Below are 41,002 nucleotides of genomic sequence, written 5' to 3' on the forward strand. Positions count from 1 at the left end.
CCTTCTTCGTTGGCTTGCTTGAAAACCGACGAGTAGCCGAACCCGTCAACCGACCCGATGGTACGCCCGATCAGACCGTTCAGGTGCGGGCCGGTCTTGTTCTTGGCACCGTCCCCTACCTGGTGGCAGGCCGAGCACTTCTTGAACACCTTCTTGCCGGCGGCGATCAGTTCGGCATCACCGGCGTCGGCCGCATCCGCGGAAGCGACTTCTTCCGCCGTCGCGTTGGCCGCCGTGAATGTGGGCGTTTCAGAGGTGTCGGCGGAGTTCATGACCGAGTCGCCGCCATGGTCCGGCGTCACATCCAGGAAAGTCGCGCGCTTGGTAATCTCGACACTGTCCTTGCAGTTTTCCATGCAGGGTTCGGTACGCCATTCCGCATATTCCCGCTGCGGCCGGTCGTCGATCACGAACCCGTCCCGGTTGGGCATCTCGAACGTCGCCAGATTGTCCTGGTTCAGCTCGAACTCGTCATCGACCAGATCGTTGGAATACAGAATGTAGGCCACGATCGCATAGGTCTCGTCTGCGCTGAGCGTTCCGGCCTCGCCAAAGGGCATCGACCGATGCACATAGTCCCAGACCGTGGTCAGGTAGGGCCAGTATGACCCGACCGTCTTGACCGGGTCTTCGTCGGCCAGCGTGCCGAACCCGCCGGCCAGAACCGGCCAGTTGTCCACGCCTTCGGCAAAGTCGCCATGGCAGGCCGCGCATTTTTCGGCGAAAACTTCCTCGCCGGTGGACACATCGCCCGACCCCTCGGGCAGGCCGCGCCCGTCGGGCAACACGTCCACGTCCCAGGCCGCGATCTCTTCGGGCAGGGCCGGACGGCCCAGGCCGAAGGCGCCCTCATGCGCCGCGACGGGCTCGCCCCCGGCAACCGTGTTGCCGGCCTTGCTTTCCAACTCGGCCAGACGGGTCTCGAGCTCGGCCAGCCGGGCCGCGCTGGCTTCGGCCTCGGTCAGCGCCGCGGCCTTTTGCGCCTCGACCTGTGCGAGACGCGTCTGCAGCGTCTCGATCTGGCTGTCGCCGTATCCGCGGTTCGCGACTGCAACCGCGACACTGCACACCAGGGCGATCCCGCCGAAAACGGGAAGATAGATGCCACTAAGAGACTTCGACATTTTCGGCGATCCCTTCTGCGTTGACGTACCAGGTCTGGATACAGTTGTTGTGATAAACCGAGTTTTCGCCGCGCTTCTCGCGCAGTTGGTCCTTGGTCGGCTGGACATAGCCGGTTTCGTCCATCGCGCGGCTCTGCAGCAGCATCGGAGAACCGTCCCACTCGGTATCCAGATAGAAACGGGTCAGCGCCTTGGTATCCAGCTGCTTGCCCAGGCGCGCGGTCTCCCAGGTGATGCCACCATCCTTCGAGACATCGACCCGCGTGATGCGTCCGTGACCGGACCACGCCAGGCCGGAAATCACCAGCGGCCCCTTGCCGTGCCTGATCGGCATCTGCGGGCTGGGCGAGGTGATGACCGATTTCGCATCCATCACCCAGGTCCATTTCCGGGCGGTGCCATCGGCGTAGACATCCGTGTATTTCGACGTCTCCTCGCGGCTTTCCACGGCGGCATCCGTCACTTCGATCCGGCGCAGCCACTTGACCCACATGTTGCCCTCCCAGCCCGGAACCACCAGCCGGACCGGATAGCCATGCTCCATCCGCAGCGCCTCGCCATTGGCCTTGAAGGCGACGAGGACGTCGTCCAGCGCCTTCTCCATCGGGATCGAACGGCCATTCGACGAGGCGTCGGCGCCCTCGACATAGACCCATTTGTCCGACAGGTCTCCGGCGGCGTCCAAGCCGGCCTCTTGCAGCAGGACGCGCAGCGGGACACCGGCATATTCCATGTTGTGGATCATGCCATGGGTGAACTGGACGCCGTTCAGCTGCGCCCCGGCCCATTCCATGCCCGTATTGGCCGCGCATTCGCAGAAATAGACGTGGTTTTCCCGCGGGAACCGCTCGAGGTCGTCATAGGTGAAGACCAGCGGCCGATCGACCAAGCCGTTGATCATCAGGCGGTAATCCTGCTTGCTCAACTCGATCGCGCCGGAATGGTGCCGCTCGAAGGCGCAGCCCTGAGGCGTAATGGTGCCGTCCAGCGCATGGATCGGCGTGAAGTTGATCGACGAGATCGGCGAGGCGGTCAGCCATTCAACGTTGCGCCGCACGACGTCGCTTTCAAAGCGGATCGGCAGACCATAAGGCGTTTCATCGACACCGGCGCCGGTGTACGAAGCCCAATCCTGCAATTCGGTGATCAGCGGGTCCGCCTCCTGCGCCGCGACCGACCCCGCGACCGATCCTGCGGCGATCGCGGCGCCGCCTCGCAGAAAGGCGCGGCGGGAAGGCTTGAACATATCATCCATGTCTCAAGTTCTCCAGGTAGTGTCAGACGCCCACGACGTCGACGTTGGTATTTTCCTGAACCGTGACGGTTCCAAGCTTGCGGATATGGCTTTCGACCACGTCCCAGATCTGCGGCCCCTCGGTGCCTTCATTGACCGAGGCCCAGCCCGCCACGACATAATTTCTGGATGCGTCGATCGGCTCGCCGGTCTTCAGCAGGGTCATGTTCGAGATCCGCTCGCCCTGCGGCTTGGACACGTCGATCCGGTACCCAAGCCCACCGGTGCGCACCATGTCGCCGCCCTGCTGATAATAGGGGTCGGGGTTGAAGATGTTGTCGGCCACGTCTTCCAGAACCACCTTCAGGAATTCGCCGGTCATCTCGGTCCGGTAGGCCTGGCCGTAGGTCATCGAAGTCACGCCGAAGATGTCCTCGCGGGTGATGTCCTGCCCCGGTATCAGCGACGGCCCCCAGCGTACGCCGGGGCTGAGCGCGATTTCCGCTTCGCGCTCGCTCAGCAGCGCGTCGCAGATCAGGTCATCCCAGGTGCCGTTGAAATTGCCCCGGCGGTACAAAAGGCTGTCGGTCTGGCCGATCACCTCGGACATCTCGTCCAGATAGGGCGCGCGCTGTTCGTCGATCAGGGCTGCAACCTCGGGGTCGGGCGCGATCACGTCCGAGAAGATCGGGATCAGCTTGGTGCGATAGCCCATCATCCGGCCATCGCGGATGTCCAGATCCACCCGGCTGACGAATTTGCCGTTCGACCCCGACGCCACGATGATCGTTTCCCCCACCAGCACCGGCTCGGGCAGGGCGTCATGGGTATGGCCCGACAGGATCACATCGATCCCCGGCACCACGCTGGCCATCTTCTTGTCGACGTCAAAGCCGTTGTGGCTGAGAACCACGACGCATTCCGCACCGGCGGCGCGCACCTCTTCGACCATCTGCGCCATGTGTTCGTCGCGGATGCCGAACGCGTATTCGGGGAACATCCAGCCGGGATTGGCGATCGGCATGTACGGGAAGGCCTGGCCGATCACGGCGATCTTGGTGCCGCCCCGCTCGAACATCTGATAGGGCGGGAACAGCTCGGCCGGTTCGTCCCATTCCGCATCGAAGATGTTCTGGCCAAGGGCGGCAAAAGGCAGCTGTTCGACCAGTTCGGCCACGCGGTCGCTGCCCAGGGTGAATTCCCAGTGGAAGGTCATCGCATCCGGCCGCAAGGCGTTCATGACGTTGACCATGTCCTGGCCTTGGGTCTTCAGGCAGGTGTAGGACCCGTGCCAGGTGTCGCCCCCGTCCAGCAGGATCGCATCGGGACGGTCGGCGCGAATGGCGTTGATCACGGTCGCCACGCGGTCCAGCCCGCCAACCCGGCCATAGGCCTTGGCCAGCGCGGCAAAATCGTCGGACGTCAGGGCATAGTGACTGGGGCTGCCATCCGCGATCCCGTAGAGCCTGCGGAAATCGGCCCCCGTGACATGCGGCACGACGCCTTTGTTGGCCCCTACCCCGATATTGACCGACGGCTCGCGGAAATAGATCGGCTTGAGCTGTGCGTGAATGTCGGTGATATGGATCAGCGACACATTGCCGAAGGTTTCGAACTCCAGCAATTGGCCCTGGGTCAAGGACTGCTGCGCGGCCAGCCGGGCCCAGTTGCCGAAGCCGGATGCGCCCACCAGCGCCGAGGCTGCCATGGAAACCTGCAGAAAGTCACGTCTTGAGATCATCTGTTGCGCCCTTGATTCACATTTAAATTAGTGAATATTTCAGGAAAGAAATACCCGCACCAGACGATCCGGTGCGGGTGTTCGGTTACTGGCGGACCGCCGGGGTTTCGACCGACAGACCATTTCCGCGCGAAGCCACGTACAGTTCGAGGGCTCGGAATTCGTCCGACCCTTCGGCAAAGGTTTCGGCCCGCGTATCGCGGATGCAGCCGCGGAACCGGTTGTGGCGCGAGATCAGCTTGGCCTGTTTCAGACGATAGGTCGGAAAGCCATTGATCATGCCCTGGCTCAGGTGGTCGGCCCGGATCATGTTGCCGTAATTCTCTTCGTGGCAATTGGCGCAGCTCAGTTCCAACTGGCCATACCGGGTATAATACATCTCCTTGCCCTGCTCCCAGTAGGGCGCAGCGGGTCCGTCAATGGCCACGTTCATCGGCATGCCGCGCGACTGCAGGCCGATCAGCGCCACCATGCCCTGCATGTCGGCACCCGACCATTTCCAGGCGTCGGCCTCCATGCGCTCGGTCCGGCATTCGTTGATCAGGTCTTCCATCACCACCAGCTTGCCGGTTTCGGGGTCAACCTTGGGCATCTGCGCGGTCAGCCCGGCAAAGCTTTCGACCCCGTCATGGCATGAGGCACAGCTTTTTCCGGCGGCTCCGTCCACGGTTTCATAAACATCGGCAGCCTGATCCACGAAAATCATGGCCGGATTGTCGAAATCGTCGATCTGCAGCGCCTGCGTCTCGTCGGTGCGGAAATGCCAGCCGGAATAGATCGTGTCCAGGTTTTCCAGATGCTCGGGCGCCTTGGCGACCGAGATCATCTCGATCTCGCCGTTGATGATCAGCTTGTCGTCATCCGGGTCCGCCATGACCGCAGCCGGCATGGCCATCATCGCAATGGCAGCCGTCAAAGCCTTGAAATTCATTCGGTTTCCTCCCTTGGTCGATCGGCGCCCTGAACCGCCTGGGCGCCGGTCTGCCGAATTGCCGAGCCGTCAGGCGACCTCGATCTTTTTCTTGGTGTCGTAGACCGACCCGTCATCGTCATACCATGTGAAGACGAACTCTCCCGCCTCGGGCACGGTGGCCTCGAACTGGAAATACGGGTTGGTCGAAATCGCGGGTTCAAGAGTCACATCGATGACCATCTGGCCGTTGAATTCGCAGGTAAAGCGGTTGATGATCGAACGCGGAATGACATTGCCTTCCTTGTCCTTGCGCTGACCGCTTTCCATCTTGTGACTGATCAGGCTCTTGATCGTCACCGCCTCGCCGGCCGTTGCCGTTTTGGGGACCTTGACGCGGGGTTTCACTCCGGATGCCATGGGGTTTCTCCTGTTGTTCCAAGGGGCGCGCGGGCGATCAGCCGCCGCAGCCACCGATTGTGACTTTGACCGTTGCCGATGCCTTGGCAAAGCTGCCATCGGCCATCTTGGCCACGGCGATGACATCCTGCGTTCCGGCCAGTCGAATCCGGGTCGATGCCGACTGCGAGGCAGCCAGTGGCCCGAAGTTGAACGTGACAACACCCGGCGTCGGGTTGCCTGCGGCAAAAACCGCGATGGCCACGGCGCCCGGGGCGCTGACTTCGATCGGAACCGTGTTGCCGTTTTCGGCGATTTCCGGTGCGGTCAGGGTGACGCCACCGTCGGCGATGTCAGCGCCACCGGTGAAGGCCGAGATCGAATCCTCGACCGCCGCGTTCACCCGGAACGGCAGCATCGTCAGAACCGCGGCTCCCAGACCCAAGGCCAGGGTTTCGCGTCGCGAAATTTCCATTTTAGATCTCCTTTGAGTGTGCGCTCCTCGGACAGGCGAAGGCGATTATTGTTCTTTGAGGGTCATCAGGAACGCCACCACGTCCTCGACGTCCTGTGCGCTCAGGATCGGCTCAAGCGGCCCGCTGGGCGCCTTGCCGGTATAGGCATCGCCAGGCCGGATAAAGCCATCGTCCTTGTAGAAGGCCGGCATCACCGTGCCCTCGAAGGTCATTTTGGCGTTGGCCACCAGACCGCGCAGCTCGGCCTCGGTCCAGCGGTCCCCCGCCCCGTCCAGCGGCGGGCCGACCTCGCCCTGAAACGGCACGTCCGCCAGCGCCGAAACCTGATGGCAGGCCACGCAATTGCCCATGGACTTCTCACCCACGATCGTCGCGCCCTTTTCAGGGTCGCCCGGAGTACCGGTCAGTGACTGTTCGATGGCGCCGTCGGCAAACGACACATCTTTCGGCTTGATCTCACCCGCCATGGCCGTCGATGCACACAGCATTCCGGCCAGGCCAAGTTTCAACGCTTTTGTCATGCCTCCTCCCAAAGACGATTCCCCGCTGTATCTCTGCACACTAGTGCACACAATCCGCGCAACGCAACAATAAATTCATCTACGTGAATTTTTACATCTCTTAACCTGCGGAAGTGCGGACGCAATCCGGTTGCGCGATCCTGTGCGACTAGTTTCGTTGCGCCTCGAACTTGCGGGCATGGTACTTTTGGAACGGCTCGTCTCCGTCATAGCCCTTTTCCAATACCCAGTTCAGCAGGTTGAACGTCGTCCAGCGTCCGAAGGCGCCCGGCATCGTTGCCACGGCCGCCTGCGCGGCCGTCACGCCTTCGGGCACGTCCTGAGGGAAAAAGTAGATCGTCGGCGTGAACAAGGCGCCCCACCGTTTCACCATGTCCTTTTCGGGCAGGACCGTTCCGTCGAAATCGGTCACTTCGACATCGCCGAACATGTTGATCTGGACGACGAAAAAGCGTTCAGCCAGCAGCTGTTCGATCTCGGGGATGACAAAGACCTCTTCGTACATCTTCCTGCAGTAGATGCAGCCCCGTTGCTCCACGATGACCATCAGCCGTCGTCCCTCGGCGTTGGCTTCCTCGAGGTCCTCGCGCAGATCCTTGAACGTGTCACGCATCCATGGAGCCTTGTGAAGACCGTCGTCACCCAGCTCGGCCGCCAGGGGCAGCGGGGCCATCAGAAGTGACGCAATCAGCAGAAATTTTTTGAGCATGACGAATATCCTTTCCAAATTCACCCGATCGCGCCGAACCACGGAATCGTCTCGAGCATCCATTGCGCGATGTAGTTGACCGAATTTGTGCCGATCAGAATGCCGAACAGGATCAGCATCAGCCCCATCAGTTTTTCGATCATTCCCAGATGTTTGCGGAACCGGGACACCCAGGCCATGAACGGCCCGATGAACATCGCGGCCGCGACGAAGGGCAAGGTCATCCCAAGGCCATAGGCCAACAACAGCGCGGCGCCTTCGTTGGCTGTTTCCTGCCCCGCAGCGGTAAACAGGATCGCGGCCAGGACCGGGCCGACGCAGGGTGTCCATCCAAAGGCGAAGGCAAGCCCGATCACATAGGCCCCGATCAGACCCACACTCGACGTATCGCCGGCGTCGGCCCGAAACTGCCGGTACAGGAAGCCGATTCTGACGACTCCCATGAAGTGCAGGCCCATCGCAATGATGATCGCCGCCGCGACCCAGCGCAGCACGTCGAAATGGTCGCGCAGCAAGCTGCCGAAGGCTGTCGCAGTTGCCCCCAGCCCGACGAAAACGGTCAGCACCCCCAATGCAAAACAGCACGCCGCCAGCACTGCCTTGCCCCGGACCGCCGGCGAGATCTGGGCGCCAGACGATATCTGGTTCATGCCGGCCCCGGCCAGATAGCTCAGATAGAACGGCACGATCGGAAGGATGCAGGGCGACAGGAATGACAGCAGCCCGGCGACGATTGCGCCCATGAATGTGACGTCGAACACCTGATGCTGCTCCACCGCTTGTGATATTCAAAAATATAATTATGATTAAAACACGGGCCGCGTCAAATTGGGCGACAGGAAAATGATCAAAGCGCTGACCATCATGCTGGGCATGGCGACGCCGGTTTCGGCGGTTGCGGAGGCCTATCTGCTGATGGCCGAAGAGCCCGGCTGCCATTGGTGCGCCAAGTGGAATGACGAAATCGCGCCGATCTATCCCAAATCCGCCGAGGGGCAAGCGGTTCCGTTGCGCCGTTATGACCTTCGCGCCGACGCGCCGGACGTCGTGTTTGCGCGCAGGGTCCATTTCACCCCGACCTTCATCCTTGTCGAAGATGGGCGCGAGGTCGGGCGGATCGAGGGGTATCCCGGTCAGGACTTTTTTTGGGGTTTGCTGGGCATGATGCTCGACGACGCCGGAGTTGTGTGGCGGCGCGCTGGGTCGGGGCCCGAGGGTTCGTGACTTCCAACGCCGACCACCCCTGCGACGCGGCATCGCGCCTGCCCGTGTTCGACGGCAACACCTGCCCCGAGGACATGAAGAGGATGGAAGAGAACGCCCACCGCGCGTCCAACTTTATGAAGGCCATCAGCCATGAAGGGCGGTTGATGATCCTGTGCCACCTTGCATCGGGCGAAAAATCGGTCACCGAGTTGGAAGACCTGCTGTCGGCCCGTCAAGCCGCCGTTTCACAGCAGCTTGCCCGCCTGCGCTTCGAGGGGCTGGTGACCCCGCGCCGGGACGGCAAGACCATCTACTACAGCTTGACAGACGATCGACCCAGACAAATCATGGAAGTCGTGTACGACCTGTTCTGCCGCGCGGACTGATCCGCGCCACCACGGGCGTCGGGTCGAGGGAGGACACAGGTGCTTGAACTCATCGGAGAAGCGAATACCGCGGCCCTGGTCGGGCTGGCGGGAGGTGTGGCCCTGGGCCTGGCGGCCCGGATCGGCCGGTTCTGCACGCTGGGCGCAATCGAGGACCTGCTGTATGGCGCCGACAGCCGCCGATTGAAGATGTGGGCCATCGCCATCGGCGTGGCTGTGATCGGAGTGCATCTTGCCATTGCCACCGGCCGCTTCGACAGCGGCGCAACCGCCTATCTGGACCGTGTCTGGAACCCGGTCGGCACGATCCTGGGCGGCCTGATGTTCGGCTACGGAATGGCGCTGAGCGGCAATTGCGGTTACGGCGCGCTGGCCCGGCTGGGCGGAGGCGATCTGCGGTCCTTCGTCATCGTCGTCGTGATGGGGCTGTCGGCCTATTTCGTGATGTCGGGCCCTTTGGCCCGGGCGCGCGTCTGGTTGTTTTCCGAAGAAACCGGGGCCACAACGCAACAGGGTTTCGCGCAGTTGCTCGAGGGTTTTGGAATTTCGCCGCTGCTGACGGGACTGACCGTGGGGGCGATGCTGATCCTGACGGCCACCGTCCGGGCCCGAATGCGACCCTCAGGCAAACAGTGCCTGTGGGCCGTGGTTGTCGGCCTTGCCATCGTTTCGGGTTGGGTCGGCACCTTCTGGATCGCCACCACGGGTTTTGACGCGGAACCAATCGAAACACACACTTTCGCGGCCCCCATCGGAGATACGATCATCTATGCCATGACCGCCTCGGGCAACGCGCTGTCCTTCAGCGTCGGCTCCGTGATGGGCGTGGTGATCGGGGCTGCGCTCGGATCGTATTCCAAGGGCCATTTCCGCTGGGAAGCCTGCGAAGATCCGCGCGAATTGCGGCGCCAGATCCTGGGCGCGGCGATCATGGGGCCGGGGGCGATACTTGCGGTTGGCTGCAGTATCGGCCAAGGAATTTCAGCCTTTTCGGTTCTGGCCTTCAGCGCTCCTGTCGCGTTCGTGTCGATCTTTGTTGGCGCGGCTGTCGGGCTACGCCAGATGATCGTGGGGTTCGCACCAGCGGAATGACCGGCGAAGGCCCGAGAGCTGCCGTCGCAAGTGTTCCCGCCCCCATGCGGAAGGCACGCGAAATTTGTCTTGCAGGTGACGGTGCGGCCATGGGAAACGCCATTGCGAAAGACCACGTTCCTCAGTGCAAGCCCCATTCAGTCATTCAGATGTAGTGTGCATAATTCAGCAACAATGCACACCACCTTGTTTTCACCCGATCCCTTCAGGCACCCATATACGGGACACATATGGAGGCCTTGTTTCGACCTCCAATCCTGCGTTTCGTCGCGAAACTAGCTGAAATGACGGACAATCTCATCCACAAGCGCTTGTGCGTCTTCAACCGAAAGATCTTGCCGACGCAGGCGGATTCGCAATTCGCCGGCGGCCACCTCGGCGCGGATGTCACCGCCGCCGGGCAACGGCTGCAGAGGAATACGTTGCACCTGCTGTGGGCGCCCGCCCCGTGCCTTGTCACGCGACGGCTCGGGCGCGTCCTTCAGCGCAGCCTCGATCAGTGCCCATTCAGCCTTGGCATCGGAAACCTCTGCCCCGGCCAATGCGGCACGCAGCTTGGCCTGAGCGCCATCCCGCAAGGCTGCAGCCAGTCGCAGACCCGCCTTCTCCGACAGGGATACCGGATATCGCAACAGGTCACCCAAAGCCTCGTGCACCATCGCAAAGCTGCGCACCTTTGACCGTTTCGCCTTGGACGCCGCCGCAAACAAGGCGTCCACCGCGGCTTCGGTCGAGGGGAACACCCCCTGCCCTGCTGCCAGAACCGCAATGCGTCCCCGTTCGTAGGGGCTGAGATTGGCGCGCAGCTCGTTTTCCTCGACCATCGAGACATACGCCCCCTGCCCTGCCCCGGCTTGGCGGACAAAGGCAGGAATCTGTGCGAATGCCGGATCCGTTCTGGCGAGCCGGCGAAACGCATCCAGACGCCGATAGCCCGAGATCAGCCCGTACCCGTCGGCCGTTGGCGTCACCTCGATCGGCGTGCGCAAACCGTTGACCCGCAGCGACTCCAGCAGCTCGGCCATGGCTTCTTCGTCTTCGACCATCCGGTCGCGACGAATATAGTCCGCATCGATCTCGTCAACGGGCAGCTTCTGGGCCACCAACCCCGCATCCTGCGCATCGCGCCAACGGGCCGCATCACCCTGGTCGCGGGCCAATGCTTCGCGATCGGTGACCGCGGCCATTCCGTTCAATGTGGCGGCTTCGGCCGCGACTTGCGCAATCGGCGGCACGACAGACTTGGATTCAAACGGGCTGATCGAGGGTTTCGTGGCGAAACCCGCCTCGAGCTGTTCCAACTCGGCCGCGTCCGGTGCGGTCAGTCTTCTGCGTTTAGCCATCTGCCTCTCCTCCCATCTGTGCGTCGCGCCACCAGCAGCCGATCAAGACTTCCTTGAACTCGGCATAGGTCCGGTCGAAAGTTTCTCGGCCGCGCACGTATGTGTCACGGTTGAAATCCCGGTAGTCCGCCTCATAAATCCCGTTCACCTGCTCACCGGCCTGCCCGACCAGAGCCGTGTAGTCCTGCCGATAGGCATTCATGAAATCACCGAAATAGGCCTGGATCACGTTCGCCATGTCTGTCTGCTGGCTGGCGTCGAACCGCGTGATGATGGCGCGTACGACATCCCATTCGAATTTGAGCTCGGGCAAGCCCGCCGCCCGTTGAGCCGCGTTTTCGCCGTCCTCGATGCTGGCGAAGGTCGTATACAGCATGTCAAAAAACCGGCCTGTGGAATCAAATTCCAGAAACGAAGCCCCCAACGGCACCAGCAAAATATCCGCCGCAGCCAGCGCGTTGATCGTAAGGTACCCAAGTGCAGGAGGCGTATCGAGGAAAACGATGTCGTAATCGTTCAACACGCCTTCATCCTCGAGGAAGTTCGTCAGACCGTCCCAAAGCGGCCAACTGCGCAACCCCATGCGCCAGACCGGGATCTGGAATTCCGCCCAATACAGATTCAACTGAGCGCCGATCAGGTCGATATTGGGCCAATGCGTTTGCTGGATCACGTCTCGGGGCAGGGTCGTCAAAGCTTCCTGAAGCGTTTCGTCCAACGGAATTTCAGGTTGACCGGCGGCCGCGCGCACACGGTTCTCTGCCTGAACTGCCCGAGCATAGTCCTTGGCGATCAGCGGAAACACCGTTTGCCACTCATCGGCGACGCGACCGCCGAGAATCGATGTCATCGACCCTTGGCTGTCCAGGTCGATCACGAGCACTTTGTACCCGTCCAACGCGGCCGACATTGCCAGATGTGCCGCCGTCGATGTTTTCCCAACACCGCCCTTGAAGTTCGCCACCGCCACGACCTTGGCGGGCAGGCCCTTGGGTCTGTACGGCAGATACTCCTTGGTGCTGACTCCCTCGGCGGCGAAATAGTGGCGCAATGCCAGAACTTCTTCGAGCGTAAACCATTTTGACCCTGCCTCTCCTTCGCCCTGAGGGAGATCAGGATTTGCCTTGAGCACACGGCGCAGATGGGCGGGTGCAACTGGAATCAGATACTTCGTGATTTCCCAGATCGAGAACCGGCGCAAACGTTTCTCGCCATCAGGCGCATAGCCACGTCTTGCCAGGTCTTCACGCCCCTTCGCGCAGAACGCCGCTGCTTTCGCGAATCGTGACGTCCCGATAGGGTCAGGCAACTTCGACGCTGCCTTGGCTGGGTCCAGATTGAAGTAAGGTGGTAGAGAAGGTTGGTTGCTTTTGCTCACTGTCGGTGCCTCGGAAAATGTTCGCCTTGTCGGCGTATATCCTGAAATCTACCGAACATTGCTGTCTTGCGCTATCCAAAAAAGCGGGATTTCCCACAAGGCAAGATCCAATTTGGCCGTTTCGCCGCGAAACCAACAGAAAATATCATAAAATCGGCAACAAAAGTTTGATTCCTTTAATATGTTTAGATTCTTTCGCTTAGAAATATGTATTAGAAGACAAAAGGTTATTGCGAATAGGGTCCCCATTTCCGGGACGATATGGACCAGTATGCGGGATCAAAGGTGCCCAGATACAGGACGTAAGGTTCCGGAATCCGGTCGGAATGGTACCGATTCCCGGTAAGACACTAAATTTGGAAAATCAGCCTCCTGGGCGTGAAGGGAATCCACTCGAAAGTGTTTTCGGGACGCCGGATGCTGCGTGTCTTGGCGTGTTTGCTGTGGATAACTCATGCATTGATTCGGAAAGGTACCTGTCTGCGGGATGGGCGTCATCCCGTATATGGGAACCCGAAATGGGTTGATTGCCGGGTACCTTTCGTGCAACAGATTCGGTAAACGAGCAGCCAGGCAGAATCATGCCGGATACAGAATTGGACATGGATCACCTCTCGGGCGCTCTGCGTCGGGAAACCGTGAAAAAAAATGTTGCCGCAATCCACATCAGCGGCAAGCTCACCTTGTTGCAGCGAAAGTTGTCCAATGTTCTTCTGCTCAATGCTTATGATGCGCTGACCACCGCACAGACCCACACGATCGATGCCCGAACCTTGGCGATGATGGTCGGATACAATTCCAACGACTTTGACACGTTGCGTGCCAGCCTTCGCGCATTGGCCGAAACTGTGGCTGAGTGGGACATGCTGGATGAGCAGGGGCGCCAGGAATGGGGCGTGTCGTCGTTGCTGAGCTTTGCCAAGCTCAAAAACGGGGTGTGCGAATATGCGTATTCCCCGGCATTGGCGCAAAAGCTTTATGATCCCAAGATCTATGCGCTGATCAACGTGCACATCCAACGCAATTTCAGTTCGGGCCACGGGTTGGCCTTGTATGAAAACTGCTATCGCTTCGTGCGGACCGGCTCGACCGGTTGGTGGACACTCGAGGTATTCCGTAAGCTGATGGGGGTGGACGGCAGCGACTATTACACCAGTTTCAAGCATCTGAACGCCAAGATCATCAAGCCTGCCGTATCCGAAGTGAACAAAAGTTCGGATATCCTGATCGAACCCGAGTTCCGCAAGAAGGGCCGCAGCGTTACCGACATACGGTTCCTGATCCAGCGCAACCCTCAGAAAGCAATGTTCGAGATCGACGACAGCGATGGTGTGCGCAATCTTCCTGTTTACAAGACCCTGCGCAAACAGGGGGTCTCGGACCGGCTGGCGCGGCAGTGGATCTCCGAGCACGGCGAGGAATACGTTCAGCAGAAACTGGACTATGTCAAAGGGCAGGGGGACGTGAAATCCACCGTGGGATATCTTTCGGCCGCACTCAAGGAAGATTACAAGGCCCCTGCGAAAGAAGCTCCTGCGCCACCCAGTCCCGAGGCGCTGGCCGCGGCCAAGCAACGAGAAGAAGAGAAAGCACGCGAGGATCAGGCCTATGCCGCGCGGGCGGCGGAACGTGCCGAACGCGCCCGCAAACTGGCCATCGTCGAAGAACTGGTTTCGCGGCGAAACCCAACCCAGCGGGATGCGGACAAGCGCTTGTTCATGTCAACCCTGTCAGATGAATTGGACCGCGAGCACTTCCGGCAGCACGGGTGGCGGTCAGGCCTGAATGCCAACGCGATCTTTGCCTTCTGGGAGGAGTTGGAGCCCGACGCATTCCAAGCCGACGCCCCCGCCTGAGGCGCAGGCGGGGTAGGGGCTATCGGTTTTTCAGTGCATTTCGCAGCGCATCGCCAAATGCGCTGTCATGCGCATTTTTGCTATATTTTGCGCGTTGTGATTTCTGAGCGCCTGAATTCTTTCCCCGTGCGTTAGGTCCCTTTGAGGTGCGATCTTGCCGGGCAGAAGCTCCGCCATCCTTGCGCATGCTCAGCCCGATCCGCTTGCGCGGCACGTCAACTTCGACCACACGGACGCGCACGACCTGCCCGGCCTTGACCACCTCGTGCGGGTCCTTGACGAAGCGATCGGCCAGCTGGCTGACATGCACCAGCCCGTCCTGATGCACGCCGATATCGACGAAGGCGCCAAAGGCAGCGACGTTGGTGACAGTGCCTTCCAGCACCATGCCGGGTTTGAGGTCGGTGATCTCCTCGACACCTTCCTTGAAGCTTGCGGTCACGAAGCTGGGGCGCGGGTCGCGGCCGGGCTTTTCCAGCTCCGCGAAAATGTCGCGCACCGTGGGCAGGCCGAAGCGGTCATCCACGAACTGTTCGGCGCGCAGGCCGCGCAGTGCGCCGTCATGGCCCATGATCTGACGGATGTCTCGGCTGCAGGCCTGCACGATGCGGCGGGCCACGTCATAGGCCTCGGGGTGGACGGCCGAGGCGTCCAGCGGCTCATCCCCGTCGCGGATGCGCAGAAAGCCCGCGCATTGTTCAAAGGCGCGGGGACCGAGGCGGGCGACCTTCAGAAGATCCTGCCGCGACCGGAATGCGCCATTGAGGTCGCGATGCGCCACGATGGCTTCGGCCAGACCGGGGCCCAGGCCCGAGACATGGGCCAGCAGCGGCGCCGAAGCGGTGTTCAGATCGACGCCCACGGCGTTCACCACATCCTCGATCACCGCTTCCAGCGACTGGCTCAGCCGGTGTTGGTCAACGTCGTGCTGATACTGGCCGACGCCGATGCTCTTTGGTTCGATCTTGACCAGTTCGGCCAGCGGGTCCTGCAGACGGCGGGCGATCGACACCGCGCCACGCAGCGAGACATCGAGATCGGGAAACTCGCGCGCGGCCAGTTCCGAGGCCGAATAGACCGAGGCCCCGGCCTCGGAGACCACGACCTTGGTGGGAGGCTGCACTCCTTTGGGCAGCAGTTTCAGCGTGTCGGCCACCAGTCGTTCGGTCTCGCGGCTGGCGGTGCCGTTGCCGATGGCGATCAGTTCGACCTTGTGGGTGGCGATCAAGTTCAGGATAGTGGCCTGTGCACGGCGCAGATCGTTCTTGGGTTGGAACGGATACAGCGTGTCGGTCGCCACCAGCTTGCCCGTCGCGTCCACCACCGCGGCCTTGACGCCGGTGCGGATTCCCGGGTCCAGCCCCAGAGTGGGGCGGGGGCCGGCCGGGGCGGCAAACAGCAAGTCCTTGAGATTGCGCGCAAAAACCTGAATTGCCTCCTCCTGCGCGCGGCTGCGCAGATCGGCCATCAGTTCGACCATCATCGACAGCGACAGCTTCACCCGCCAGGTCCAGCCCGCGACCTTGCGCAGCCAGGCATCGCCCGGCCCGTCGCCGCGCGTATGCAGATGGGCGGCCACGATCGCCTCGGCCCGGGCGGCGCCGGTTTCGGGGTCGGGGGCGATGTCCAGCGTCACGATCCCCTCTTTCGAGGCGCGCAGCATCGCCAGCGCCCGGTGCGAGGGCACCTTGGCCCAGGGCTCGGCATGGTCGAAATAGTCGCTGAACTTGGCGCCTTCCTGTTCCTTGCCCTCGATCACCTTCGAGGTCAGCAGCGCCTCGGCCTGCATGAAGCTGCGCAACTCGCCCAGAAGGGCGGCGTTTTCGGTCAGACGCTCGGTGATGATGTCGCGCGCGCCGTTCAGCGCGTCCTTGGTGGTGGGCACGGCCTCGGTCACATAGGCCTGGGCCAGTGCCTCGGGCTCGGCGCTGCGGTCGGCCAGGATCGCGTCGGCCAGCGGCTCCAGCCCGTTTTCCCGTGCGATCATCGCCTTGGTCCGGCGCTTGGGTTTGTAGGGCAGATAGATGTCTTCGAGCTGCGCCTTGGTTTCGGCCTGCGCGATGGACTTGGCCAGATCGTCGGTCAGCTTGCCCTGATCCTTGATCGAGTTCAGGATCGTCTCGCGCCGCGCCTCGAGCTCGCGCAAGTACGCCAGCCGGTCGGACAGGGTGCGCAGCTGGCTGTCGTCCAGCCCGCCCGTCACCTCTTTGCGGTAACGCGCCACGAAGGGCACGGTGGCACCTTCGTCCAGCAGCTTGACCGCCGCGTCGACCTGCTGCGGCCGGGCATTGATTTCGGTGGCGATGGTCTGGGCGATGCGGTCCAACGGGGCCTCCTTGATCTTGGGTTGGAGAACCGTCTTAGCCAGCACCCGTGCCAAGGGAAAGGCTTGAGCGGGCGCAAAATCCGGGCAATTGCGCGGTTTTGCGCAAACTGGGTCAAAATGCGCGTTCGGATGTGATTGATCCCGGGCCCCGGGTGATTTAAGGGAAGCCCTGTCAAATCAGAGTCACCCCGGAGCGGAACAGCATTCACGCTCCTCGCACGCCGCGCCGCACGCGGCACAACTCTCGGATCGCACGCCCCTGAAAGGCTTAAAAAAGGTAAGGGAACATGGCAGAAAAATCGAACTTCGACATATTGTATACCATCGTAGACGAAGCGCCGGAGCTGGCCAGTGCCTCGTTCCTGCCCATCATCCGCAAATTCGCCTCGGCCGCGGGCGTCAGCGTCGGCACCAAGGACATTTCGCTGGCCGGGCGCATCATCGCGGCTTTCCCCGAAAACCTGACCGAAGAGCAGCGTCAGCCCGACGATCTGGCCGCCCTGGGCGAGCTGGTGAAAACCCCCGAGGCCAACGTGATCAAGCTGCCCAACATCTCGGCCTCGGTGCCGCAGCTGGTCGCTGCCATCAAGGAACTGCAGGGGCAGGGCTATGACATCCCGAACTATCCCGAGGACCCGAAGACCGACACTGAGAAAGAGATCCGCGCCCGCTATGACGCGATCAAGGGCTCGGCCGTGAACCCGGTTCTGCGCGAGGGCAACAGCGACCGCCGCGCCGCCAAGGCGGTCAAGCGCTATGCCCAGCAGCACCCGCATTCGATGGGCGAATGGACGGCCGACAGCAAGACCAAGGTGTCGTCCATGCCGGGCAATGATTTCTACGGCAACGAGAAATCGGCCACCATCACCGCCGATCAGGCCGGTGACGCGCGGATCGAATTCGTGGGCCAGGATGGTGGCGTGACCGTTCTGAAAGACGGCTGGACGCTGGAGGAAGGCACCGTTGCCGATGCCACCTTCATGTCGGTCAAGGCGCTGTCGGAGTTCCTGGATGCCGCGATCGAGGACACCAAGAAAGACGGCACCATGTTCTCGCTGCACCTGAAGGCGACGATGATGAAGGTCTCTGACCCGATCATTTTCGGCTATGCGGTCAAGGCGTGGCTGGCGCCGGTGTTCGAGAAATACGGCGACCGCATGGCGCAGCTGGGCGTCAACCCGAACTCGGGGCTGGGCGATCTGCTGGATCGCGTCAAGGACGACGCCGAGATCATGGCCGCGATCGAAGCGGTCAAGGCCGAGCGTCCCTCGATGTACATGGTCGACAGCGACAAGGGCATCACCAACCTGCACGTGCCGTCGGACGTGATCATCGACGCTTCGATGCCCGCCGTGATCCGCGCGGGCGGCAAGGGCTGGGATGAAAGCGGCAAGAAGGGCGACACCAACTGCGTGATCCCCGACCGCTGCTATGCGCCGGTCTATGACGAGACCATCAATTTCTTCAAAGCCAACGGCGCGCTGAACCCGGCCACCGCCGGTTCGGTCGCCAATGTGGGCCTGATGGCGCAGAAGGCCGAAGAATACGGCAGCCACCCGACCACCTTCGAAGCGCCCGCCGATGGCACGATCCGCATTGTCCTGGCCAATGGCGAGGTCCTGCATTCGCATGAGGTCGAAAAGGGCGACATCTGGCGCGCCTGCACCGCCAAGAAGGCCCCGATCGAGAACTGGATCCAGCTGGCGATGGATCGTCAGCGCCTGACCGGGTCCGAGGCGATTTTCTGGCTGGACGCGAACCGCGCCCATGACGCCGAGCTGATCAAATACGTCAAACCGGCCCTCGAGGCCGCTGGCGTGGCCGACAAGTTCCTGATCATGGCCCCGCGTGAGGCGACCCGCAAGACGCTGGAAACCATCACCGCCGGCAAGGACAGCATCGCCATCACCGGCAACGTGCTGCGCGATTATCTGACCGATCTGTTCCCGATCCTCGAACTGGGGACCTCGGCCAAGATGCTGTCGATCGTCAAGCTGATGAACGGCGGCGGTCTGTTCGAAACCGGCGCGGGTGGCTCGGCGCCCAAGCACGTGCAGCAGCTGGTCGAGGAAAACCACCTGCGTTGGGACTCGATGGGCGAATTCTGCGCGCTGGGGGAATCGCTGAACTTCCTGGCCGACAGCCGCGGCAACGCCAAGGCGGCCGTTCTGGGCGCCGCGGCCGAGGCCGCGACGCAGGGCGTGCTGGACAACGAGCGCTCGCCCAGCCGCAAGGTCGGCGAGCCGGACAACCGTGACAGCCACTACTGGTTTGCCCGCTATTGGGCCGAGGCGCTGGCCGCGCAGTCCGACGATGCCGACCTGGCCGCGACGTTCGGGCCGATCGCCAAGGAACTGGCCGAGAAAGAGCCGCAGATCCTGGCCGAACTGGCTGCCGTGCAGGGCAAGCCGGTGGATCTTGGCGGGTATTACCACCCCGACCGGGCCAAGGTTGCGGCGGTGATGCGCCCCAGCGCCACGCTGAACGCCATCATCGGCTGAGAAACGGACAGGCCCGCGCCGTCGCGCGGGCCTGCGACCCGGATGCCTGACCGACGGCGTCGTGGGCAAACGCCACCAATTGCGCGGACAAATTCTTCGGGGGAAACGCGCCGTCCGGCAACCCGGCAGAGTATTCCAACCAAATTTCGTTGAATTGACCGAGATTCTACGGGATTCCCCCAATATCCAGCCGCACTGTGCGGGGCTATCCTCCAATTAACCTCGGACAAATACCGGTGAGGCCCTTTCGGGGCTGCACCACTCACTCAGAAAACGGCCAGCATTTGGGGTGCTGGCCGTTTTCCTTGTGGATGTGGCCTGTTACGGGCGCCGACAAAAAAAGGGCCGGTCGCAAAACCGGCCCCAGGACTTTCGCGCAACCGAGGGATCAGTTCGACGCGGCGTTCATCTTTTCGTTGTGCTCGCGCAGGGTGTCCGAAACGATGTCGTACCATTCGCCCGACTCGCGCATTTCATTCAGGCCCTTGTTCAGCATCGCGATGTACTGCTTGCCGAACGGATTGCTGCGATGCGCGATGATGCGCTGGCTGGCAATGGTGTTCACGAAGGGGTTTTCCACGATGTCCTTCGGTGTCAGGCCCATTTCGCTCATGGCATCCGCTGCCAGCTGCACCTCGAAGGATGCAACGTCGGCGGTACCGGTCAGAACGGCGTCGAGGCACTCAGCGGCGCTGATCGGGCGGACCATTGTGATGTTCGGCTCGAAAACACCCTGTTCTTCGAGGTCATGGGTGAACCAGGCATCCATCCGGCACAGACGCGCGCCTTTGAAGTCTTCGAACGAACGGGCCTCGGCGTATTTGCTGTCGGGCAGGGTGTAGAACCCGATAACCACGTCATATACGCTGACGGTCGAGTCAAAATCGTTGCAGCGGCGGGTTGTTTCCGCCGACCATTCGTAGCTGCGGTTCGAGCAATCCGGGATGTACCAGCCAAGACCTACGTCGAACGCGCCCAGCGGCAGCAGCGTGTCCAAGTGCGAACCCCAGTCGTTCACGAAGCTCACCGAATGCTCGCGGTTGTTGCCGCCACGGCTGAGCGCGGTCGAGGCAAGACGCACCAGAAGGCCACCGCCCGACAGGCCCTCGTCGGAGAAGGGTGCATAGTTGCCGCCGGCAAGAATCTTGACGGGCGGTTCATAGACGTTCGACGCCTTGTTGTTCGCGTTGCGGGCTTCTGCGGCGGCGATCAGGTCCTGTGCGCTTAGGCCGTTGGGCAGGCTGCCGTCCTCACAGGGCAGGGCCAGCACCAGGCCCGGCTCGAGGTTCGAGGGGTTCGAGATGATGTTGCGGTTTGCGTTGAAGATCGGCTGGTAGTTCGACGTGCCGTAAGCCGCGATCGAGATGGTTGCCAGCGTGTCGCCATCCTGAACCGTATAGTTCGAGCAGGCCTCTTGCGCGGCGGCGGCGCCGGCGCTCAGGGCGGTAATTGCGGTGGCCGCAACCACCAGTTTCTTCAGATTGATTTCAAACATGTCCACTTCCTCCAGACTTTTGTTTTGCCGGGCCTTTTCGGCGCCTTATCCGTTTTCCATTTGGTACCGCAGGGCTTCGGACACGATGTCGCGCCATTCGCCCGATTGCTGCATGATCGCCAGACCCTGATTTAGCGTCTCGAGGATCGCTTCCCCATCCGGGTTGTCCTTGTGGGTCATGACATTGAGCGGCTTGATCGCCGCAAGGTTGGGGTTCTCGATGAGCTGATGCTCGTAGCCCAGCCGCTTGATCGCTTCGACGGCCAGGTGCGCCTCGATGGCCACGATGTCGGCGCGGCCGTCCATGGCGGCGTGGAAACAGTCGTCCGGGTCGACCGGGCGCATCAGGGTGATCGCGGGCTCATACAGGCCCACCGCATCCATGTGCGAGGTCGACCAGCCTTCGGGCCGGCAGATCGTTGCACCCGCGAAATCGGCATAGCTGAGCGTGGTCTCGTAGCCCGAGCCATCCTTGGCAAAGAACGTATCGACCACCTCGTAGAACGGGTTCGAGAAGTTGTAGGTTTCGCACCGGTTCCGGTCGCTTTCCGACAGGGCTTCGGCCTCTTCGCAGTTGGGGCGCGACCAGGGGAAGGTGGCGTCGAAGGCCAGGGTCGGCATCAGCAGGTCCAGATGCGAAGACCAGTCGTTGACGAACTGGATCTTGTAGGCCTGTTCGGGCGCGGCCCGCAGAAACGCGGTTTCGACCAGATGCGTGTACAGCCCGCGATGGGGCAGCGATTCGTCGGTGAAGGGCGCATAGTTGCCGCCGGTGATCAGCAGCAGCTGACGGTCACGGATGGCCGGGCGCTCGGCCGTGCCGGCGTCGCGGATCAGTGCGGCGGCCTCGGCGCGGGCGGCTTCGATCTCTTGTTTCGCGGCCGCTTTGGCGGCAATCACCGCCTCTTCGCTGGCCTTTTTGGCTTCGGCCTCGGCGGCGGCGACGCGGGCCTCGGCCTCGGCGATGGCCTTGGCGGCGCGCTCTTCGGCGGCCTTGACCAGTTCGGCGGCCATCTCGGCGGCCATGCGCTCGGCCTCGGTCTCGGGCTGGGGTGCGGCCCGGCCGACATCTTCGAGACAGGGCATCTTGAGAATGTCGCCCACGCGGATGATGTTCGGATTCGATCCGATCACCTCGCGGTTGGCGTCATAGATGATGCGGAAGTCTTCGGTCGCATAGACTTCGATGGCCAGTGCCCGCAGGCTGTCGCCGCGCTGGATCTCGTAGTCCGAGCAGGCCTGTTGCGCCGAGGCTGCTCCGGCGGCTGCCGCAAGGGCCAGGCTGGATATGAGGAGTGTCTTTTTCATGGGTCCTGTTGGGTTGCTCTTGTTATTGTCCGGTCGCTTTCACGACGGCGATCGAAATGTTGTCCTGGTCGGGGTCGGCCTTGGCGATCAGGGCCTGCAGCAGGCTGTCGGCGATGTCCTGTGAAGGCGCGTCGGCGTTGTCTTGCAGGGTCGCGCGGATTTCGTCGTCGGTCAGGTATTGCAGCCCGTCGCTGCCCAGAACCACGATATCCCTGGGGCCCAGTTCCAGCGCCTGTTCGGGGCAGTCCACCTTGGGAATCGCCGCGCCCATGATGACCGAGGTCAGCTGGTTGCGGTCGGGGTGGTCACGGCCCTCGGCTTCGGTCAGATGCCCCTGTGCGATGCGGGCGTCGATTTCGGGGGCCATCGAATGATCTTCGTTGATCTGGGTCAGCACGCCGTCCCGGAACAGGTACAGGGGGCTGTCGCCGATCGAAATCCAGAACAGCCGGTTGCGCAGCAGCAGAACGCCCAGAAGGGTCGACCCCATGTTGAAGCCCGCCGGCTGCTCTTCGCCATAGCCCGCCACCGCTGCATTGGCCTGCATGGCAGCCAGGGGCAGGGCGTCCAGCAATTCGCTTTCGGTCGGGTCGTGACTGTCCAGAACAGCATCCAGAACCGAACGCCAGGCCTTGATCACCAGGTCAGAGGCGACCTCGCCGGCCGCGTGACCGCCCATACCGTCGGCCACCACCACGTAACCGGCATTGGCCGCGTCGAAGACACGTGCCGCGATCGCGTCCTCCTGCGAGTCGCGCCGGCCCTGATCCAGGATCAGCGCAATGTCATATGACGGTGTCGCCAGCATTCGTTATGCGTCCCGCCAGTCGAAGTTTTCGTCGCAGAAGGCGACGAAGCGCAGGGACGTTTCGCTGATGCGGATCAGGTCGCCGCTGGCCAGCGGAACGGTGCTGAGAACCGGCTTGCCGTTCAGGCGCACCAGGTTGGCCTTGCCGCCATGGCCCATATAACATTTCCGGTCTTCCGGATCATAGGCGATGAACGCATGGTTCGACCGCGAAATGCCCGTGTCGCCGAAATCGAGCTGGATCGCCTGATCGTCGTTGCGGCCGATCTGCATCAGGCCTTCTTTCAGGGCGATGCTGGAGCCACGGCCGGGGCCGCCGGTAACCACCAGCCAGCCAACCGGGAAGGTCTCGGCAGTGGTCTCGGCCTTGCGGATCGGTTCGGCGGTTTCGATCAGATCCTGAACATGGGTGTCCGGCCGCTCGAAGCCCAGGAAGGTGGTCTTGACCCGCGCGCGGCGGTCTTGCTGTGCTGCTTCGGGTGCCGCAGCCATGGCCGCGGTTGCGGTGGGCGCGATCGTGGCAGGCTCGGGCGCAGCGACGGGCGGTTCGGGGGAGGTTTCCAGCGCGGCCGCCTCAGGTTCGGGTGTCTCGGCCGTTTCGGCAACCGCTTCGGGCGTGCCGTCTTGTACGACCGGCGCCGCCTCGGGCAGAGCGACGGTTTCCGTTTCGGGTTCAGCCGCCGGTTCCGGCTCGGGCTGAGCCAAGCGCAGCGTCACGACCTGCTCGGATTCGGGTTCCGGCGCTTCGGACTGCGCCGGGGCTTCCTCGGCCGCCTCGGCGACCTGCTCTTCCTCGTCGTCAAACTCGGGCATTTTGTCCTCGGGGAGCAGCTCGTCGCTCTCCTCGAAGCCTTCGGTGTTCAGGTCGCCGCCACCCAGAGCCTGCCGAAGCGCGTTGAAATCCGCGATCGGCTGAGGTTTCTCGTCGGGCGCAGCCTCGGGTTCTGGCTGCGTGGCTTCGACCGGATCGGTGGCCTCGGCTTCCTTGGTCTTGCCGGCACCTTCGAGAAGCCGGCTGAGGGGGCTTTTGTATTTGAACATGGTGTCGACACCTTTTGACTTCTTGCACGGACCGGATGAATCCGTGGGGCTGCGAAAAAACCTCTGCGCAGGGGCAGGGCACTGATGATCGGGGAAACCAGGCAACTTTTACGTTCCGCGACGGGCCGGATCCCGTCAGGGTGGCGAAACCGGGGCCACCCTCAGCCAAACACGCTGGCGGGTTCGGGACTTGTCGGTCAGGTCATTCCGCCTGCTCCTGTGTCAGGGGCATCAGAGCGGTGGTCTCGGCGCCGTTGCGCGACACCGCCAGCTTTGCCTCGGGCTGGCCATCGGCCACCAGTTCGGCCACTGCCTGATCCAGGCTGTCGGCCGCCGTGAATTCGATGCCGCTGTGGATCTCGCGCAGAAGGATGTCGCCTTCCTGCAAGGTTCCGGCCCCTTCAGTCGGCGCGTCGCTCACGATGGTCTGCCAACCCGTATCGCCACCGGCACGGGCGGTGAAGCCATACCCGTTGGTCAACCCGAAGCTGCGGATCGCGGGCAGGGCCAGCAGGCCGTTCTCGGGCCGGGTCTTGCCTGGCGCCCGGTACCGGGCGGCCACGCGGACATAGCCGTCGGGGTCGATCTGAAGGTTGTTCAGCACCTGCGTCGCCAGGGGCACATCGTCCTGAATGGGTTCACCGTTCAGGGTGTAGATGACCGCCCCGCGTGCGACCCAATCGCCGATGACCGACAGGTCCCGGCCCTGTTCAACGCCGGTGATCGCGATCGCGCTGCCGGTGGAGCCGCGCCGCTTGGCGGTCGAGAAGGGGATCTCGACATCCCAATGGGCAAAGGCCAGCTGGTTCTGTGCCAGCTTGACCGGTGCCGCCGGAGCGGTGGGCTTTTTGGCGACCGGATCAGCCGTTTGCGCCTGCTCGACAGGCTGGTCCTGCGTGGCTTGCGTCTCTTGAACGGCGGCGGTTGTTTCCGACCCGCGACTGTCCGCAAGGTCGGCCTCGGGTTTTTCGAGAGCGGTGCCGGATTCGGGGTCCGATGCGGCGGGCGCGGGGGCTTCCGGTGTGACCTCGGGTGTCGCGACCGCAACATTCGTTTCCGCCTGTTCGGCGATTGTGGCGGCGTCGGGGGCCGGTGTGCCCTTGTTCATCCAGACATATCCGCCGCCTGCGGCCAGTGCCGCCAGAACCGCCAGGCCGGCGATCAGCTTGCCGGTGCCGCTCGAGCTTTTCTGAACGACGGTGTCGACCGCCGGAGCCGACGTTTCGGCAGACCCGGACACGGTCGTCTCGTTGTTTTCGGCCGGGCCGAGAGCCAGGTCGGAATTGCCGGCCAGCAGGGCTGTCACGACCGCTTCGGCATTGTCGGCCTCGGCCTTGATGCGGGCCTTTTCGGCCTCGTCATCTTCGCGGTCCAGCGCGACGATGACCGAGACCGGACGATAGTCGAAGTTGTCGAACACGACGCTGGGGCCGCGGAACATGCGCAGCCAGTCCAAGGCCGATTGCAGGCGATCCGTAGCGTGAAGCTCCATCGCCTTGTCGATCGCTTCGAGGAACCCTTCGGGATAGCCCTGGAACCGGCCGGTCAGCGGGACATACGGGTCCGGCTGGCCGTTGTTGAAGGCGTTCAGGCGGGTCTGCCCGTCGATGGGCCGTTCGCCGCTGATCGCGTGGTACAGCGTGGCGCCCAGCACATACAGATCGCTGCTGGGCCCCTGTTCCGACCCGCGCACATAGAATTCATGCGGGGAATAGCCGTCCTTGATGACCCGCAGGGTCAACAGGGCGGCGGACTTGTTGGCGGCCTGTTCGCGTGCGGCCCCGAAATCGATCAGGATCGGCTCGCCATGTTCGTCGATCAGGATGTTGTCGGGCGAGATGTCGCGGTGCAACATGCCGCTCTGGTGAATGAACGACACCGCCGACAGCATCTTCTCGGTGACCTGCACGATGAAATCGGGGCCGCTTTCGGTCTTGGGGTCTTCGATGAAATCCAGCAGGTCGCAGCCGCGGATCAGGTCCATCGCGATATAGGCGGTGTCGTTGTCCTCGAATACCTGATGAACATCCACGATGTTCGGATGCACCAGCCGCGCGTGGTTGCGGGCCTCCTGGATGAACAGATCGATGATGGCGCGCAGGTCGTCCTTGAAGGCGGGGTCGTTGGGTTCGACCAGGTCGCCGTTCCGGCGGCACAGCGCCCCGGGATAGCATTCCTTGATGACCACGTTGCGATCCAGGCTGTCACGGGCCAGGTAGGTGATCCCGAACCCGCCATTGCTGATGAATTCCAGAATTTCATACTGGCCGCGCAGCAGTTTCGCGCCGGGTTGCAGCCCTTGGATCTGTGGTTCGTCGTGCGAGGCACCGACCGCGCGGTTGTGATTCATTTTTTCCCGCCCATGAGTTCAATTCTTGCGGCCTACAAAAAACCGGACAAACTGCCCCTGCACTCACAACCAAAAAACAACCGCAGGACACTTGAGAACGGTTAGACGGTTCAAATTTGACTTTATTGGGGCCGCCGCATGGCTTCACTATGGATCGCCCCATTGGGGGATCTATATATTGTGGTCGCTTTATGTTTGCACACCAAATGAAGGGTTTTGGTGTGACCGCCCATCGTCAGTCCATGGGTCACGGCGGGCATGGTCGACGGATTCGAAACAATTGTTGGCAGTGTCCGGGCGCTCGATTCGCCGCTGTGCGGCGCAATCCGGGCGCGAAGAGTTCAGGTGCCGGTCCGGGGCGCGGCCGCGGCGACCTTGCTGCCGGCCCAGGCCAGATTGTCGCTGAGCTGCGCCAGTATGCTGACCGCATCCTTCAGCCGGGCCTCGCCGGTTTCGAACTGAAGCAGCAGCAGCAGGTCCGTGGCCTTTTCGAACTCGCCCGGAATCCAGTCGGCCTCGGGGTCGATCTCGGACCCGGAGTCCAGGCGTTCGGCAAAATCTTCGACGATCTCCCGGCAGCTTTCCAGAAAGGTGCCGGGGTCGATGTCCGAGCTGTCGCGCAGGTCTTCGTAGATGCTGGCGATGGCGGCCAGCCAGTCTTCGAGGATCGGATTGGACAGCGGCGGCAGCGTCGATTTCAGGCTGGGCTGGACGGTGCGCGTATCGGGGGTTTCGGTCTCGGCACCCTTGAGAGTCTCAAGAAACGGCAGAAAATCCTGTTTCAGGTCGCGGCGCGCGGCCTCCAGATCGGATTTGCGCCGGTCCGAGGCGATTTCCAGCATCTGCTCGGCCAGTTTCTGGCCGCCGCAGGTCTCCCACAAGGCGAAATCGGGTTCGGGTTCCTGGGCCATGGCGCGCACGGCGACCGGTGTTCCGATCGGGACGATGGCCCGGAACATGCCGGTCTTCTGTTTTTCCAGCCGGGCCAATACGCGATCAAGGGCGTCGCGCACCGGCGGCAGGTCGGCATGGGTCACGGCCAGCAGGCTGTTGGCGCGCAGAGTTTCCGGCACCTGCGCCCACAGGTGGTGTTCGGTCTCGCGCCAGGCGTTGGTGCCGTTGGTGCACCAGATCGCGCAGTCGACGAATTTCAGCAGATCCAGCGTCTGCTTGTAGCTGTCATCCAGGGCGCCCGATCCGGGCAGATCGAACAACGAGATTTCGCGCAGGGCCGGGGTGTTCAGCCCGACCGATATGAAATCGGGGTTGTCGGCGGCCGCCTTTTCCAAGGCGATGCCCGAATAGGTCTTGGGTTCCTTGTCCCACCAGCCGACGGTGGTTTCGGGTGCGTCGGCATAGGCCACGATCACCAGCGGCAGTTTCAGATGCTGCGGGCCGGTGGGCAGAATGTCGGCCCCGGCCAGCATGTTGGCCAGGCTGGATTTGCCGGCGCCGAATTCACCGGCGAACCCGATCGACACCGCGGTCGACAACCGTTCGGCATGGGCCTGCGCACGGGCGCGCATATCCTCGAGCCGGTCCGTCGCGGGCAGCGATTCGGTGGCGCTGAGAAAGCGCTCGAGCTGTCGGACCTCGTGTTCGGTAGAGGGAAATTCGATCACTCTGCGGCCTCCGGTTGTCGTTCGTTGCCGTGGTTGGTGTCAAAGACGGATTGCAGCTGGTCCGCGATGGTCCGCGCGCGGTCCAGCTCGATCTGGGCCTGGGCACGTTCCGAGTTTTTGCCCGATGCGGCGCGGTTTTCAAGATGACCCGCCAGCAAGGCCAGAAAATGATCCAGAACCGTGTTCAACCGCTCCAGCAGATCGTCGCGGGCGGTGTCGATCAGGTCGTCGCCGATCAGCTGGAACTCCTGCACGATCATGCGCTCGGCCCGGGACACGACCGATTTGCGGGAAATCAGCCGCGACAGCCAGTTCACCCGCAGCTCGACCGTGATCCCGCGGGTCAGAGCCGAGGTGTCGGGGCGGTACCAGCGCACCGCGCTGGTGTTCATGCGGCTGTCGGCCGGTTCCTGCCAGCCGGGCAGGGCGCGCAGCGCGCCATTCGCCTGCATGTCGATCGAATAGAGCTCGCTGAGCATGCGCTGGCGGATCACCTGGGTCGCGCCCTGGACCAGCTCACGCATCCGTTCGCGCAGGGGGACAAAGTTCAACTCGGTCGCGTCGCCCTTGGCCAACAGAGGGGATTGCCCGTCGGGGCCGTATACCACGTCGGCGACCGCCTCGGCCACGGTATCGTCCATCACCCCGCGAAGATTGGCCAGAATGTCGTCCATCTCGCGGGTGATTTCGACGATGCGGTCGGCCACGGTCTTGCGCAGATGGGCCAGCGTCTTGTCGTTCTCTGCGGCGCTTTCGGTCTGGCACCGGCCGTCTTCGTCCAGCGCGCGCAGGCGTGCCTTGCCGCGTTCCAGCGCCCCTTCGGCAAAACTGTTGAGATGCTGCCACGCCATGCGCAGCTGTTCCTCGCGCTTGCCTTCGGCCAGCGCGGTGGTGACGTGGCGGCGCAGATCCGGCAGGCCCGACGCGATCATCGCGGCATAGCGCAGGACCGCTTCGCGGCTGATCGGGGCAGGGGCCTGCTTCAGTTTCCGAACCCCTTCCAGATACTGCTGCATCTGATCGGGATGGGCGCGCAGCCAGGCCAGAACCTCGTCATGGTTCACTTGGGTTTCGTCGCCGGTCAGCGCATAATGCGCCCACTGGGCGCTGCCCATCAGCACGTCGATATTGGTTTTTCCCAGCGCCTTGTGCAGGCCGTCCAGCACGTCGGCGCGAACCTTCGCGGCGTCCTCGGCGCCGCCGTTCAACTCGTCGACGCGGTTGATGAACACCACGATCTGGCCCAGTTCCAGCGCCTGCATCAGGCGGAACAGTTTCAGATCGGCACGCGACAGAGCCTGATGCGCCGACAGCACCACGACGAAGAAATCGCTTTCCTTCAGATACTGACGCGAGATCTCCTCGCGGATCAGCAGCGGATCGTTCACGCCGGGCGTGTCGGTCACGGTCAGTGGAAACGGAAAATGGCCCCGTTCGAAATAGACATCGGCCTTGCGGGTGATGTCGCTGTACAGACCCCGGTCCGAGCCCGGATCATGCTCGGTCGCCTCGGTCGGATCCTCGCCGGCGCAGACATAGCGGGCAAGGTCCTCGGAGGTCAGCTCTTCAAGGTCGTGGTGCTGGCCCAGCAGCTGCTCATAGCTGTCGCCCAGCCGCAGCCGGGCGCGGGTTTTCATCGCCTCGACCTGCTCTTCGATCATCTCGCGTTTGTAGCTGTCCTCGTCATCGGGGAACATGTTGCGCAGTTCTTCGCCTTCGGCGATCAGGGCGCGCCACTGGCGGTCGTCGAAAAAGTGGAACTGCGCCCCCTGCGTTCGCCCCGACGGGTGCCCGAAATGCATGTCGGTAATCACCGTCGTCCAGGGGTTGACGTCCGAGGGCAGAAATTCGGCCTGGCCGGTGAATCCGTTGATCAGCCGCGATTTCCCCGCCTTGATCTGCCCGACAAAGGCGATCGACGGTTTCAGGTTTGTCAGGTCGTCAATGATCCGCGAAATGAAATGACGGCTTTCGTCATTGCTCATTTCGTTCAATTCATTGGCGATCCGGATCAATTCCCGGCGGTTGGATTCACTCATGACACTAACCTCGAAAACTGGCAAATATGCGTGAAGTTACGGATTGAACTGCAAAAAAGGGTCGGGTCGTCACGGATCCGCCCCCCGAAGCGATTTCCACAGCGCGACAACGGCCCCCAGCTTGCGCGCGTCGTGAATGGCGGCAGCGTTGTCCTGTCCGTCGCGCAACAGGGCCAGTGCGGCTCCCTTGCCGCCCGATGGGCGCATGACGATCAGTTGCGGATGAGGCAGGTGCCCGCCTGCATCCGCATCCCAGCCGGCCAGGTCCTTTGCGAACCGGTCCAACAAGCCGGTCGACGGGTGCAGGGGCTGGCCATCCGCGCAAAGGCCGTCATGCCGGCGCGTGGATGCCGGGCCGCTGAGAAAGCGGCCCATCGCAAAGCGCTCGGAACCTTCGAAAAAGGCGGCCGCGAGCCCTTCGTTTTCCGGGGCCGGGTCGTCCGCGAGGGGTTCGGGGTCGGGTGTCTGCAGGACGGTCAGCCTGGGCTCGTCTTCCCGCAGCTCGATCACCGCGCAGGCCGTTTTCATCTCGGTGAAGGTGATCCCGACATCGTCGGCCTCGGTCGGACCGTCGGGTTGCAGGGACACCATCTGAATCGGATTACCCGCAAGGGCGAGGTCCGACACCAGTCGGGCCAGCTTCTGCACGATGGTTTCCCGCGGTTCGGTCGCGAAATCGGGAAGTTCGCCCGTGCTTGACCCGTAGACGTCGGTAATGCGCGAGCTGTTCAGCTCAAGCGCCAGAAGCGTTCCATCAGGGGCGGTGAACTCGACGCGGCGGGGCAGGACGGTGCCCCGGATCGCCTGCAGGATCAGATCGCGCCGCGCGGCGGGTGTTTCCGCCGTCAGGTCGACCGCGGGCGACAGCCGTGGCGTCGCCCTGCGCCCGATATTTTCGAGCATGTCGATGATCTCTGTCGCCGTCATTGCATCCGTCCCTCAGATCCTTGCTAGACCGCCGCCGCCACCGGCCCGAGGCTCAGGTGCGATTTGGTCAGGGCCAGGCCGGTATTGGCGCTGGCGTGGCAGATGTAGCAGACCACGTGTTCCGGGTACTCGCGCGTCCGCAGAAAGATGTGCAGCCGGTCCTGCGAGAACACGGCGATTTCTCCGAATCCGGGGGTGTCGTTGTCCTGCAGGCCAGCCGATTCGAGCAGGTCCTGGAAGGCCTGTACACCGCGCCCCTGAAACAGGTTGGCAACGGCGATGGCCAGATTGTCCAGAACCTCGGCATCGGCATCATCCGTCGTTGATGCGCCCAGCAACATGCCCGTTTCCATGTCGATATACCCGGCCACGATACAGTCGGGGATGGTCTCCATGGCGCTGGTCAGGGCGGCCTCAATGCTCATCTAACGTCCTGTCAACCTTTCAAAAAACCGATGCGCAACGGGGTCTTACCGTCGCGCAATCGATAACATTCATCGTCCGGGCGGGAAACGGCTTTTTCCGATCCGCCCGATCCGCGGGGTCGCGTCACGAGACCTGCCATTCAGCCCTGTCCTTGGGTTCGTTCATCACCGCTGGTGGTCTCTGCCGGTCACTGTGTTCGCGCGCGATCTGGTCGAATTCCTCCAGAAAAGCCTGAAAGGCGGCGCGCAATCCGGCCGGGTCCGACGGCAGTTCGGTGCTGTCGGAAACCTCGCGCCACATGGCGGCCGCGCTCAGCGGCGTTCCGGCCGGGACGTCCAGCAGATGATCAAACGCATGGGCCGGCTGCGGGTCGTCGGCGGTCTCGTCATTGGTCAAGGCATTCGATTCGGGTTCGGGCTCGTAGCAGTCCGGGTCGGCGGCCTGCTGTTCGGACAGCAGGGCGGTGATCGAGGAAACCGAAACCTCGATATCCGCCGGTGCCGGGTCGGGATCTTCGGTCGGGGCGGCATCGGCGGGCGGTTCCACGCGCAGCTTTTCCGACAGGGTCGTCACCACTTGCTCGGCGTCCTCTCCCGAGTCGTCCTCGTCGGACAGGTCCGACGCTCCGTCGCTCAGATCGAACTCGTCCTCGAGTTCGAGCCCCCCGAGCCGGGACGGCTCGAGATGGCGGCCGGTGATGTCCGCACGCGAGTCCTCGGGTTCACGGAACAACGAGCGCAGGTCATCGTCGTCTTCGGTCATGGGCGTCATCTCGGCCCGCATCCGCTCGGCATCCTCGGCGTCGATGCGCGCGCGATCGCCATCTTCCCTGCGGCGCTCGACCCGGGCGGGCCGGACCGGGAAGGTCGCGATCACGTCGTCCGAGTTGCGAACCGCATCGAACCCGTCCTCGGCCCGCAGCGGGTCGCCCAGTTTCAGCGGAGCCTCGGCGGTGGGCGCCTCCGGCTCTGCGGTCGCGGCTGTCCGGGGCTCGTCGGCCGGGGCGAGTGTCTTGTCGATCTGATAGCGGGTCAGCATTTCGGCGCGCTGATCCATGATCTGCTCGGTGATCTCGAGGAAGCTGTCGATCATCTTGCCACCGCCGCTGCGGGCCCACAGCTCGGCATCGCCGGTCTTGTCGCGCGCGATGATGGCGTCCTTGGCCGAAAACAGGATGGTGCGGTTGAACAGGTGACCGGCTTCGCGGTTGACGCGGCGCAGCACCTTCTGGCGGTCTTTCTGGGCCAGGGCATCGGCGCGCGTGACCAGCAGCAGCGAGTTGTGCTGCAGGCGTTCCGGCAGCGACACCCAGGTGGCGCGTTCGGTTTCGCGCCAGGCTTGGGTGGAATGCGTGCACCACAGAACCCCGTTGGCCTGACCCACGGCCCGGCGCCAGACATCGGTGTCGATCTTGGGGTCGGAAATGCCGGGCGTGTCGATCAGATCGACCGCCTCGAGGATGTCGGCCTCGAGAAAGATGCGGATGAACTGCGCGTCATTGACGCCGACCTGGTTCAGCTGGTCCAGGCCGATTTGCGTCTTGCTGCCGTCGTGGCCCTGCACATAGGCCGGTCGGTTGCCCCAGCTGAACCAGACCGGCGGCAGCTGGGTGGCGGTGACCTGCGTGGGCAAGGTTTGCTTGCGCAGAAGAAAGTTCATCAGCGTCGACTTGCCGGCGCTGAATTCCCCCATCAGGGCAAACACCGGTTTGCGGCGGGACCACTGCTCGATGCGTTCCCATGCCTTCGGAGAGACGAAGCGGATCTGTGTATCTTTGGCCATTTGCTTACGCTGCTTCGTTGCTGAGGTTCTTGAGGATGTCGCCCAGGATTTCATCGCGGGACTTTTTCGGCTCGATTCCGGCCAGCAGGGCGGCGTTGGGGTTGTCGCCCTTGGTCGCGGACTGCGAGATGCTCAGCAGGGTTTCCTTCTGCTCGCGCATGAAATCGGTCAGCGTCGCCCGGACGTTTTCCAGAACCGCGGCGATCTGGGTCTCTTCCAGGTCCTTGGTGATCGAGTTCGCCTCGGACGCGATCAGGCGGGTATAGTCGGCGGCGTAGGCCTCGAACCCCTTGCGCCGTTGCCACCACCTGCGCCACCAGGTGCTTTGCAGGTCCAGCGCGATGGTGCGCCCGATGCCCAATGGCGGCGGCACGCGGGGCACGATCGGGGCCTCGATGTTGAATTCGCCCAGATGGTTGCCCAGAATCTTGTGGTACAGCGCCTCGACATCGGCGGCAGCGGCGGAATACAGCGCCCCGGCCTCTTTGCGCATCGACCGGGCAAAGCTGAAATAGGCCGCCTTCTGCAGGGTGCGCAGGCCGGCCGGGTCATATTGCCAGGTGCCCTGCTCGCCGTTCTGTTCCAGGTGGGCGATCAGCGAATCCGTTGCACGTTTGACGAAATTCGCCTCGGCCGAGGCCAGCCGTTCCAGCACCTTGTCGCGCAGTTTCGTGGTCAGCTCGGCGGCCTTTTGGTCATAGTCCTCGCTCAGCTTGGCGATCGCCTCTTCCGGCGCGACGCCATCCAGGTCGCGCGCCAGCCCGTCACTGTCCGACAGGGATTTGGCCACCGAAGTCGCCCGGATCTGGCTGGCGATGTTGCGCGCGCGGTGGCGCACCCGGTCGAGCAGGCGCTGGCCCGCGCCTTCGGCGATGCGTTCGTTCATGGCCAGCAGCAGATCGGGCAGCCCGGACAGTGCCCAGATCTTGTCCAGCGAGGCCGCCTGATCGCCAAAGCCTGCGGCCAGATAGAACGTGTTCAGCGCCCGGCGCGAATCCTCGGTCAGAATTTCGGGATTGCCGGTCAGGGCGGCCTCGGCCCACAGGGCGCTGCCGAACACGACGCTGGTGTTGGTGTCGATGCCGTTCTGTTTCAGCGTGTCCAGAATCCGGTCGCGGATTTCGGGCACCTGGCTGACCGGGTCGGTCAGCTCGTCGATGCGGTTGACGAACAGGATGATCTGGCGATTTTCGAACTGGGCGATGATCCGCATCAAGGCCATGTCCATCGTCGTCAGCGCCTGGCTGGCCGCCAGAACCACGACGCAGACTTCGGACCCGCGCAGGCTGCGCAGGGTGATCTGCTCGCGCACCATGAAGGTATCGTTCACGCCCGGCGTGTCGCACAGTTTCAGCGCGATCGGGTATTGTGGAATGTCCATGTACAGTTCCGCCGATTTCGTCACGTCGGCAAAGCGGCCGGTCTTGGGGTCGATGTCCGGGTCATCCTCGTCGCCCAGGCAGACATAGCGCTGGACCAGTTCCGCGTCGAAATAGTCGTACTGGTGGCTCTGGCCCAGGATCAGGTCGAAATGCTTGCCCAGCCGCTCTTCGGACTTGGCCTTCATTTGGGCGATCTGACGGCGGATGTCCTCGATCTCGTCATCGGCGCCGGCGCGGTTGGCCAGTTCGCCCAGACGGCCGCCACCCACCATCAGATTGTCCCATTCTTCCTGCTCGAAGAAGGTGAATTTCGATTTGTAGTCGCCCGGCGCGCGGGTGTTGATGTTCAGCGTCGTCACCACCGAGGTCCACGGGTTCACGTCCGACGGCAGCAGGTTCGGGCGACCCGCCAGGATGTTCACGATCGAGGATTTCCCGGCCTTGACCTGCCCCACGAACGTGACGCTGGCGGTAAAGTTTTCAAGCCGGGTGCGAAGCGTGGACAGGCGCGCGGTCGAGCGCGCATCGGCCACCTCTGTCAGCTGGTCGATCTGGGTCGTCAGCGCGGACATGGCCTCGGTCATCGGTGCCAGTGCCTCGTTTCCTACGGACAGAAGGTGGTCGTTTCGGGCCATTTCAGCCTCCGGTTCCTGTTGCGGCGATGTCGGGTTGCGGACGGGCGGCCACCGATTCGCCGAAATTGTCGATGCGGGCGATGATTTCCAGCGCGTTACCGAGAATGTCTGCCTCGGTGCTGGGTGAGACGGACTTCAGGCTTTCGGAATCCGCCAGAATCTCGATGGACCTGAAGCGGTTCCCGTTCTCCAGCCGCGCGACGCGGCGGCCGCTCGGAAACCCGCGTGCGCCTTCGGTGGGAAGCGGCATGCGCGCGTTGGCCAGCAGATATTCGTCGCCCGTCTGCGTCTGCAGGGCGATGCCGAATCCGGTGTTCGGAAAGCGCCGGTTCAGAGTTCTGAGTTCGCCGGCAAAATTCTCTCGGGCAAGAAAGACGGTGTCTTCCTCGGTGGCGTATGAGCTCATGTGTTTGGTCACGGCTGAGACCCTTGTTCTGGAGTTGCGAGACACACTGGTAAATTGCCGGGCGGCGAAAAGACTCATTAACTCCTTGCTGAACAGAATTACCTTCAAGGCGGTCTTTGTTGGGCGCGATTGCGTTATTTTGACGCCTGAAATGTGGCGCAAATGTGGGTGGACTCTGGTAAGGTGTTGCAACTTAAAGAAGAAATGAGAAATTGGCCGCGGCGCCCCGGACCGACTGCGTCGGATCCTGGCCAGACGGTCCGAGCGGGAACGCGCGCAAGGTCCGGTAGAAAGCTAAGATTCAGAGAAATCTCGGACTTTTGGATTCGTCCGGAAGGCCTTCGCCGACCTGGCAATGGTTGCCCCCGCGTCGGCCCAGGTGCGGGCAAAGCGTCGGCCGGCGAGAGCGCCTGACATGACACCCAGTTGCGGCACAACGTATGGAGGTTCGTGCGACACGGTCACGATCCCGCGTACCTTGGCCAAAACCGGACCCTGCCCACCGCGCAGGCATCCCGGCTTCGGCCCCGGCGCGGTGCGATGCGGAAAATTCCCTCTCGCACTTGCCGGGAAGCTTTGTTATCAGCCCAACAGCCCTGCACGGCAGGTGCTGGCATGCGGGTGTGGCGAAATTGGTAGACGCACCAGATTTAGGTTCTGGCGCCGCAAGGCGTGGGGGTTCAAGTCCCTCCACCCGCACCACATTGGTTCCTCCGAGATCAAGGAGACCCTTCGTGGAGCGGTTTCATTCCAGCGAAACCCACAGCACACGCGCGTTTTCCGCGCTGGTCGAGATGCAGCCGTGGCCCATGCTGCTGTCGTAGTACAGCGAATCTCCTGCTTTCATGGGCAACGGGCGGTAGTGCTCGGAAATGAAGGTCAACTCGCCGCTGAGGACATACATGAACTCCTCGCCCGAATGCCGGATCCAGGTTTCGAACTCCGAGATGTCGCGCGCCTTGATTTCTGAGATATAGGGCAGCATCCGCTTGCTGGTGAGGTCCGTGCACAGCAGTTCATGCAGATAGGTCGGCGTGTCCTTGGGCTCGCCCCGTCCCTTGGGCGTATAGTCGCGACGCCCTGATATTCCGCTCTGGCCGGATTGCAGAAAAAGGTTCGGCGTGTGCATGTCCAGCGCCTGGGTCAGACGTCGGATGATGTCGAAACTGGGGCGGGTCAGATTGTTTTCGATCTTCGACAGGGTCGAGCGACCGATCCCGGCGGCCCGGCCGGCCTCTTCCAGCGTCCAGCCCTTCGCTTGCCGGGCCTCGCGGATGCTTTGTCCCAGCGCCGCGCCGTCATCCGCGATCTCGGGGGTGGTGATCTTTTTCCGCGTGTCTTCCCGCATTTGGCTCCCTCCCTTTCCGAAAAGATAACAGATTGTTTATCTGGGAGAATAAGCTTGTATATGAAAAATTGTTGCCTAGAGGAAAAACTGTATCCTATAGGAAACAGAGTTTCGCACAGAGGATTCGGGCCGAGGAGGAGCCGGTATTCATGACAGCGCGTCCGCAAGAAGATCCTGCCATTGCCGTGTCGTCGCGCTGCGATGAGGTGGCCGGGCCGAGCGATCGCAGCCGTACCTGCCGGCCTTCCGTTCCGTACGGTGAACGGTCCACCCAATCTGCTGAGAGTTGATCCATGAACACTTATGACCTGATCGTCATCGGCGGCGGCCCGGGTGGCTATGTCGCAGCCATCCGCGCAGCCCAGCTGGGCTTGAAAGTGGCCTGTGTCGAGGGCCGCGGCGCCCTGGGCGGGACCTGTCTGAATGTGGGGTGCATACCCTCCAAAGCGTTGCTGACCTCCTCGGCCAGATATGCCGAGCTTGCACATCTCTCCTCCCATGGCATTGCGGTCGAGGGGGCCAGCATCGACGTCCGTGCGATGATGGAGCGCAAGGACAAGATCGTCGGTGATCTGACCAAGGGCATTGCGTTTCTGTTCAAGAAGAACGGCGTCGATCTGATCGAAGGTTGGGCCAGCATCCCGGCGGCCGGGCAGGTCAAGGCCGGGGATGTGCTGTACCAGGCACAGAACATTCTGATCGCCACCGGCTCCGAGCCTAGCACGCTGAGCGGGATCGAGATCGACGAGACCGACGTCCTGAGTTCGACCGGCGCCTTGGCGCTGGAGCGCGTGCCCGAACACCTGGTGGTCGTGGGCGCAGGTGTGATCGGATTGGAGCTGGGTCAGGTCTGGGCCCGCCTCGGCGCCAGGGTCACGGTGGTCGAGTATCTCGACCGTGTGCTGCCGGGCATCGACGCCGAGATCGCGAAACTGGCACAACGTGCCTTGGCCAAGCGCGGTCTCAAGTTTCAGCTGGGTCGGGCCTTGAAGAGCATCGACAGGGCCGGGACCGGGCTGACGCTGACACTGGATCGGGTCGGCAAGGACAAGGAAGAGGTGATCGAGGCAGACAAGGTGCTGGTCGCCATCGGACGCCGCCCGGTGACGCGCGGGTTGGGGGTGGAAGATTTGGGGATGGCCCTCGACCCGCGTGGCTTCATCGAAGTCGACAGCACATTCCAGACGTCGGTGCCCGGCATCTATGCCATCGGCGACTGCGTTCCCGGCCCGATGCTGGCCCACAAGGCCGAAGAGGACGGCGTCGCCTGTGTCGAGATGCTGGCCGGCGAAGTCGGTCATGTCGACTACAACACTGTTCCGGGGGTGGTCTACACGGATCCCGAAGTGGCCTCGGTTGGCCGGACCGAAGAAGAGCTGAAAGACGCCGGCGTCGAATACGTCGTGGGCAAGTTTGCCTTCATGGCCAATTCCCGCGCCCGGTCCACGGGTGAAACCGACGGTGCCGTCAAGGTGCTGGCCGACCCTGACGGCAATATTCTGGGCGCCCATATCTGCGGAGCCCATGCCGGTGATCTGATCGCCGAACTGGTGCTGGCGATGTCCACCGGCGCGACAGTGGCGCATGTCGCGGCCACCTGCCATGCGCATCCGGCCATGGGCGAGGCGGTCAAGGAGGCCTGCCTCGACGCCATGGGCCGGGCGATCCACGCGTGACCGGGGGCGCCAGATGACCATCCAGCTTCGCCCCCGCCATCCCGAAAAGGCCAACAAGGCCGACAGCGAGATCCCGCGCAAGCCGAAATGGATCCGCCGGAAAAAAGTGGAAAGCGCCGAGCACTACGAAACCCGGCGCCTGATGCGCGACCACAACCTGGCCACCGTCTGCGAAGAAGCGGCCTGCCCGAATATCGGGGAATGCTGGTCCAGGCGCCACGCCACCATGATGATCATGGGCGACCATCGGGCGCCCCGACGCGCTGGACCCGTTCGAGCCGGGCCGCGTGGCGGCGGCGGTGCGCAAGCTCGGCCTGCGCCACGTCGTCATCACCTCGGTCGATCGCGACGATCTGGCCGATGGCGGCGCCGAACACATCGCCCAGACCATCCGAGCCGTGCGGCACCAGAACCCCGGCACGACGGTCGAAGTCCTGACCCCCGACTTTCTGGGCAAGCGGGGTGCGGCCGATGCGGTGTTCGCAGCCGCCCCCGACGTGTTCAACCACAACCTCGAGACGGTTCCGCATCTGTATCCGACGGTTCGGCCCGGCGCACGCTACTATGCCTCGCTGCGCCTGCTGGATGACGCCAAGCGCTCCAATCCGCAGATGTTCACCAAGTCCGGATTGATGGTCGGGTTGGGGGAAACGCTGGACGACATTCGCCAGGTGATGGATGATCTGCGTGCGGCCGACGTCGATTTCCTGACGGTCGGACAGTATCTGCAGCCCACCCCGAAACACCATCCGATCGACCGGTTCTGGGCGCCCGAGGAGTTCGCCCAGCTGGAACGGATCGCCCGCGCAAAAGGCTTTCTGCACGTGTCCGCCACGCCGCTGACGCGGTCATCATTCCATGCGGACGAAGATTTTGCCGCCCTCAGGCAGGCCCGCCAGCGGGCTGTCGCCGACAGGGTGTAACCCAACGCAAAATAGGGAGGAAATCCATGGAAGCGTTGAATTCAATCGTGGGGGCCGTGAATGGCATCGTGTGGGGACCGGCGATGCTAGTTCTCATTCTGGGTGTCGGCTTCTTTCTGCAGGTCGGGCTGAAATTCATGCCGATCCTGCGTATCGGCACGGGCTTCAGCCTGCTGTTCAAGGGCCGCGAAGGCCAGGGCGAGGGCCAGATCAGCCCGTTCAACGCTTTGATGACGTCGCTGTCGGCGACCATCGGCACGGGCAACATCGCCGGTGTGGCGACCGCCGTCTTTCTTGGTGGCCCGGGTGCGCTGTTCTGGATGTGGATGACCGCGCTGGTGGGCATGGCCACCAAGTATGCCGAAGCCGTGTGCTCGGTGAAATACCGCGAGCGGGATGAACTGGGCAACTACGTGGGCGGCCCGATGTACTACATCAAGAACGGCCTGGGCGCGAAATGGGCCTGGCTGGGCGTCGCCTTTGCCGTGTTTGGCGCAATAGCCGCCTTCGGAATCGGCAACGGCGTGCAGGCCAACGGTGTGGCTCAGGTTCTCGAGACCAATTTCGGCCTGAACACCTCGATCACCGGCGTCATCCTGATGGTGCTTACGGCGGCCGTCATCCTGGGTGGCATCACCCGCATCGGCGCCGTTGCGGGCAAGCTGGTGCCCTTCATGGCCGTGGCTTATGTACTTGCCGGCCTGCTGGTTCTGCTGATCAACGCGGGCAATCTCGGCCATGCGCTGTCGCTGGTCTTTACCCACGCCTTCACGCCATCGGCGGCCGAGGGAGGTTTTGCCGGTGCCGCCGTCTGGGCCGCGATCCGCTTCGGCGTGGCGCGCGGCGTGTTCTCGAACGAGGCCGGCCTGGGTTCTGCTCCGATCGCCCACGCGGCGGCCGAGACCAAGGGGCCCGTCAACCAGGGCCTGATCGCGATGCTGGGCACGTTCATCGACACGATCATCGTGTGCTCGATCACCGGTCTGGCGATCATCGCATCGGGCGCCTGGACCTCGGGTGAATCCGGCGCGACGCTGACGTCGCTGGCCTTCGAAACCACTCTGCCGGGCATCGGCGGGTATCTGATCGCGATCGCACTGTCGATCTTCGCCTTTACCACCATCCTGGGGTGGTCGTTCTACGGCGAAAAATGCGTCGAGTTCCTGCTGGGCGTGAAGTCGCTGATGCCCTACCGGGTTCTGTGGATCGTGATGATCTATTTCGGCGCGACTGCCGATCTGGGTTTCATCTGGCTGCTGGCCGATACCCTGAACGCGATGATGGCGATTCCGAACCTGATCGCCCTGGCCCTGCTGAGCCCGATCGTCTTCAAGCTGACGAAGGAGTTCTTCGCCACGGGGGGCAAGTCCGAAGAGCCGGAGAGCGCTCCTGCCGAGTGACCTCGGCCAATGCGAATGACGGGGGCCGACCGGCCCTCGTTGCGAAATCACAATCGAACCTCACCCGTACGACATTCGGGCGCCGGGTTCAGATAGGTCGCCATGACGGAAAGGCAGAAACGATGACCCAATCGAAACGCACGCCGCTGCATGCACTTCATGTTGAATTGGGTGGCAAGCTGGTTGATTTTGCGGGCTGGGAGATGCCCGTTCAGTATCCTTTGGGGATCAT

The 41,002-nt window shown here is 62.8% G+C and carries 32 protein-coding genes, 1 tRNA gene and 1 pseudogene (1 of these 34 cut by a window edge); 9 read left to right on the top strand and 25 right to left on the bottom strand.

Annotation, left to right across the window (positions count from 1 at the left end):
- The 9 genes from F3H26_RS07200 to F3H26_RS07240 all read right to left on the bottom strand — a co-directional run.
- Window positions 1–1,124 carry the 5' portion of a c-type cytochrome gene (locus F3H26_RS07200; RefSeq protein ID WP_149775375.1) on the bottom strand. The gene continues 145 nt to the left of window position 1, outside the view, so the window shows 1,124 of its 1,269 coding nt (coding positions 1–1,124); its start codon is at window positions 1,122–1,124; the stop codon falls past the left edge of the window.
- The gene (gene soxC / locus F3H26_RS07205; protein ID WP_149775376.1) at window positions 1,108–2,379 is read right to left on the bottom strand and encodes a sulfite dehydrogenase; all 1,272 of its coding nucleotides are present in this window, start codon (window positions 2,377–2,379) and stop codon (window positions 1,108–1,110) included. Before soxC ends, F3H26_RS07200 begins: the two co-directional genes overlap by 17 nt.
- Window positions 2,380–2,401: 22 nt before the next feature.
- Window positions 2,402–4,099: a thiosulfohydrolase SoxB gene (gene soxB, locus F3H26_RS07210; RefSeq protein WP_149775377.1), complete on the bottom strand. Its 1,698-nt coding sequence runs from the start codon at window positions 4,097–4,099 to the stop codon at window positions 2,402–2,404.
- Between the two features lie 85 nt (window positions 4,100–4,184).
- A complete protein-coding gene (soxA, locus tag F3H26_RS07215; RefSeq protein WP_149775378.1) occupies window positions 4,185–5,030 on the bottom strand; it encodes a sulfur oxidation c-type cytochrome SoxA in 846 nt (281 codons plus the stop codon).
- Window positions 5,031–5,099: 69 nt separating this feature from the next.
- Window positions 5,100–5,429: a thiosulfate oxidation carrier complex protein SoxZ gene (gene soxZ, locus F3H26_RS07220; RefSeq protein ID WP_149775379.1), complete on the bottom strand. Its 330-nt coding sequence runs from the start codon at window positions 5,427–5,429 to the stop codon at window positions 5,100–5,102.
- 37 nt (window positions 5,430–5,466) lie between these two features.
- Window positions 5,467–5,883, bottom strand: coding sequence for a thiosulfate oxidation carrier protein SoxY (gene soxY / locus F3H26_RS07225; protein ID WP_149775380.1), 417 nt, complete (start codon window positions 5,881–5,883; stop codon window positions 5,467–5,469).
- Between the two features lie 45 nt (window positions 5,884–5,928).
- Window positions 5,929–6,405: a sulfur oxidation c-type cytochrome SoxX gene (gene soxX / locus F3H26_RS07230; RefSeq protein WP_149775381.1), complete on the bottom strand. Its 477-nt coding sequence runs from the start codon at window positions 6,403–6,405 to the stop codon at window positions 5,929–5,931.
- 148 nt (window positions 6,406–6,553) lie between these two features.
- Complete coding sequence (locus F3H26_RS07235; RefSeq protein ID WP_149775382.1) at window positions 6,554–7,114, bottom strand: thioredoxin family protein; 561 nt, start codon at window positions 7,112–7,114, stop codon at window positions 6,554–6,556.
- Between the two features lie 20 nt (window positions 7,115–7,134).
- Window positions 7,135–7,875 carry a cytochrome c biogenesis CcdA family protein gene (locus F3H26_RS07240; protein ID WP_149775383.1) on the bottom strand — a complete coding sequence of 247 codons (741 nt, stop codon included), beginning with the start codon at window positions 7,873–7,875 and terminating at the stop codon, window positions 7,135–7,137.
- Between the two features lie 82 nt (window positions 7,876–7,957).
- On the opposite strand from F3H26_RS07240, the gene F3H26_RS07245 reads away from it, so the two are divergent.
- From F3H26_RS07245 to F3H26_RS07255, 3 genes are all read left to right on the top strand, one after another.
- The gene (locus F3H26_RS07245; RefSeq protein ID WP_149775384.1) at window positions 7,958–8,338 is read left to right on the top strand and encodes a thioredoxin domain-containing protein; all 381 of its coding nucleotides are present in this window, start codon (window positions 7,958–7,960) and stop codon (window positions 8,336–8,338) included.
- Window positions 8,339–8,412: 74 nt separating this feature from the next.
- Window positions 8,413–8,706, top strand: coding sequence for an ArsR/SmtB family transcription factor (locus tag F3H26_RS07250; protein WP_149775412.1), 294 nt, complete (start codon window positions 8,413–8,415; stop codon window positions 8,704–8,706).
- Between the two features lie 39 nt (window positions 8,707–8,745).
- On the top strand, window positions 8,746–9,798 hold the full coding sequence (locus F3H26_RS07255) for a YeeE/YedE family protein (protein ID WP_149775385.1): 1,053 nt from the start codon (window positions 8,746–8,748) through the stop codon (window positions 9,796–9,798).
- A 275-nt stretch (window positions 9,799–10,073) separates the two neighbouring features.
- On the opposite strand, the gene F3H26_RS07260 is transcribed toward F3H26_RS07255, so the two are convergent.
- Together F3H26_RS07260 and F3H26_RS07265 are read right to left on the bottom strand one after the other, a co-directional pair.
- The gene (locus F3H26_RS07260; protein ID WP_149775386.1) at window positions 10,074–11,141 is read right to left on the bottom strand and encodes a ParB/RepB/Spo0J family partition protein; all 1,068 of its coding nucleotides are present in this window, start codon (window positions 11,139–11,141) and stop codon (window positions 10,074–10,076) included.
- The gene (locus F3H26_RS07265) at window positions 11,134–12,519 is read right to left on the bottom strand and encodes an AAA family ATPase (RefSeq protein WP_149775387.1); all 1,386 of its coding nucleotides are present in this window, start codon (window positions 12,517–12,519) and stop codon (window positions 11,134–11,136) included. Before F3H26_RS07265 ends, F3H26_RS07260 begins: the two co-directional genes overlap by 8 nt.
- 581 nt (window positions 12,520–13,100) lie before the next feature.
- Between F3H26_RS07265 and F3H26_RS07270 the strand changes: the two genes are divergently transcribed.
- Window positions 13,101–14,375, top strand: a complete 1,275-nt coding sequence (locus F3H26_RS07270; RefSeq protein WP_149775388.1) for a replication initiation protein — start codon at window positions 13,101–13,103, stop codon at window positions 14,373–14,375.
- Between the two features lie 19 nt (window positions 14,376–14,394).
- Here F3H26_RS07270 and F3H26_RS07275 read toward each other — a convergent pair whose 3' ends face one another.
- Entirely contained in the window at window positions 14,395–16,701 is a 2,307-nt protein-coding gene (locus F3H26_RS07275) for a Tex family protein (protein WP_149775389.1), read from the bottom strand.
- A gap of 287 nt (window positions 16,702–16,988) precedes the next feature.
- Between F3H26_RS07275 and F3H26_RS07280 the strand changes: the two genes are divergently transcribed.
- Entirely contained in the window at window positions 16,989–19,202 is a 2,214-nt protein-coding gene (locus F3H26_RS07280) for an NADP-dependent isocitrate dehydrogenase (RefSeq protein WP_149775390.1), read from the top strand.
- A 388-nt stretch (window positions 19,203–19,590) separates the two neighbouring features.
- Here the strand turns inward: F3H26_RS07280 and F3H26_RS07285 are convergent, their stop codons facing one another.
- The 12 genes from F3H26_RS07285 to F3H26_RS19430 all read right to left on the bottom strand — a co-directional run bounded on the left by F3H26_RS07285 (window position 19,591) and on the right by F3H26_RS19430 (window position 35,585).
- Window positions 19,591–20,697 carry a transporter substrate-binding domain-containing protein gene (locus tag F3H26_RS07285; protein WP_149775391.1) on the bottom strand — a complete coding sequence of 369 codons (1,107 nt, stop codon included), beginning with the start codon at window positions 20,695–20,697 and terminating at the stop codon, window positions 19,591–19,593.
- 45 nt (window positions 20,698–20,742) lie between these two features.
- Window positions 20,743–22,005, bottom strand: coding sequence for a transporter substrate-binding domain-containing protein (locus tag F3H26_RS07290; protein ID WP_149775392.1), 1,263 nt, complete (start codon window positions 22,003–22,005; stop codon window positions 20,743–20,745).
- Between the two features lie 22 nt (window positions 22,006–22,027).
- Entirely contained in the window at window positions 22,028–22,813 is a 786-nt protein-coding gene (locus F3H26_RS07295; protein WP_149775393.1) for a PP2C family protein-serine/threonine phosphatase, read from the bottom strand.
- Between the two features lie 3 nt (window positions 22,814–22,816).
- Complete coding sequence (locus F3H26_RS07300) at window positions 22,817–23,854, bottom strand: FHA domain-containing protein (RefSeq protein WP_149775394.1); 1,038 nt, start codon at window positions 23,852–23,854, stop codon at window positions 22,817–22,819.
- 202 nt (window positions 23,855–24,056) lie between these two features.
- Window positions 24,057–26,204 (bottom strand): serine/threonine protein kinase, encoded by a 2,148-nt coding sequence (locus F3H26_RS07305; RefSeq protein WP_149775395.1) that lies wholly within the window; start codon window positions 26,202–26,204, stop codon window positions 24,057–24,059.
- Window positions 26,205–26,545: 341 nt separating this feature from the next.
- The gene (locus F3H26_RS07310) at window positions 26,546–27,826 is read right to left on the bottom strand and encodes a dynamin family protein (protein WP_149775396.1); all 1,281 of its coding nucleotides are present in this window, start codon (window positions 27,824–27,826) and stop codon (window positions 26,546–26,548) included.
- The gene (locus F3H26_RS07315) at window positions 27,823–29,865 is read right to left on the bottom strand and encodes a dynamin family protein (RefSeq protein ID WP_149775397.1); all 2,043 of its coding nucleotides are present in this window, start codon (window positions 29,863–29,865) and stop codon (window positions 27,823–27,825) included. The genes F3H26_RS07310 and F3H26_RS07315 overlap by 4 nt, the downstream gene beginning before the upstream one ends.
- Window positions 29,866–29,934: 69 nt before the next feature.
- Window positions 29,935–30,792 carry a hypothetical protein gene (locus F3H26_RS07320; protein ID WP_149775398.1) on the bottom strand — a complete coding sequence of 286 codons (858 nt, stop codon included), beginning with the start codon at window positions 30,790–30,792 and terminating at the stop codon, window positions 29,935–29,937.
- Window positions 30,793–30,815: 23 nt separating this feature from the next.
- Entirely contained in the window at window positions 30,816–31,217 is a 402-nt protein-coding gene (locus F3H26_RS07325) for a hypothetical protein (RefSeq protein ID WP_149775399.1), read from the bottom strand.
- A gap of 124 nt (window positions 31,218–31,341) precedes the next feature.
- Window positions 31,342–33,000, bottom strand: a complete 1,659-nt coding sequence (locus tag F3H26_RS07330; protein ID WP_149775400.1) for a dynamin family protein — start codon at window positions 32,998–33,000, stop codon at window positions 31,342–31,344.
- 4 nt (window positions 33,001–33,004) lie between these two features.
- Window positions 33,005–35,017 carry a dynamin family protein gene (locus F3H26_RS07335; RefSeq protein ID WP_149775401.1) on the bottom strand — a complete coding sequence of 671 codons (2,013 nt, stop codon included), beginning with the start codon at window positions 35,015–35,017 and terminating at the stop codon, window positions 33,005–33,007.
- 1 nt (window position 35,018) lies between these two features.
- A complete protein-coding gene (locus tag F3H26_RS19430; RefSeq protein ID WP_188127720.1) occupies window positions 35,019–35,585 on the bottom strand; it encodes a hypothetical protein in 567 nt (188 codons plus the stop codon).
- A 455-nt stretch (window positions 35,586–36,040) separates the two neighbouring features.
- Between F3H26_RS19430 and F3H26_RS07345 the strand changes: the two genes are divergently transcribed.
- Window positions 36,041–36,125: transfer RNA gene (locus tag F3H26_RS07345), tRNA-Leu, on the top strand.
- Between the two features lie 43 nt (window positions 36,126–36,168).
- Here F3H26_RS07345 and F3H26_RS07350 read toward each other — a convergent pair.
- Window positions 36,169–36,771 (bottom strand): helix-turn-helix domain-containing protein, encoded by a 603-nt coding sequence (locus tag F3H26_RS07350; RefSeq protein WP_149775402.1) that lies wholly within the window; start codon window positions 36,769–36,771, stop codon window positions 36,169–36,171.
- 293 nt (window positions 36,772–37,064) lie between these two features.
- Here F3H26_RS07350 and lpdA point away from each other — a divergent pair, with 293 nt between their 5' ends.
- The 3 genes and pseudogenes from lpdA (at window position 37,065) to F3H26_RS07365 (ending at window position 40,770) form a co-directional block, all read left to right on the top strand.
- Window positions 37,065–38,447 carry a dihydrolipoyl dehydrogenase gene (gene lpdA / locus F3H26_RS07355; RefSeq protein WP_149775403.1) on the top strand — a complete coding sequence of 461 codons (1,383 nt, stop codon included), beginning with the start codon at window positions 37,065–37,067 and terminating at the stop codon, window positions 38,445–38,447.
- A gap of 13 nt (window positions 38,448–38,460) precedes the next feature.
- Window positions 38,461–39,370, top strand: a pseudogene (gene lipA, locus F3H26_RS07360) (lipoyl synthase).
- Between the two features lie 26 nt (window positions 39,371–39,396).
- The gene (locus F3H26_RS07365) at window positions 39,397–40,770 is read left to right on the top strand and encodes an alanine/glycine:cation symporter family protein (RefSeq protein WP_149775404.1); all 1,374 of its coding nucleotides are present in this window, start codon (window positions 39,397–39,399) and stop codon (window positions 40,768–40,770) included.
- The last annotated feature ends 232 nt before the right edge of the window (window positions 40,771–41,002 follow it).

This window comes from Ruegeria intermedia (assembly GCF_900129345.1).
GTDB lineage: Bacteria > Pseudomonadota > Alphaproteobacteria > Rhodobacterales > Rhodobacteraceae > Ruegeria > Ruegeria intermedia.

Coding starts and splice junctions, on each gene's coding strand:
- F3H26_RS07315 (WP_149775397.1), bottom strand. CDS start 29,865: ATGAGTGAATCCAACCGCCGGGAATTGATCCGGATCGCCAATGAATTG.
- soxA (WP_149775378.1), bottom strand. CDS start 5,030: ATGAATTTCAAGGCTTTGACGGCTGCCATTGCGATGATGGCCATGCCG.
- F3H26_RS07245 (WP_149775384.1), top strand. CDS start 7,958: ATGATCAAAGCGCTGACCATCATGCTGGGCATGGCGACGCCGGTTTCG.
- soxC (WP_149775376.1), bottom strand. CDS start 2,379: ATGGATGATATGTTCAAGCCTTCCCGCCGCGCCTTTCTGCGAGGCGGC.
- F3H26_RS07365 (WP_149775404.1), top strand. CDS start 39,397: ATGGAAGCGTTGAATTCAATCGTGGGGGCCGTGAATGGCATCGTGTGG.
- lpdA (WP_149775403.1), top strand. CDS start 37,065: ATGAACACTTATGACCTGATCGTCATCGGCGGCGGCCCGGGTGGCTAT.
- soxB (WP_149775377.1), bottom strand. CDS start 4,099: ATGATCTCAAGACGTGACTTTCTGCAGGTTTCCATGGCAGCCTCGGCG.
- soxX (WP_149775381.1), bottom strand. CDS start 6,405: ATGACAAAAGCGTTGAAACTTGGCCTGGCCGGAATGCTGTGTGCATCG.
- F3H26_RS07350 (WP_149775402.1), bottom strand. CDS start 36,771: ATGCGGGAAGACACGCGGAAAAAGATCACCACCCCCGAGATCGCGGAT.
- F3H26_RS07280 (WP_149775390.1), top strand. CDS start 16,989: ATGGCAGAAAAATCGAACTTCGACATATTGTATACCATCGTAGACGAA.
- F3H26_RS07260 (WP_149775386.1), bottom strand. CDS start 11,141: ATGGCTAAACGCAGAAGACTGACCGCACCGGACGCGGCCGAGTTGGAA.
- F3H26_RS07270 (WP_149775388.1), top strand. CDS start 13,101: ATGCCGGATACAGAATTGGACATGGATCACCTCTCGGGCGCTCTGCGT.
- F3H26_RS07305 (WP_149775395.1), bottom strand. CDS start 26,204: ATGAATCACAACCGCGCGGTCGGTGCCTCGCACGACGAACCACAGATC.
- soxZ (WP_149775379.1), bottom strand. CDS start 5,429: ATGGCATCCGGAGTGAAACCCCGCGTCAAGGTCCCCAAAACGGCAACG.
- F3H26_RS07325 (WP_149775399.1), bottom strand. CDS start 31,217: ATGAGCATTGAGGCCGCCCTGACCAGCGCCATGGAGACCATCCCCGAC.
- F3H26_RS07330 (WP_149775400.1), bottom strand. CDS start 33,000: ATGGCCAAAGATACACAGATCCGCTTCGTCTCTCCGAAGGCATGGGAA.
- F3H26_RS07235 (WP_149775382.1), bottom strand. CDS start 7,114: ATGCTCAAAAAATTTCTGCTGATTGCGTCACTTCTGATGGCCCCGCTG.
- F3H26_RS07300 (WP_149775394.1), bottom strand. CDS start 23,854: ATGTTCAAATACAAAAGCCCCCTCAGCCGGCTTCTCGAAGGTGCCGGC.
- F3H26_RS07295 (WP_149775393.1), bottom strand. CDS start 22,813: ATGCTGGCGACACCGTCATATGACATTGCGCTGATCCTGGATCAGGGC.
- F3H26_RS07250 (WP_149775412.1), top strand. CDS start 8,413: ATGAAGAGGATGGAAGAGAACGCCCACCGCGCGTCCAACTTTATGAAG.
- F3H26_RS07285 (WP_149775391.1), bottom strand. CDS start 20,697: ATGTTTGAAATCAATCTGAAGAAACTGGTGGTTGCGGCCACCGCAATT.
- soxY (WP_149775380.1), bottom strand. CDS start 5,883: ATGGAAATTTCGCGACGCGAAACCCTGGCCTTGGGTCTGGGAGCCGCG.
- F3H26_RS07290 (WP_149775392.1), bottom strand. CDS start 22,005: ATGAAAAAGACACTCCTCATATCCAGCCTGGCCCTTGCGGCAGCCGCC.
- F3H26_RS07335 (WP_149775401.1), bottom strand. CDS start 35,017: ATGGCCCGAAACGACCACCTTCTGTCCGTAGGAAACGAGGCACTGGCA.
- F3H26_RS07320 (WP_149775398.1), bottom strand. CDS start 30,792: ATGACGGCGACAGAGATCATCGACATGCTCGAAAATATCGGGCGCAGG.